The sequence below is a fragment of the Acetomicrobium sp. genome (assembly GCF_059026225.1).
This window is the reverse complement of the sequence record NZ_JBWQOQ010000008.1, coordinates 1-57,671: the sequence shown is the minus strand read 5'-3', so window position 1 is coordinate 57,671 and position 57,671 is coordinate 1. Positions and strand designations below refer to the sequence as shown.

General features: G+C 43.1%; 55 protein-coding genes (1 of these 55 running past the window's edge). 20 read left to right on the top strand and 35 right to left on the bottom strand.

What is annotated here, in order from left to right; translation table 11 throughout:
• Positions 1-488, top strand: partial view of a tryptophan synthase subunit alpha gene (trpA, locus tag AC5SXE_RS10045; protein ID WP_493917325.1) — the 3' portion only. It extends 313 nt beyond the left edge of the window; the window shows 488 of its 801 coding nt (coding positions 314-801); its start codon lies off the left edge, out of view; the stop codon is at positions 486-488.
• Positions 489-547: 59 nt separating this feature from the next.
• Here the strand turns inward: trpA and AC5SXE_RS10040 are convergent, their stop codons facing one another.
• From AC5SXE_RS10040 to AC5SXE_RS10000, 9 genes are all read right to left on the bottom strand, one after another.
• Positions 548-1,345 carry a putative hydro-lyase gene (locus AC5SXE_RS10040; protein WP_433913011.1) on the bottom strand — a complete coding sequence of 266 codons (798 nt, stop codon included), beginning with the start codon at positions 1,343-1,345 and terminating at the stop codon, positions 548-550.
• Complete coding sequence (locus AC5SXE_RS10035; protein WP_303884463.1) at positions 1,342-2,115, bottom strand: LamB/YcsF family protein; 774 nt, start codon at positions 2,113-2,115, stop codon at positions 1,342-1,344. Before AC5SXE_RS10035 ends, AC5SXE_RS10040 begins: the two co-directional genes overlap by 4 nt.
• 24 nt (positions 2,116-2,139) lie before the next feature.
• Positions 2,140-3,207 (bottom strand): 5-oxoprolinase subunit C family protein, encoded by a 1,068-nt coding sequence (locus AC5SXE_RS10030; protein WP_303884465.1) that lies wholly within the window; start codon positions 3,205-3,207, stop codon positions 2,140-2,142.
• On the bottom strand, positions 3,204-3,953 hold the full coding sequence (gene pxpB / locus AC5SXE_RS10025) for a 5-oxoprolinase subunit PxpB (RefSeq protein ID WP_433913010.1): 750 nt from the start codon (positions 3,951-3,953) through the stop codon (positions 3,204-3,206). The genes AC5SXE_RS10030 and pxpB overlap by 4 nt, the downstream gene beginning before the upstream one ends.
• Before the next feature lie 79 nt (positions 3,954-4,032).
• On the bottom strand, positions 4,033-5,172 hold the full coding sequence (locus tag AC5SXE_RS10020) for an NRAMP family divalent metal transporter (RefSeq protein WP_433913180.1): 1,140 nt from the start codon (positions 5,170-5,172) through the stop codon (positions 4,033-4,035).
• Positions 5,173-5,280: 108 nt separating this feature from the next.
• Positions 5,281-5,829 carry a macro domain-containing protein gene (locus tag AC5SXE_RS10015; protein ID WP_433913009.1) on the bottom strand — a complete coding sequence of 183 codons (549 nt, stop codon included), beginning with the start codon at positions 5,827-5,829 and terminating at the stop codon, positions 5,281-5,283.
• Positions 5,830-6,044: 215 nt separating this feature from the next.
• Positions 6,045-7,484 carry a proline--tRNA ligase gene (gene proS, locus AC5SXE_RS10010; RefSeq protein ID WP_303884471.1) on the bottom strand — a complete coding sequence of 480 codons (1,440 nt, stop codon included), beginning with the start codon at positions 7,482-7,484 and terminating at the stop codon, positions 6,045-6,047.
• 24 nt (positions 7,485-7,508) lie between these two features.
• Entirely contained in the window at positions 7,509-7,757 is a 249-nt protein-coding gene (locus tag AC5SXE_RS10005) for a glutaredoxin family protein (RefSeq protein ID WP_303884472.1), read from the bottom strand.
• Between the two features lie 29 nt (positions 7,758-7,786).
• Complete coding sequence (locus tag AC5SXE_RS10000) at positions 7,787-8,704, bottom strand: AEC family transporter (RefSeq protein WP_332635456.1); 918 nt, start codon at positions 8,702-8,704, stop codon at positions 7,787-7,789.
• A gap of 118 nt (positions 8,705-8,822) precedes the next feature.
• Here AC5SXE_RS10000 and AC5SXE_RS09995 point away from each other — a divergent pair, with 118 nt between their 5' ends.
• Positions 8,823-11,096 (top strand): DEAD/DEAH box helicase, encoded by a 2,274-nt coding sequence (locus tag AC5SXE_RS09995; RefSeq protein ID WP_493917324.1) that lies wholly within the window; start codon positions 8,823-8,825, stop codon positions 11,094-11,096.
• Positions 11,093-12,244, top strand: coding sequence for a ribonuclease H-like domain-containing protein (locus tag AC5SXE_RS09990; protein ID WP_303884477.1), 1,152 nt, complete (start codon positions 11,093-11,095; stop codon positions 12,242-12,244). The genes AC5SXE_RS09995 and AC5SXE_RS09990 overlap by 4 nt, the downstream gene beginning before the upstream one ends.
• An 83-nt stretch (positions 12,245-12,327) precedes the next feature.
• Here the strand turns inward: AC5SXE_RS09990 and AC5SXE_RS09985 are convergent, their stop codons facing one another.
• On the bottom strand, positions 12,328-13,713 hold the full coding sequence (locus tag AC5SXE_RS09985; protein ID WP_303884478.1) for a sodium:solute symporter family protein: 1,386 nt from the start codon (positions 13,711-13,713) through the stop codon (positions 12,328-12,330).
• A 303-nt stretch (positions 13,714-14,016) separates the two neighbouring features.
• Between AC5SXE_RS09985 and AC5SXE_RS09980 the strand changes: the two genes are divergently transcribed.
• Positions 14,017-14,499: a ribonuclease H-like YkuK family protein gene (locus AC5SXE_RS09980; protein ID WP_332635453.1), complete on the top strand. Its 483-nt coding sequence runs from the start codon at positions 14,017-14,019 to the stop codon at positions 14,497-14,499.
• Here AC5SXE_RS09980 and AC5SXE_RS09975 read toward each other — a convergent pair.
• From AC5SXE_RS09975 to AC5SXE_RS09925, 11 genes are all read right to left on the bottom strand, one after another.
• Positions 14,496-14,696, bottom strand: a complete 201-nt coding sequence (locus tag AC5SXE_RS09975) for a heavy-metal-associated domain-containing protein (RefSeq protein ID WP_310847978.1) — start codon at positions 14,694-14,696, stop codon at positions 14,496-14,498. The genes AC5SXE_RS09980 and AC5SXE_RS09975 overlap by 4 nt on opposite strands.
• Positions 14,697-14,725: 29 nt before the next feature.
• The gene (gene pepF / locus AC5SXE_RS09970) at positions 14,726-16,543 is read right to left on the bottom strand and encodes an oligoendopeptidase F (RefSeq protein WP_493917323.1); all 1,818 of its coding nucleotides are present in this window, start codon (positions 16,541-16,543) and stop codon (positions 14,726-14,728) included.
• Between the two features lie 17 nt (positions 16,544-16,560).
• Entirely contained in the window at positions 16,561-18,723 is a 2,163-nt protein-coding gene (locus AC5SXE_RS09965) for a heavy metal translocating P-type ATPase (RefSeq protein ID WP_493917322.1), read from the bottom strand.
• Positions 18,724-18,855: 132 nt separating this feature from the next.
• A complete protein-coding gene (locus AC5SXE_RS09960) occupies positions 18,856-19,176 on the bottom strand; it encodes a hypothetical protein (RefSeq protein ID WP_303881151.1) in 321 nt (106 codons plus the stop codon).
• 15 nt (positions 19,177-19,191) lie between these two features.
• Complete coding sequence (locus AC5SXE_RS09955) at positions 19,192-19,347, bottom strand: hypothetical protein (protein ID WP_303881153.1); 156 nt, start codon at positions 19,345-19,347, stop codon at positions 19,192-19,194.
• A gap of 95 nt (positions 19,348-19,442) precedes the next feature.
• Complete coding sequence (locus AC5SXE_RS09950; protein WP_303881154.1) at positions 19,443-19,865, bottom strand: hypothetical protein; 423 nt, start codon at positions 19,863-19,865, stop codon at positions 19,443-19,445.
• Positions 19,866-20,016: 151 nt separating this feature from the next.
• Positions 20,017-21,051 (bottom strand): homoserine dehydrogenase, encoded by a 1,035-nt coding sequence (locus AC5SXE_RS09945; RefSeq protein ID WP_493917321.1) that lies wholly within the window; start codon positions 21,049-21,051, stop codon positions 20,017-20,019.
• Positions 21,052-21,618: 567 nt separating this feature from the next.
• Entirely contained in the window at positions 21,619-22,650 is a 1,032-nt protein-coding gene (locus AC5SXE_RS09940; protein ID WP_303884127.1) for a zinc-binding alcohol dehydrogenase family protein, read from the bottom strand.
• Positions 22,651-22,927: 277 nt separating this feature from the next.
• Positions 22,928-24,220: a TRAP transporter large permease gene (locus AC5SXE_RS09935; RefSeq protein WP_303884125.1), complete on the bottom strand. Its 1,293-nt coding sequence runs from the start codon at positions 24,218-24,220 to the stop codon at positions 22,928-22,930.
• Between the two features lie 270 nt (positions 24,221-24,490).
• On the bottom strand, positions 24,491-25,030 hold the full coding sequence (locus tag AC5SXE_RS09930) for a TRAP transporter small permease (RefSeq protein ID WP_310847283.1): 540 nt from the start codon (positions 25,028-25,030) through the stop codon (positions 24,491-24,493).
• 351 nt (positions 25,031-25,381) lie between these two features.
• Complete coding sequence (locus AC5SXE_RS09925) at positions 25,382-26,356, bottom strand: C4-dicarboxylate TRAP transporter substrate-binding protein (protein ID WP_303884128.1); 975 nt, start codon at positions 26,354-26,356, stop codon at positions 25,382-25,384.
• A 289-nt stretch (positions 26,357-26,645) separates the two neighbouring features.
• On the opposite strand from AC5SXE_RS09925, the gene uxaC reads away from it, so the two are divergent.
• The 7 genes from uxaC to AC5SXE_RS09890 all read left to right on the top strand — a co-directional run bounded on the left by uxaC (position 26,646) and on the right by AC5SXE_RS09890 (position 34,427).
• The gene (uxaC, locus tag AC5SXE_RS09920) at positions 26,646-28,076 is read left to right on the top strand and encodes a glucuronate isomerase (protein WP_433913005.1); all 1,431 of its coding nucleotides are present in this window, start codon (positions 26,646-26,648) and stop codon (positions 28,074-28,076) included.
• A 60-nt stretch (positions 28,077-28,136) separates the two neighbouring features.
• Complete coding sequence (locus tag AC5SXE_RS09915) at positions 28,137-29,129, top strand: TRAP transporter substrate-binding protein (protein WP_303884121.1); 993 nt, start codon at positions 28,137-28,139, stop codon at positions 29,127-29,129.
• Positions 29,130-29,382: 253 nt separating this feature from the next.
• Positions 29,383-29,868 carry a TRAP transporter small permease gene (locus AC5SXE_RS09910; protein WP_303884119.1) on the top strand — a complete coding sequence of 162 codons (486 nt, stop codon included), beginning with the start codon at positions 29,383-29,385 and terminating at the stop codon, positions 29,866-29,868.
• Positions 29,868-31,166: a TRAP transporter large permease gene (locus tag AC5SXE_RS09905; RefSeq protein ID WP_303884117.1), complete on the top strand. Its 1,299-nt coding sequence runs from the start codon at positions 29,868-29,870 to the stop codon at positions 31,164-31,166. Before AC5SXE_RS09910 ends, AC5SXE_RS09905 begins: the two co-directional genes overlap by 1 nt.
• A 23-nt stretch (positions 31,167-31,189) precedes the next feature.
• A complete protein-coding gene (locus tag AC5SXE_RS09900; protein WP_310847289.1) occupies positions 31,190-32,734 on the top strand; it encodes a tagaturonate reductase in 1,545 nt (514 codons plus the stop codon).
• 5 nt (positions 32,735-32,739) lie between these two features.
• On the top strand, positions 32,740-33,378 hold the full coding sequence (locus tag AC5SXE_RS09895; RefSeq protein WP_310847291.1) for a bifunctional 4-hydroxy-2-oxoglutarate aldolase/2-dehydro-3-deoxy-phosphogluconate aldolase: 639 nt from the start codon (positions 32,740-32,742) through the stop codon (positions 33,376-33,378).
• A gap of 17 nt (positions 33,379-33,395) precedes the next feature.
• The gene (locus tag AC5SXE_RS09890) at positions 33,396-34,427 is read left to right on the top strand and encodes a PfkB family carbohydrate kinase (protein WP_493917320.1); all 1,032 of its coding nucleotides are present in this window, start codon (positions 33,396-33,398) and stop codon (positions 34,425-34,427) included.
• Between the two features lie 127 nt (positions 34,428-34,554).
• On the opposite strand, the gene AC5SXE_RS09885 is transcribed toward AC5SXE_RS09890, so the two are convergent.
• The 8 genes from AC5SXE_RS09885 to AC5SXE_RS09850 all read right to left on the bottom strand — a co-directional run bounded on the left by AC5SXE_RS09885 (position 34,555) and on the right by AC5SXE_RS09850 (position 44,026).
• The gene (locus tag AC5SXE_RS09885; RefSeq protein ID WP_493917319.1) at positions 34,555-36,060 is read right to left on the bottom strand and encodes a UxaA family hydrolase; all 1,506 of its coding nucleotides are present in this window, start codon (positions 36,058-36,060) and stop codon (positions 34,555-34,557) included.
• A gap of 25 nt (positions 36,061-36,085) precedes the next feature.
• Positions 36,086-36,847 (bottom strand): IclR family transcriptional regulator, encoded by a 762-nt coding sequence (locus AC5SXE_RS09880; protein WP_493917318.1) that lies wholly within the window; start codon positions 36,845-36,847, stop codon positions 36,086-36,088.
• A gap of 218 nt (positions 36,848-37,065) precedes the next feature.
• The gene (gene brnQ, locus AC5SXE_RS09875) at positions 37,066-38,379 is read right to left on the bottom strand and encodes a branched-chain amino acid transport system II carrier protein (protein WP_493917317.1); all 1,314 of its coding nucleotides are present in this window, start codon (positions 38,377-38,379) and stop codon (positions 37,066-37,068) included.
• Positions 38,380-38,584: 205 nt separating this feature from the next.
• On the bottom strand, positions 38,585-39,499 hold the full coding sequence (cysK, locus tag AC5SXE_RS09870) for a cysteine synthase A (protein ID WP_303883808.1): 915 nt from the start codon (positions 39,497-39,499) through the stop codon (positions 38,585-38,587).
• A gap of 2 nt (positions 39,500-39,501) precedes the next feature.
• Positions 39,502-40,206, bottom strand: a complete 705-nt coding sequence (gene cysE, locus AC5SXE_RS09865) for a serine O-acetyltransferase (RefSeq protein ID WP_493917316.1) — start codon at positions 40,204-40,206, stop codon at positions 39,502-39,504.
• Between the two features lie 499 nt (positions 40,207-40,705).
• Positions 40,706-42,247 (bottom strand): FGGY-family carbohydrate kinase, encoded by a 1,542-nt coding sequence (locus tag AC5SXE_RS09860; RefSeq protein WP_303881682.1) that lies wholly within the window; start codon positions 42,245-42,247, stop codon positions 40,706-40,708.
• A gap of 95 nt (positions 42,248-42,342) precedes the next feature.
• The gene (locus AC5SXE_RS09855) at positions 42,343-43,371 is read right to left on the bottom strand and encodes a 2-hydroxyacid dehydrogenase (RefSeq protein WP_493917315.1); all 1,029 of its coding nucleotides are present in this window, start codon (positions 43,369-43,371) and stop codon (positions 42,343-42,345) included.
• 10 nt (positions 43,372-43,381) lie between these two features.
• Positions 43,382-44,026: an L-fuculose-phosphate aldolase gene (locus tag AC5SXE_RS09850; RefSeq protein WP_303881680.1), complete on the bottom strand. Its 645-nt coding sequence runs from the start codon at positions 44,024-44,026 to the stop codon at positions 43,382-43,384.
• A gap of 251 nt (positions 44,027-44,277) precedes the next feature.
• Between AC5SXE_RS09850 and tpx the strand changes: the two genes are divergently transcribed.
• Complete coding sequence (gene tpx / locus AC5SXE_RS09845; RefSeq protein ID WP_310848032.1) at positions 44,278-44,793, top strand: thiol peroxidase; 516 nt, start codon at positions 44,278-44,280, stop codon at positions 44,791-44,793.
• Positions 44,794-44,850: 57 nt separating this feature from the next.
• Here tpx and AC5SXE_RS09840 read toward each other — a convergent pair whose 3' ends face one another.
• The 5 genes from AC5SXE_RS09840 to buk (AC5SXE_RS09820) form a co-directional block, all read right to left on the bottom strand.
• Positions 44,851-45,300 carry a hypothetical protein gene (locus AC5SXE_RS09840; RefSeq protein ID WP_310849279.1) on the bottom strand — a complete coding sequence of 150 codons (450 nt, stop codon included), beginning with the start codon at positions 45,298-45,300 and terminating at the stop codon, positions 44,851-44,853.
• 27 nt (positions 45,301-45,327) lie between these two features.
• On the bottom strand, positions 45,328-46,407 hold the full coding sequence (buk, locus tag AC5SXE_RS09835; protein WP_493917314.1) for a butyrate kinase: 1,080 nt from the start codon (positions 46,405-46,407) through the stop codon (positions 45,328-45,330).
• A 93-nt stretch (positions 46,408-46,500) separates the two neighbouring features.
• Complete coding sequence (locus AC5SXE_RS09830; RefSeq protein ID WP_310848036.1) at positions 46,501-47,427, bottom strand: phosphate butyryltransferase; 927 nt, start codon at positions 47,425-47,427, stop codon at positions 46,501-46,503.
• 255 nt (positions 47,428-47,682) lie between these two features.
• Entirely contained in the window at positions 47,683-48,588 is a 906-nt protein-coding gene (locus tag AC5SXE_RS09825; protein ID WP_493917313.1) for a bifunctional enoyl-CoA hydratase/phosphate acetyltransferase, read from the bottom strand.
• Position 48,589: 1 nt separating this feature from the next.
• A complete protein-coding gene (gene buk, locus AC5SXE_RS09820) occupies positions 48,590-49,702 on the bottom strand; it encodes a butyrate kinase (protein WP_310848040.1) in 1,113 nt (370 codons plus the stop codon).
• Between the two features lie 382 nt (positions 49,703-50,084).
• Here buk (AC5SXE_RS09820) and AC5SXE_RS09815 point away from each other — a divergent pair, with 382 nt between their 5' ends.
• The 4 genes from AC5SXE_RS09815 to AC5SXE_RS09800 all read left to right on the top strand — a co-directional run bounded on the left by AC5SXE_RS09815 (position 50,085) and on the right by AC5SXE_RS09800 (position 52,987).
• Positions 50,085-50,459 carry a PadR family transcriptional regulator gene (locus AC5SXE_RS09815; protein ID WP_310848042.1) on the top strand — a complete coding sequence of 125 codons (375 nt, stop codon included), beginning with the start codon at positions 50,085-50,087 and terminating at the stop codon, positions 50,457-50,459.
• Positions 50,460-50,495: 36 nt separating this feature from the next.
• Entirely contained in the window at positions 50,496-51,452 is a 957-nt protein-coding gene (locus tag AC5SXE_RS09810; RefSeq protein WP_310848044.1) for an ABC transporter ATP-binding protein, read from the top strand.
• 2 nt (positions 51,453-51,454) lie between these two features.
• On the top strand, positions 51,455-52,180 hold the full coding sequence (locus AC5SXE_RS09805) for an ABC transporter permease (protein WP_310848046.1): 726 nt from the start codon (positions 51,455-51,457) through the stop codon (positions 52,178-52,180).
• A 195-nt stretch (positions 52,181-52,375) separates the two neighbouring features.
• On the top strand, positions 52,376-52,987 hold the full coding sequence (locus AC5SXE_RS09800; RefSeq protein ID WP_493917312.1) for a DedA family protein: 612 nt from the start codon (positions 52,376-52,378) through the stop codon (positions 52,985-52,987).
• 41 nt (positions 52,988-53,028) lie between these two features.
• On the opposite strand, the gene AC5SXE_RS09795 is transcribed toward AC5SXE_RS09800, so the two are convergent.
• Complete coding sequence (locus tag AC5SXE_RS09795) at positions 53,029-53,649, bottom strand: AAA family ATPase (protein ID WP_493917311.1); 621 nt, start codon at positions 53,647-53,649, stop codon at positions 53,029-53,031.
• A 163-nt stretch (positions 53,650-53,812) separates the two neighbouring features.
• On the opposite strand from AC5SXE_RS09795, the gene AC5SXE_RS09790 reads away from it, so the two are divergent.
• From AC5SXE_RS09790 to kamA, 4 genes are all read left to right on the top strand, one after another.
• Positions 53,813-54,874 (top strand): D-alanine--D-alanine ligase family protein, encoded by a 1,062-nt coding sequence (locus AC5SXE_RS09790; RefSeq protein WP_433912991.1) that lies wholly within the window; start codon positions 53,813-53,815, stop codon positions 54,872-54,874.
• A gap of 3 nt (positions 54,875-54,877) precedes the next feature.
• Positions 54,878-55,912: a D-alanine--D-alanine ligase family protein gene (locus AC5SXE_RS09785; RefSeq protein WP_493917310.1), complete on the top strand. Its 1,035-nt coding sequence runs from the start codon at positions 54,878-54,880 to the stop codon at positions 55,910-55,912.
• Positions 55,860-56,369 (top strand): GNAT family N-acetyltransferase, encoded by a 510-nt coding sequence (locus AC5SXE_RS09780; RefSeq protein ID WP_493917309.1) that lies wholly within the window; start codon positions 55,860-55,862, stop codon positions 56,367-56,369. The genes AC5SXE_RS09785 and AC5SXE_RS09780 overlap by 53 nt, the downstream gene beginning before the upstream one ends.
• On the top strand, positions 56,356-57,671 hold a 1,316-nt coding region (gene kamA, locus AC5SXE_RS09775), incomplete at its 3' end, for a lysine 2,3-aminomutase (protein ID WP_493917308.1). The genes AC5SXE_RS09780 and kamA, both read left to right, overlap by 14 nt.

Genomic DNA, 57,671 nt, shown 5'->3' with positions numbered 1-57,671 from the left:
AAAAATCTTTCGTGCAGGACGCCCTGGCCTGTAATGTATCCGGCATACTTATCCCCGACTTGCCCTTTGACGAAGGTAAGGAGTTTTATGACCTTTGTTTAGACCAGGGGTTATGCCCCATCTACATGGTGACGCCAAATACGAAAGAGGATAGGTTAACTGAAATTGGAAAAGTCACGAAGGGGTTTTTGTATTGCGTATCACTTCTTGGCATAACAGGAGACAAAAGAGGCCCCATAGAAGAGATAAAGACCTATATGGAAAGGGTAAGAGCACGCGTTTCCGCTCCGCTTGCACTTGGTTTTGGGATAGATAGCCCCGAAAAAGTAAAAGCTGTAAAAAATTACACAGATGGCATAGTCATAGGAAGCGCAATAGTTAACATCATAGCCGAAAATTCAAGCTTGGGAAGGGAAGCCCTCAAGGAAGAAATATCAACATTTACATCAACCCTTCTAAGGGTCCTCAAAGAACCCCCTTGTCAATAAGAAGCTCCGGGGTTGTAGGTATTAAAAAGGCGAGGAAGGGATCCTCGCCTTTTTGTTTGCTAAAAGATCGCGTAATCTGTATCCTTTGGATCACATACAAACATGTGTCCCGGTGAATGAGTTATAGCAAAGGGAGGTTTGCTTGCCATTAGAGCTGCCTGTGGCGTCACGCCGCAGGCCCAAAATACCGGCACCTCACCCCGATTTATTGTGACAGGATCGCCAAAGTCTGGTTTGTTTATGTCCTTTATCCCAATGATGGAAGGTTCGCCTATGTGCACAGGGGAACCATGGACGGCTGGGAAACGACCTGTTGTCAAAACTGCCTTGGGCACTTGATGAGCCGGAATGGGCCTCATGCTCACGACCATGGGACCCGAAAGCCTTCCTGCCGGCACGCACTGGATGTTAGTTATATACATGGGAACGTTGCAGCCGCATTCGATGTGACGAACGGGGATGCCGGCATCGAGCAATGCCGATTCAAAGGTAAAAGAACAGCCTAAAAGAAAAGCCACGAGATCATCGCGCCAGTAAGAGGTTATATCTGTTGGCTCTTCTAAAAGCTCCCCTTTTTCCCAAACCCTGTATTTGGGCAAATCAGTCCGCAAGTCTGCTCCTTTTGCCACAAGCTTCGGCTCTGGATCCCCTGGTTCAGTTATATCAAGCACCGGACACGGCTTCGGATTTCGTTGTGCAAACACGAGAAAATCATAAGCCCAATCCTTTGGCAGTATAACCAGATTTGCCTGGACGTGTCCTTTAGCCATTCCAGCAGTAGGGCCTGTCCACTCTTTCTTCCTTATGGCTAATCGAACTTCTTGCGGACTTTTTTGAGCGTAATCTATAGCCTTCATAGCTTTATCACCTCAGACATTGGCCTAATCTTTATGCCGGCTGCCTCCAAACCTTTCCTTATCTCAGTGGCCATTTGAACTGCCTTGGGCGAGTCTCCGTGCAGACATATGGAATGAGGCTTAAGATCGATGATATGGCCATCGATGGTCTCAACCTTCCCTTCCTTGACCATGCGGACCACCCTTGCTACGGCCAACTCAACGTCATGTATCATAGAACCAGGAACTTTGCGCGGTACCAATGTCCCGTCTGCTTGGTAAGCCCTGTCGGCAAACGCCTCGGCAGCATATGGCACCCCGACTTCAGCAGCTGCTTTATCGAACTCGGAATTTGCTAAGCCAAGCAAAATTAACCCTTCACCAGCATCCTTCACGGCCTGAGCTATTGCAACCGCTAAGGCATTATTTTTGACAGCTTGATTGTAAAGCGCTCCGTGAGCCTTGACGTGCTGTAATTTAATTCCCACGGCGTTACACACCGCTTGCATTGCACCTATTTGATACAAGGTGTAGGCATAAACTTCATCGGGCGTCACATCAATATTTCTTCGACCAAAGCCCATTAAGTCCGGGTAACCTGGATGAGCTCCTACGGCCACAACTTTTTCCTTGGCAGCCTTCACAGTCGTGAGCATCACGACGGGGTCACCAGCATGAAATCCACAGGCAATATTGGCTGAACTCACAAATTGCAAAACGGACTCATCATCGCCCATCTTCCAAGCTCCAAAGCTTTCGCCCAAATCGCTGTTTAAATCTATGACATACATTGAACACACCTCCTAAAGACAAATCTATTCGAGCTCTTCTACAGTTACATCATAAGTTTTTCCATCTATTTTAAGCATCCAATGGTAAATTCCCTTATCCTTCGGTTCTTTTTTTGGGAAGACTCTGCGAGATCTATAGGAAGCTCGAAGCTTTAGCAACTCTTTTATTTGTTCTCTTTCAGCTCTTGTAGCAGCGATCGATTCCTCCAAAGATATAGCCTTAAAACTTACGCTTTGTCCTGGTATACGCTGCGCCAAAGTGGCTATATCGGGAGTACACAAAACAGCTATTTTGGTGTAACCTCCCGTAGTTTGCCTATCTGCCAACATGCATATAGGTCTGCCGTGACCCGGCACTTGAACAGCACCTAATGGAATAGCATCTGAAATGATGTCAGCACCGGATTTATGCTCTATCGTCTCTCCCTCGAGCCTATAACCCATCCTATCGGCTTCATTCGTTATCTTATATTCCGACTCTAAAAAAGTCTTTATGCCCTTCTCCGTGAAGGCGTCATCCTGGGGACCTAAAACCACACGTAAGGGCAAATCCGGCCCTCTTTCGGGCCTTAAATATTCGGGACAAATGAAATCGGCAGCAAGCCATGTTAGAGGTTTTAAAGGACCTGTTGAAATCTCATCTCCTGCCTTTAGAGCTCTACCTTCTAGCCCTCCTACGTTAGCTCTTAAATATGTAGATTTGCTTCCCATTATTAAAGGTACATCGATGCCACCGGAAATGCAAAGATACGATCTACAGCCTTTCCCCTTAGGAGAAGTTACAGAAATTACGTCTCCTGCCGTAACTTTTATCGATTGCCATAAAGGCGCTTCAATTTCGTTTATGGTAAATTCTATTTCTGCTCCCGTTAAAGCTATGAGGCCTTCGCCTTCCGCCACGGTAAGCGTGGGTCCCATCACTGTGATTTCTAACGCCGCTTCCTGAGGATCGTTTCCAACCAATATGTTCCCAATCTTTAAGGCTTGAGGGTCCATAGCCCCTGCCACCGGCATTCCTTTACCCTGATACCCCCAACGGCCTAAATCCTGGACGGTCGTAAGAAGTCCCGGCGTCGATACTTCAAAGATCATTCAGCCTCACCACTTTTCGGAAAAATTTCAGGCTTGTATTCCCTGGCTGCAACTTTAGCTGCTATTTCATCGTATTCTTCTTTGGCAATGCTTTGAAACCTAACCCACATTCCTGCATCGATTAAAAAAGGCGGTTCGCCCTCGGGGTCAAAAAGCCTCAAGGGTGTCCTTCCTATTAACTGCCATCCACCCGGGCTTTCTATGGGATATATCCCCGTTTGTTTTCCAGCTATTCCAACACTTCCTGCCGGAATAACCTTTCGCGGCTCTTTTAGCCTAGGCGTGGCAAGGGTTTCGTCCATGCCACCAAGGTAGGAAAAACCAGGCGTAAAACCCAACATATAACAGTAGTAGTCTGGCGCTGTATGTCGGCGTATTATTTCTTCTTCTGTAAGGCCCGTGTGGCTTACCACATTTCCCATGTCGGGGCCAAATTCACCACCGTAACATACCGGGATTACTATGGTAAGTCCTCCTTCCGAAATTTCACCTTTGGTTTTCTGGGCCAAAATTTTTAGCCTTTCAAAGAAAGGTCCTACATATTCTACTTCCACAGGGTCAAAATAAACCGCCAAAGACCGGTAGGTTGGAACCATCTCCACAATACCGCCAAGCTGGGCACATTCGATGTATCGACGAAGCTGCTGCACTTTAGCATTCGTTTTCATATCTATGCTGTCCCCAAATTCCACAATTACAGCGCTATCGCCCGCATATAGGATCTTTGGTTCAAGATATTCAGCCACTTAAACACACCTCTTAATTCGCTAAACTTAAAAATAAAGGCAAAGAGCCATCAGATTTGGGCCCTTTGCCTTTTGAAAGCTATTTAAACATCGTAAAGATTCTGCCAAGCGATATGATACCCATCCACAGGGTTATCGCCACCATGAAATAACCGGCAACCGTAAGCCAAATGGGGTGTTTGTACTCTCCTACTACTTCCTTTTTATGTGCGGCTAACAAGACGGACAAAAGTGCCAAAGGAAGGATCAAACCATTGACTGAACCAGCGAAGATCAACAGTGTAACTGGTTGTCCAACTGTTACGAGAACTATAGTCGAAGTCACAATAAAACCAATAATCCACCAACGGTTATTCCTCTGGATGGCCTTAAACAAGGTCTGCAAGAAAGATATTGAGGTAAAGGAGGCACCCACGACCGATGTTATCCCGGCTGCCCACAAGATGACACCAAACATCCTATAACCAATTTCGCCCGCTCCGAGTCTAAACGCAGAAGCAGGGGGATTGGATGGATCCAAAGTATGACCCGCCCACACCACTCCGAGTATTGCCAAAAAGAGCAGTATCCGCATAATTCCCGTTATTATGATCCCGTTTGTCGCCCCGCGAGTGACATCTTTAACGCTCTCAATGCCACAAATCCCTGCATCTAGAAGCCTATGAGCACCGGAGAAGGTGATGTAACCTCCAACGGTACCTCCAACTAGTGTAATGATGACCATCCAGTCAATTTGAGATGGCATGAAAGCCTCTCTTACAGCAACTCCAACGGGGGGTTTGGTAACAAATGCTGTATACAAGACAAGAGCAATCATGATGAACCCCAACACCTTGGTAAATTGGTCCATGGCACGACCCATTTCCTTAGACAGAAACAACGCAATTCCAATACACGCGCTGATAATGGCTCCCCATGCAATGGGCAATCCGGTAACCACATTCAAGCCCATCGCAGCTCCCGCAACATTGCCTATGTTAAACACCAGGCCACCTAGGGCAACCAAAAAGGCGATGAGATACCCAAGACCTGGAAACACCTTGTTTGCCACATCCTGAGCACGCATCTCAGAAACAGCTAATATTCGCCAAACATTTAATTGCACGACTAAATTGATGATTATGGATACGACGATAGCAAAAGCAAAAGAAGCCTTTAATTGGCTGGTAAAAACAGCCGTCTGCGTCAAAAATCCAGGCCCTATGGAAGCCGTAGCCATTAAAAACGCAGCTCCTAACAAAATGCTCAGTGTTTCTTTCCTGCTTCTTTGGTCAGCGCTACCGACTGATTGTTGTTGTGTCACGCTCTACACCTCCTGTGGATCTTGTCAAGCTCTTTGTAAAAGTATCTGCTCAAAAACTTCGGCAAACGCCTGATAAGCCTCGTCACCGTATAAATAAATGACGATCTCTTTAAGCGAGGTCTCTTCTTCCTCTTCTATGTAGTAAATCATCTCTTCTAACATTGCCCGCGCGCAAACGTCATAAGACACAGCCCCTACACCTGTTCCAAGTGCAGGAAGGGCAACGCGCTCAATTTTAAGTTCGTCACACCGTATAAGGACATTTTGCGTAGCCTCACGAATTATCCTCTCGCTTGTTTTGAAATCTTGACCCATAACGACAGCATGAATGACATAATCAACCTTTAAATTTCCAGCACCAGTCACTACGGCCTCGCCTATCTTAACAGGCCCAATTGACACCGCTTCCTTTTCTATCTCATCACCTCCCTTTCTTTTTATAGCTCCTGCGACACCGGAACCCATCCAAAGGTGATTATTTGCAGCATTTACAATGGCGTCGCCGTCATAAGCCGTTATATCACCATTGCAAAGCCTTATCATGACTGTTTTCACGCGAGCTTCCGTAAGCATTTTTCTCCCTCCCTTCAAGAGAAATATCTTGATCTTATTATTATGCTTAAAGATTGTGCTATCAATCTCGTGCTTTATGACAATACCACATATCCAAAGCGGGGACAAACCGTTATTTTGAGCGCTTTTAACCAGCAATGTGCCAGAGGATGTTTATCGGCAATGCTAATAAAAATAAATTACGAAACCAACTAACGCCCAATTCAACCATATTTTTAATAGGCCTTGGCAAACACGGCCATTCTACCGCCTTGTTTTTTGGTATAAAAACAGGTCCTCTCAGTTGAATCGTCCAATAAGAAGCATCGAATGGTAGCAGTGGTGGCTTCTTTTATCGCTCTTTCGTCCTCTGGGGTGCCGGCAAAGCAAGCCTTGATAAATCCTCCTTTTTCGTTCAATGCCTCTTTGAACTCCTCAAAGGAATTCACTTGATAGGTGTTTTGTTCGCGAAACGTCCTTGCCCTTTCTAATAAATTGCCTTGAATGTCATCTAAAAGTTTGGGAACTTCCCGATCCACCGCATCAAGAGATATATTTATTACTTCGGTCGTATCTCGTCTAACTGCACGTAAACGTGAAGATGCCAACTCGGCTTCCCCCAACTCCAGTCGTAAAGGAATACCTCTTTGTAGATGATAAAAGAATCTATCACCAGGTCTCATGTGAAATTGAGTATCCAAAATAACCTGGTCCCTGCCCAAGGCTTTCTTTAGCCTTTCTAAGATATTTTTTGCTTCAGGTAATATCTTATCTTGCAATCGACTTTGATCGGGACTAATGGGTATAACGACGACCTTCACAGGTGCTACATTTGGCGGCAAAACAAGACCGTCATTATCGGAATGGGTCATGACAATTGCGCCTATCAAACGCGTGGACGCGCCCCAGCTGGTCGTCCAAGCGTACTCTAATTCTCCCTCTTTATTTTGAAATCTTATATCGAAGGCCCTGGAGAAATTTTGTCCCAAAAAGTGACTAGTGCCGGCCTGCAAAGCGCGCTTGTCTGTCATCATGGCCTCGCATGTATAGGTATTTTCCGCACCGGGGAATCTCTCCCCCTCTGATTTTTCTCCTACTATGACCGGAAGGGCCAAGACCTCCTCCATAAAAGAACGGTAAACCTCCAACATTCGAAGCGTCTCTTCCATGGCTTCTTCTCGAGTGGCATGAGCTGTGTGTCCCTCCTGCCATAAAAATTCTGAGGTACGCAAAAACAGTCGAGGTCTCTTCTCCCAACGTACCACATTACACCACTGATTGATTAATATTGGAAGATCCCTCCACGATTGCACCCATTTGCTGTACATGTGACCAATCACTGTCTCCGAGGTCGGCCTGACAACTAAGGGTTCTTCCAGTTCCTCGCCTCCAGCATAAGTGACGACAGCGCACTCCGGAGAAAATCCTTCTACATGCTTGGCTTCTTTTTCCAAGAAGGAATTTGGAATTAAAAGAGGAAAATAGGCATTCACATGCCCCGTTTCCTTAAAACGCTCATCTAGTTGACTTTGTATAGATTCCCAAATTGCATACCCCGTTGGACGGATCACCATACAACCCCTCACGGGGGCGTAATCGGCCATTTCTGCTGCCTTGATGACATCTAAATACCATTGCGAATAATCTTTCTCCCGGGGCGTGATATTACGTGCCATTGCCATTCCTCCTACATTGTTAATTTATGAATTGATGATCCCTTCGTCGCTTAACAGACTCATCATTCTATCTTGGTTAAACCCAACTATAAATTTATCTCCTATTTGAACGACGGGAACGGACAATTGATGAGTACGACGAACAAGCTCCATAGCTGCATTTCTGTCAAGGCTTATATCAATCACCTGGAACTGAATCCCTTTGCTTAATAAAAATTCTTTGACCCTTTCACAGGCAGCACAGGATGGACTTGTGTAGACTCTTACTAACATATTATAAACCACTCCTTGTACACTTTTTTTTAAAACAAAATAGCAACCCAAAACGGAACGATTAATATCGACGCAAAAGTACTCGCCGCAACGAGGTCTGCGGCGTATTTGTGATCCATATTCATCCCCCTGGCAACTATAAAGGCGTTCACTGCCACAGGCATGGCAGAAACTAGTATAACAGCGTTTCGAACATTATGGGCAACTGGCCAAAGGGAAAACAAAAACATGACCAAAAAGGGATAAACTATCACCTTCATCAAAGTATCTACCCATGTAGTCCTGACAGACTTGACGATTTCTTTCAACTGCATATCGGCCCCAAGTATTATTAACGCCAAACCGGTTGCCGCTTCACCCAACATACGAAGCACATCATCTACCCAGTGAGGTATTCGTATATGCAAAAAAGAAGAACATATGAAAGCGAAAATACAGGAAACAATGAGCGGATTTTTTGCCGCTTCCTTGGCCGTCTTCAAAAGGGTATTTAAGTTAATCTTCCCATAAAGGCCGATTTGTCCCCACATCACGGACAGAATTTGATAACCTACGAGCGAAACGCCAAGGTATTTAGACACGGCCATGACTCCCGCGTCCCCCATTGCAAGCGAAACTACCGGAATGCCCATATATATATTGTTTGATCTGATGCACGTCATGAGCGAAACGCCAAGCCTTTTTCGATCTTTTTTCCAAGGAGAAAAAATAAGGGATAAAAAAGGCATTATCAAAAAAGAAAGATATACCGCACATAAAAGATTCACATCATCCCTGTTTATTCCGCCAGAATTGTATATCGTTCTGAAAAGAAGCGCTGGCAGGATTCCCCAGTAAAGTATGCCTCCCAAATCATCGCTATCAGATTTTATAATTTTCATGAGACGCAAAAACCATCCTACCCCCATAATAGCTATCAAAGGCAAAACGATCGTTACATACTGCATTCAATTTTCTCCTCTCGCTCAAACATCTAGAAGTATATTAAAAATTATATATGTTTTCATAAAAGGAATTTACTAATCTCCGGCAAATGCTAAACTTTTACATGGAGGTGGATCGACTTTGGAAGCTCTCATGCACAAGAAAAATTTAACGGCATTTTTGAAGATGTTACAACTTCTTCCGGGAGAAATCACTGCCTGCAAGACCATGCCAGCACAAGAAGCCGAGTTTGGCCCGTGGCCACAGATCAATCCCCAGCTAACGAATGCACTAAAGGAGCTTGGAATAAAAGAACTTTACCTACACCAAACAAAAGCGATCGATATGGCATTGGCAAAGAAGAACGTCGTAGTTGTCACGCCTACGGCCTCAGGCAAGACTTTATGTTATAACATCCCTGTAATTCACTCAATCTTAGAAAACCATTCTTCCAGGGCCCTTTACATATTTCCAACGAAGGCGTTAAGCCAAGATCAGCTAGCCGAGATTAACGCGATAACGAATAAAATTGACATGCCCATATCCACCTGCACTTACGATGGGGATACGCCCCCTGATATACGCACTAAAGTCAGGGCTGCGGGGCATGTTGTTGTCACAAACCCTGACATGTTACATATAGGCATTCTACCGCACCATACGAAATGGATAAAGCTATTTGAGAATTTGCGATACGTGGTCATAGACGAGCTTCATACTTACAAAGGCGTATTTGGTTCCCATATGTCAAATGTAATAAGAAGACTTAAAAGAGTTTGTTCCTTTTACGGATCAAATCCCACGTTCATACTATGTTCTGCTTCAATTTCAAACCCCGCGGAACTTGCTGAAGGTTTGATCGAAAATCATGTTGAGTTAATCACCAATAACAGCGCTCCAAGAGCAGAAAAACACGTTCTCATATATAATCCTCCCCTGATAAATAAAAACCTTGGCATAAGAGCGTCATCACTTGCGGCTACAGCCGATATTGCAGCTCAAGCCATAGCAAACGGAATAAGCACAATAGTCTTTACGAGGTCAAGACTAAACGTCGAACTTTTGCTGACCTATATTAGGGAAAACTTAAAAAGGTTGCGCGTTGATGAAAATTTAGTAAGCGGGTATCGAGGCGGATATCTACCCAAAGAACGCAGAAAAATAGAAAAAGACCTAAAAAGCGGAAAAATCTTGGGCGTCGTGAGTACAAATGCCTTAGAACTTGGAATAGACATAGGAAGCCTTTCTTTAGCCGTCATACACGGATACCCTGGAAGCATATCCTCGGCATGGCAACAAATTGGAAGGGCAGGGAGACGCTCTGGGCACTCAGCTGCCATTCTTGTAGCTTCATCCGCACCTCTTGACCAATTCATAGCTACAAAACCAAATTATTTCTTCGGCGGTTCGCCGGAACTGGCTAGAATAAACCCTAACAATTTATACATATATGTAGACCACGTTAAATGTTCGGCTTTTGAGTTGCCCTTCGCGCAGGATGAATCATTTGGAATAACTAATCCAGAGGAAGTGCTTGAATACTTGTCACAATACGAAGTCCTACATTTCGCAGGATCGCGGTACTTTTGGCAGTCCGACTCCTTCCCCGCTCAAAACATGTCTCTTAGAAGTGCGACGAATGAAAATTACGTAATAATAGATGTCACTGAAGGCCATAAGCCCAGAGTCATCGGGGAAGTCGATAGACCGAGCGCTCCCATGTTAATTCATCCAGAGGCAATATATTTCCACGATGGCAAAAGCTATCAGGTCATTGAACTTGACACCAAAGGCATGCGATGTTACGTGAAGAGCGTATCCGTGGATTACTATACAGACGCAGACCTGGCCACTCACTTGAAAGTATTAGACATATTTACAGAAAAAGGCAACTGGGGCTTAGGTGAGGTCTTATTGACCTTTCGCCCAACCGTTTACAAAAAGATCAAGCTCATGACCCACGAAAATGTCGGATATGGTCACATACACATGGACGAAGATGAAATGCATACAACCGCCTGTTGGATCAAATTAGAAAAGAAATTCACCGATATACTGGGAGAAGAGCGCTTGAGTACAGGCCTTTTAGGAATATCGCATCTATTTCGAGCCATTGCACCTTTGTTTTTAATGTGTGATCGAGGAGATATCAGGGTTCACAGCATGGTACGCGATCCCATGTTTAGTGCTCCGACCATTTATATAGCGGATAATGTCCCCGGAGGCGTGGGACTTGCAGATAGAGCCTTCGCATTGAAAGAAAAACTCATCGACGCAGCTTTCGAGGCAATAGAAAGTTGCCCTTGCTCGGACGGATGTCCCGCCTGTACAGGTGCTTTTGGAGCCACGATGAATGCAAAGGGTCCAACCATGGCTTTGCTTGAAATTTTAAGATCACAGGAAGATCTCAAATGAAGGGTGATAAACATTCACGCCTGGAGCAAATACTTGGCGAGCTAAAACCTGAAAATAAAAAGAAAGAGATCTGCGAAGTAAGGGGGCTTCCTCCAGGGCAATTTTTGGATGAAGATGTATATTTGTGTGAAATCAGACACGAGATACCGAGGGAAGTTGATGTAAATGAACACAAACAATGTATAAAAACACTTTCCTCCTGGGGCGCAGGGGAACCCCTGGTCTTTTTCGATTTAGAGACCACAGGGTTAGCTGGAGGAACGGGAACATACGCTTTCTTGGCAGGAGTAGGCTTTTACGAAAAAAACGACTTCGTCATTCGCCAATTATTTTTATGCTCACCAAGAGCAGAGCGGGCCTGGCTTTCAAGGTTGTTGGATATAATTCCACCCAAACCCGCTTTTGTTACCTATAACGGTAAAAATTTCGATCTTCCTTTGATTAATACACGATTTTTATTATCCAGGATGAAACCCATTGAAGAATCTGGACACTTAGATTTGCTTCACCTCGTAAGAAGACTGTGGAAAAGGCGCATAGGTTCATGCGCATTATCTAACGTAGAAAGGCATATTTTATATATAGACCGAAAAACAGAAGATGTCCCGGGTTGCATAATACCGGAATTGTATAAGATGTTTCTTAAAACAGGAGACGCTGCCGCTTTAAGCGGGGTTTTTTATCACAACGAAATGGACATATTGTCACTCTGCATGCTGTTTTACAAGGTAGCTTTGACTCTTATGGGAAACAGCGCGGATCCCTTTGAGATAGATCGTGCCGGAGACGCTTGGTGCGACCGCGACTTAAATAGGGCAAATCGTCTATGGAGAAAAGCTGCAACTCTAGAACCCCCTGCTAAAAACGCAATTTGGAAATTAGCAATGGAAAATAAAAAAATGAATAATTACTACGAGGCATTGTCGCTATTGATGAAGCTTTACAACATGGACTACAAAAAGATAGATGTGGCCGTTGAAATCTCCAAGTTGTACGAACATAAATTAAAAGACCCGCAAACTGCTTTGATGTGGGCGGAAAGTGCAATAAAAGATTTTCTCAAGTACCGCCCATTAGTAAGAGCACAGCAGAGTAAATGGACAGAACTTCTTAAACGAGTAGAGCGTTTGAGGAGAAAAGTTGGCTAAGCTCGATATAACGTAACCAACATAAAAGCCCCTAATCAGGGGCTTTTATGTTGGCTTTATTTCTTAATATTGGCGATATTGGGCTATGAAGCATGTTTCTTCGTAAACAAGGATACCACTATAAAAACTATGAGCGAGATTAGGGCAGCAAATATTTCTACAGGAGCCCCAAAGAGAGAAACTCCCCCAATGATTCCCCACAAGGCCAGTATTGAGCCTATTATCAAAGAAGCCAGAGCTCCTTCTTTTGTGGCTCCTTTCCACAGGAACCCGCCAATAACCGGAACGAAGACTCCTGCAGTATACATGGTATAGGAGTAAATTAAAGCATCAATGATCCCAGGGACTATCAATGCAATAATTAAAGACAAAATGCCGATGACAAATGTTGAAATACGCGAGACTCTGAGCAATTCCTTTTCTTTATCTACTTCGCTTACATGAAATATCTCAATCCAAAAATCTTTAACAATATGGGACGTAGCTGCCGATAGCAGCGAATCGGCCGTAGACATTATTGCAGCCAGGAGTGCTGCCAAAATAACCCCCCCAAGCAACGGCCCCATCAGGCTTTTCAATATCCAAGGCACGGCCATGGAAGCATCCTCTAAATCAGCAAGTGCATTGGCACCCATGCCCATAATGGCAGGGAAAAAACTAACTATGACTAAGACTACTCCCCCAACTAAAGAAGCATTTCTAGCTGTCGTCCCGCTTTTCGCTGCAAAGAGTCTTTGATAGAAATCTTGGCCTATTAGAGTATACATCACTGTGGGAAGAAGTAGCCACATAATGCTTGACGTGCTCATGCCCCAAAAGCTAAAGTATTCCGGACCTACCCCCTTGGACTGAAGGAGCAATTCCATGCCACCAAATCCTCCTGTGTGGCCCAATACGACGTTTGCCGCAAGAATAACACCAATTGCCGCTAGAAGCATCTGTATTAAATCGGTAATAGTAACAGCCCAAAGCCCACCCGCGGTAGTATAAATGATGAATACGAGGGTTGCGATGATGGCTCCCGTATTCCCGGTTATCCCCAAAATGCCCAAAGCTCCCCTTGCGGAAAGCACCTGCGCAGCCAATATTCCTATAAGTGCAACAATCGAAAGCAGCGAACCTAGAGCTCGAATCGTCTTCCCACCATAACGTCTTTCCAAATAGTCAGGAACAGTATAAAAGGCAAGATCGCGGAATTTTTTAGCCGTAACGAGACCAAGTAATATCAACCCTATGCCACAGGAAACACCGTACCATGCGCCAGATAAACCATATTTAAATCCGTATTCTCCGCCACCCATCACGGCGCCGCCGCCAAAATGAGTTGCGGCAAGAGTGGCCGCACACAGTACAATGCCAAGCCTCCTACCAGCTAATAGGAAATCTGTCATTCCCTTGATGTATACCCTGCCCACCCACCAACCAACCAGCAACATTGCTAACATATAAAAAATAACTATGTATAACACAACATCACGCCTCCTTTATTTTAAAGTGCAAAACCTTTCTGCCAAAGCTTGTCTACATCTACTATTAGATTGACTAGATTGACACAAAAAAGAGATTTACAGTGCTTTTTAATTAAGAAAACATTGGAAGCAGCAGATCATCTGATAAATCATTTCGTTAGCGAGTTTATAGTATATCACAAAAATCAAAGAAGATAAATCACTTTTTTCGGGAGATTTGAGTTAAGATAAGTATAACTACAACTTAATTTTAAGTAGTATTTAAAATATAATAGACCAAACGGTAATGGGAGATGAATGAGATTGTTCATAAGTCCAACTTATGGTCCTCTTGAACTTGAACAGGTAGTGCAGCGGATGTGTGCCTTTATGAAGAAGGAAGGGGAATACCGAATAATTGTCGGAACTGATTCTCAGCCCCTAATGCGCAGTACCCTTTTCGTTTCAGCTATAGTAGTTCACAGAATCGGTCGCGGTGGAATATATTTTTATAGGAAAACATATGATTTAAAACCCTACTCCACCAAAGAACGCATTTTAGCCGAAGCTTCTATGAGCCTCGTTCTTGCCAGCGAGATCTTGCAGTTACTTGCCCGTGATATTGTGCTCAGTGAGCATTACAGGCAGCTGCTTGAAATACATCTTGACGTGGGAGAAAAAGGACTTACAAGAGAGATCTTAAACGTGGTCGTTGGAATGGTAAAAGGAAGCGGCTATGTAGCGCAGATAAAACCCGATGCGTTCGCCGCTTCCTGCGTGGCAGATAAACATACTAAAAGCGCTTAGCCTTTTAGCGTAACTTCATATCCCACTTCATCCAAAGCATTTATAACGCTTTCCAGGTTATCGGTATTCACTGTAATCTCTTTGTTTTCCATATCTATCTTAAACTCAGAAACGCCGAGACTATTTAACGCCTCAGATATGCGCTTTGCACAGTGATGACAGGACATCTCCGGAACACTTAAAACGTATTGCACCATATTTTCATCCCTTCTTTCATGTATATTATTTACTCACTTTCTAAAAGACTTTTTAAAGAATCAAGATCCTTCTTAAATTTTTTGCACGTCAATTCCAAGGGACGAGGCGACGTCATATCAACCCCGGCAACTTTCAAGGCATCCACGGGATCTACGGAGCTACCCAAAGAAAGAAAGCGCAAATAGCGATCTACGGCTGCCTCCCCTTCTTCCAATATGCTCGTAGCTATTGCCGTAGCGGCCGAATAGCCAGTGGCATACTGATAAACATAGTAAGCGTCATAGAAATGTGGTATCCGAGCCCATTCCAAGGACAATTCGTCATCTATAAACAACGTATCGCCGTAATGTTTTTCGTACAAATTCTTCCAAACCATGCTAAAATCTTTGCTTGTCAACGGCTTGCCCTTTTCTGCGTTCTTATGCACCTCAAGTTCAAATTCTGCAAAAAGCAACTGTCTATATACTGTAGTGCGCACTTGTTCCAAATCATAATTAATTAGATAAGCTTTTTCGGCTTTATTATCGGCATTTCTAATTAGATATTCCGACAGCAATATTTCGTTAGTCGTTGAGGCTACCTCGGCCGTGAATATGCTCGCGCTCGAATACACATAAGGTTGGTTTTTAAAAGTAAAATGCGAGTGCATTGCGTGTCCCATCTCATGGGCTAGGGTAAAGACATCTCTCAACATGCCGTTGAAGTTCAAAAGCACGTAAGGGTGTACACCATAAACTCCCCAGGAATAGGCGCCGCTTCTTTTACCCTTATTCTCATATACGTCCACCCACCTGCTTTGAAGGGCCTGAAGGAGCGCCTGGCGATATTCTTCCCCCAAGGGGGCTAGCCCTTCTATGACTATATTTTTAGCGTCCTCGAAACTAAAACCCGCCTTAGGCTCTGGTAAAAGAGGAACGTATAAATCGTAAAAATGCACCTCGTCCAACTTTAGAACCTCTTTTTTAAAGTCTACATATCTGCGAAGGGGATCAAGCCATTCGTTGATCGTTTCTATGGCCTTCTCGTAAACAACTAGGGGAATATTCTGTGGTTGTAAAGAAGCCTGGAGGGTGCTCTCATAGTTTCTTGCCTTGGCATAGAATACGTCCTTCTTTAAACTTCCGAGGTAAGTGGCAGACAAGGTGTTTCTAACTTTCCTGTAACTTGAAAAAAGGCCTTTGAAGGCATCGCGGCGCAGGCGCCTGTCTCTGCTATGTAAAAAAAGGGAATACCTCTCTTCGGTTAATTCCACCTCTGTGCCTGTTTCGTACTTGATCTTTGGAAATTCTATGTCCGCGTTCGTGAGCAAGGAAAATACATTTCCAGGAACTCTGGCCATGTCTGTGGACATGGCAAGCAACCTTTCTTCCTCATGGGATAACACGTGTCCTTCGAGCCGCATTATCCTGGCAAGTTCTGTCTTATACAGATCAAGTCCAGGCTCTTTGCTTAAAAATTCGTCAATTTTATCTTTACCCAGCTCCAATATACTTGGAACAAAAGAAGAAACTGCCTCGGAAAAACGAAGATACATCAAAGAAGCGCGTTGGACCATGGCCTGAGCTTTAAAGTCACGCACATCTTCATGGCTTCTAAAAGATGCATATGCATAAAGTCTGCCCAGACATTCTGCCACCTCATCCCTAAGTTTTAGGCCGCAAAGAAGAGATTTGGCTGAAGAGGTCAGTGATTCAGTCGCCTCTTTTAATTTCTTCATTACCTTTTCTAAGCGATGTAACTCATTTTCCCAGGCGTAAAAATCTGGATATAGATCTTCTAAACGCCATTTGTACTCTTCCGCTATTTCGTCCCTTTCCGGAACGCTCACACTTTTCATTTCGCTCATTACGATGCCCCTTTCTTTTAATCGCTTTTTATTCTCAATGAGTTTAGCATCACCGATATGGAGCTGAAGGCCATTGCCCCTTCGGCAATTATGGGGTGAAGCAAGGCCAGCATTGCTAGAGGTAGAGCTATAATGTTGTAGCCAAAGGCCCACATCAAGTTTTGTCTGATGACGTTAAAGGTTTCTTTGGATATCTCGACTAGATCCACGACCTTGGCCGCACCTCCCTGAAGGATCACCACATCAGCGCTATCAATAGCTAGGTCCGTGCCACTTCCCATGGCAACGCCAACATCGGCAGCCTTCAAAGCAGCCGCATCATTCATGCCGTCTCCTGTCATCATTACTTTTTTGCCAGTTGCCTGGTAGTGTCTGACTATATCCATCTTTTCCCCTGGACGAACGCCCCAATAAAGAGCTTCGATGCCAAGAATTTTTGCCACAACCTTCGCGGTATATTCATTATCTCCCGTTGCCAGGACGACTTCAATATTCATGTCATTAAGACGCTTGACCACCTCGAAGGAATCTTCTCTTATGGGATCAAATACCGCTATGTATCCCATTATAGAATCGTCTTTCTTTACTTCGACCACCGTATAGCCCTTTTCAAGTAAACTTCTGTATACCTTGGGATCCTTTGGCCTTCCAACAAAGTAAGTTTGCCCATTTATCGTGCCCTTGATGCCCTCTCCAACTATTTCCTCAAAATCTCTTATCTCGACATCGTATTTTTTAAGCTCAGAGATGGCCTTACCTAAAGGGTGGTTGGATAGTGACTCCAAGGCTCCAGCGATATTAGCTACTTCATCGGTCAGGTTGTGTTCTACCACCTTTGGGGATCCCAAAGTAAGCGTACCTGTTTTATCGAAGATCACTACACCGACGTCCTTTGTTGTTTGTATTGCTTCAGCGTTTCTTATGATTAAACCACGGCGCATGGCTTTACTGGTGCCCGTTATCAAAGCCATGGGTGTGGCCAACCCAAGAGCACAAGGACAGGCGATTACAATGGTTGTAACGAAGGCAAACACCCCCACGGAGAAAGGATCACGTGTCTTTATGACCCAGGGCAAAAATTTGCTGGCAGTGTTTAAAAAATCACCCCATTTATCAACATTAAAGGCCCACAGCAATCCCGAAGTTAGGGCAAGCAAAAAGACAATTGGCACAAAAACATTGGTGATCCTATCAGCCAGCGCTTGAATCGGAATTTTTGATCCTTGGGCTTCCTGAATGAGGGATATCATCTGAGAAAGGAAGGTATCTTCTCCAACGTGAGTAACCCGCAATTTGATCAAACTCAACAAATTTAGCGAACCAGAGGTCAGCCTGTCGCCCACTTTTTTAAGTACAGGGATTGATTCTCCTGTGATCATCGATTCGTCAACGGAAGACATGCCTTCTATAACCTCGCCATCTACCGGAATGCGTTCCCCAGGCTTTACTAAAATTAAAAAGCCCTCTTTTACCGCCTCGATAGGGACTAAAATTTCCTTTCCCTCATCTGTTATAACCCTGGCTTCTTGGGCTTTAAGCTTGAGCAAGTTCTTTATTTCCTTAGTCGCTTTATCTCTTAAACGCGATTCTATAAAGCGTCCGGTAAGATGTATTGACATCACCATGGCACCAATGCTTCCGAAAGACGTTTCAAATAAACCAACTGCGGCCAGAAGGGCAGTTATAAAGGACATCACGGAGCCCAAAAAAACGAGCACATCCATATTGGCATGAAAATGAGTCAAGGCAATCCATGCTCCTTTGATCGTTTGCCCGCCCGCCACGAAAATGACCAGAGCAGAGGCTGCCACTTCGATGTGAAAAAACCACGGAATGTGATAACCGGCCATGTGCAAAAACATTAACGCCATTAGAGGCGCTGTTACCGACCAAGCCAGAATGACGTTGCGTTTCGAAGCTAAGTAGCGACGAGCCTCAAGGTCTTCTTGAGGCTCATAAGTTACGCCGTAACCAACCTTTTTTACAGCCTCTTCTAAAACTTTTTGAGGAACGTCTTTTTCCAAAACCACGAAGGCAGTCTCCGTGGCCAAGTTAACGGCAGCAAATTTCACGCCATCTACTTTCTTCAAAGCCTTTTCAACTATCATCGCGCATGTCGCACAGGTCATGCCCGTTACGCGAAAGCTTCTTTTTTCCTCAGTCGGCGTCATGCAGCTCATCTCCAATTTCACGTTTCATACTAAAGGTCTTTTATTATAGGCGATATAAACATTGTTAGATATACCTAATTTACAATACTATTTTAAGGCAAGCTTTTCAATAATTCAAGCTTGCCCTTCGCCAAGTCTTTCTTAAGAAAGAGGCGTCACGCTTTTTACCAATATGTACATCTTCCCGCTTCCCAAGGAAGAACGAGCCTCGCCCTCAACATAAATAGGTGCACCATTCTCAAGCGAGCATAAAGTTTCTCCTATTTCAGGGTCATATGTGCGAAGAAGCAGGTAGTCGTGTCTGGGCTCGCCATTAATGTCAATGAAATCCCTTCTTAGGGAGCACTGAAAATACCTGCCGCACCTGTTTTCCTTAATTGATTCACCGCTTAAGAAATGCAAATACCCCGCTATCTTGACCTCGTTTACCCCCATTTTCTCTTTGAGCGTTAAATTCTCCACTTCCAGGCCCCTCCTTTACTGTAAAAAATTGGAGAGGGCAGGACATCGCCAACCCTCTCCACACACAAACGTGTTTGCTTTCAAATTTTCTAAGGCGCCGCTAACACTTTTGAACGCCAACCCATCGGGCACGTCGAACTTATTTTTAAAAGCTAGCAACGCCTTCTTCATTCAAACGCCCCCTTGTAATTTTTACAATTATATAGTAACCCAGATTGAAAGATTATCCAAGTGGCGCAGGAGCATTAAAATATCTTTTATTTTTATTATTGTTTATTGGGGGACTTTTCCTGCTGCCATCTTTGGGCATTTGTTAACCATTGTTCAAATTGCCACCTGGAGATCTCAGTCCTTAGCGAGAGTATTTTTTCATGAATTTGCTTTGCCTTTTCTTTGTCTATCTCATCTTCCAAGAACAGGTACCTTAAGTCCAGCTTCGCGCGCTCGAGCTCACGCATCTTTTGAGCAATCTCTGTTGGGACCTCGTATTTATAAGGCAATCTCTTAAACCCACGCTGCGGACCTGAATCTTCGTCTTCATACCAGCCGTAACCTCCCCACATATGTGCAGGACCGGGGCTCCATCCGTCCCACATATGTCTAGGCGCCAAACCATAGAAGGCAAAGGCTGAACTTCCGATCAATACCACTAACAACGCAATCAACACAGAAACCCAAGGTCTTTTCATGACCTACCACCTCCGCTAACGGTTGATGTAAGTTATTCATCTGTATAATAGCAAGATTTTGGTTTAAGACCTCGGTATTCTTCAGTATACCCCCACCGGTAAAAATGCTTAGTTTTAGGATGTAAGTAGAACTCCTGTTCGACGATGAATACTACTTGCAGACATAACACCTGTGTATTGCCAAAATATCAGACAAGAGCGCTTGGCCAGTCTCTATCCTTCCGGCCCCGGGACCAATTATGGTGACCTCCCCCAAATGATCCGTCGCAAAAGTTACGGCGTTTATTGGTCCCATTACAGACCCCAAAACATGCGATTTGGGAACGGCAACAGGAGATACGCTTGCATAAACGCCGTTGCCTTCTTTTCTAACTTCAGCGATTAATTTAATTCTTTTTCCCTCTTTATTGGCTTCAACGATGTCTTCTTTCGTTATTTTGGTTATGCCTTGTCTTACAACGCCAGTCACCTTAATTTTTGCTCCGAAAAAAACATTAGCCATTATTGCTGCTTTTATCGCAGAATCCCATCCCTCCACATCGGAAGAAGGGTCAGTCTCGGCATACCCAAGTTTTTGGGCTTCTACTAAGGCTTCAGGATAATCATATCCCTCTTCCATTTTGCTCAAGATAAAATTAGTCGTGCCATTTACAATTCCTGCAACGGATTTTATATCGCACCCACTCATGCACTCTAAGACCATGTTTATGCAAGGTGTACCCGAAAGTACTACCCCTTCATATCTCAAACAAACGCGATTTTCTTTGGCAATACTTTCAAGTTCTTCCAATGCCAGCGCAATGGGACCTTTGTTCGATGTCACGACGTGAGAGCCAATGGACAAGGCCTTCCGCATGTGCGATAAACCCGGTTCTCCCGTTTCAAAATTGGTAATCGTAGCTTCTGCCACGATATCTGCTTTGGCCATTTCTATGAGCTCTAAAGTACCTTTATCAGTAAACTCAGGCCTATTTTTTAAAGATCCCTTTAGAGCCATTTCCTTCAATACGCTATCTAAATCCAGCCCATTCTCGTTGTAAAGGGAACCTCTAACGGGATCGGCAATAAAGGTCATAATATATTCAAAATCATACCGCCGTTTCAAAATCTCCTTCTTTCGATTTAATATGTGCGCCAAGCCCTGACCGACGTTTCCGAATCCAACAATACCGATTTTCCAAAGCAAAACTTACACCTCCCCAACTACAAAACAATGTATGATCATCCTGCGATACGATATATATACCTCAAGAAGCATAACGAAGCAAACAAAAAGGATCAAATATTTAAAACCTACTAAAAAAGTCGCATAACTCTCCCTTCTCCGTCCTAATCGATAAGGCATAATAACCTTCGCGCATTTAATTAAAGCGGGATACTGTACCCGCTCACTCGCAAAACAGTTCCTACGACAAAACTCTTGAGCAAAGTTGTGGAAGGAAGAAGCACGTCAAATACAATTACACTGTCAAAGGTAGGCGTAAAAAGCAGACACTGGGGAATCTTAGTTCGCCAAAGCATCGAGGACACTCTGAACGCACTCCCGGACGTGGAAGCAGATAATTGGCTAACATCTGCCGCCACTAGCACTAGAAGGAAAGGAGGCCAGAATATATATTAGTCTGCACCACCTGGAGGGCTTTTAAAGGAGACACAGCTTTTCATTGACAATGAATGTCCCGAACACAAAAGTAACCACGGTTATTTTAAAACAATGCTATGAGGTTGTTCGTCATTGTTAGATAAGTTTCAACTAATTATCAAAATTCAAAAGTACTTTTAAATGGTTTTCTGGACTGTTCGTTAAATCAAAGAACGCTTGTGCACTCTTCTCAAGGGGGTACACATCAGTCACAATTCGATCTATATTTAATCTCTTTTCGTTAACCAAGTTGATAAGATGCTTAAACTCGGCAGATAAACTATTTCTTGATCCATAAATATTTAATTCCTTTTTCACCAATATAGATTGATTAAAACTTACTTCCTTCGTGCCGTTTCCTATAAGCACTACCTTCCCACTAAAAGAAACTACATTAACTGCATTTAAAAAACTTTGCGGTAAGCCTACGGCTTCTACTACCGTATCCATTCCATTACCCTTTGTAATTTCGTTTATTTTCTCGTCAAGGTTAATTTCTGTTAAATTTAATATATCACTTGCTCCAAGTTCACGAGCAATTTCTAGTCTAGACTGAAGTAAATCAGCAATGTACACTTGAGCACCCTTTAAAAGTGCCGAAAGCATGGCGAAAATACCAATAGCTCCTGCTCCCAACACTAATACTTTTTCGCCTTCTTTTATATCGGCTCGATTCACAGCATGAAAACCTATACCAAAAGGCTCAACTAGAGCCAAAGTCTTTGCATTCAATCCCTTGCTTGGGAAAATACGGTGAATGGGCATTATTATATACTGCGCAAAAGACCCATCACGTTGAACTCCCATTGTCTCGTTATCTATACAACAATTAACCCTCCCTCTTTTGCAAGGATAACAAGCGCCGCAATTAAAGTATGGATTTGCTGTTACCAACATGCCTTCCTTTAACCCCAATTCGTTATCTTGAATGGAAATAATTTCCGCTGAAAATTCATGTCCTGGAACCCTCGGATATGTTGCGAAAGGTTGATTCCCCCTATACACAGCTACATCTGATCCACAAATTCCACAATATTTGACTTTTAATAAGGCTTCACCTTTATTTGGTCGAGGAATCGGCCTTTCCAATATCTGAATTTCACCTGGACGATCAACTAGGACCACTTTCATCATATGTTCCATAGTTTAAGCCTCCCAGAAACTCTCAAATATTCAAGTTTAGTTACAAATTGGTAAATCCGGGATTATTTGAATCATATCTTTATACCAACGAGTTAACTTGAAATAAGACATTAATTTATACATATTACAACTTTTTTGATATTTATATAAATTAACAATTCTCTTTTACAAAATTTAAAAACAATTTAACTGGGGGAACAAATCACAATAAGCTTTCCCCAACAAGATCATCATTTGTTTGTATCGCAGCATAGCAAATCATCTACTTAACTCTCACCTAATATACTAAACGCACGATCCCGGTAGAAAAAATTGGAATATATGTTAACAAACACAAACAAATCAACAATAAAATATAAAACGGTATTGCTTCCTTTATAAAATCACCTATCGGGCATTTCGTAATGCTACACGTCACAAACATCAACGTACCCATTGGAGGGCTCAAAGCGCCTATAGCCATATTAAAAATAAATACCATAGCGAAATGAATTTCATCGATACCATAAACATAAGCCATGGGGGCAAGCAAAGGAACTAACACTACCATAGCTGCGTTACCTTCAATGAACATTCCAACAATGAGCAAAAAAACATTTACGATAGCAAGAAATAGGTATTTATTACTAATATGAGTAACAACGATCTCGGTTATCATTTGTGGGATTCGCTCTCTCGTTAAAATCCATGCAAAAGCTGATGCAGCACCCACTATGACCATTATTGAGGCGGTATTAATAAGAGTTTCCTTCAAGCCTGTTGTAAATTTCTCCCAACTCATTTCTTTATATATAATGCCCAGCAACAAAGAGTACACTATAGCAACAGATCCTGCCTCGGTGGGGGTAAAAACCCCTAAACGAATGCCACCAATTATAACTATTGGCAACATGAGGGGTAAAGCTGCAGTTTTAACTGACAAAAAAATTTCACGACTCGGAAGTCTTTTATCGCGAAGGGGCATGTAATGACGTCGCTTCGACATAATCGAAACCAGAACCATTAACGCAATAGTAAGTAGAATTCCAGGTCCAAATCCAGCAATAAATAATTTTCCTATCGAAACGTTTGCAATAGAACCATAAATTATCATTGCTATTCCTGGAGGGATCAAAGGAGTTATCATGGCAGATGTAGCAGTTACAACTGACGAAAATTCATTAGAATAGCCTCTTTTCACCATTTCTGGGACTAACATTTTTGCTTCCATTGCCGCATCTGCAAGATTTGATCCAGATAAACCTCCCATAAGAGCAGACAACAAAACATTTACCTGAGCAAGTCCCCCAGTCCAGTGACCAGTAAGGGCTTCTGCAAACTGCAATACACGTTTTGTAACTCCTGAATAATTCATAAACACTCCTGCAGCCACGAAAAAAGGTATGGCTAACAAAGGAATACTTTCAATTCCGGAAATAACTCGTTGTACAATGATTTGCTGAGGAATGCCTGGCATATTAACGAAATATAACAACGACCCGGCGAGCAACGATATAAAAACTGGAACTTTTAAAAATAATAAAAGCAACATTACACCAGCAGACCACATAACCACATCATTAATTTCCATTCTTATAACCTACCCCTTAAGAATAATTTATCTCGTTAATATTAATGCTCCGTCTCAACAACATTTATTACAACCTTGTCAATTCATAGCCTATTTATATTGAAATTTGCCAAACAAAAGAAAAGCACTATTAAAGGATCATGCAACCACGCCAAAAAGAGCAACGAACATATACATACAAACTTGTCTGTTGTATCCGATATTAAAATCGCTGTCCCTTACATCGACATGTTGCTCTAACGCGTAAGACAAAAATACGCTAGCAATACCTTATTGTTTATACACGTATTCACATTTATGTCCTTCGCTTTCTTTTTCAACATCATTTTTGACACTGCGATGCAGTGTTATAACATCTAAGGCAAGGACAGCACAATAATTAACCAACATTAATACACAACCCATTGGGAAAACACCATAAATAATCGAATAAGGAATGTTTAAGATATTTGTTACCCGGTTAGTACGCGCCATCTGAACAGCTAGACGTAGTCCTTCTTTTGTAAAATAACATAAAACCCCTATCACAATAATAGAGATTAATATTTCTGCCAATATTCTAATCGAACGAGAGAATCTATCTACAATAAACTCAATAGCAACATGACTGCCTGCCCGAAAGGCTGCCCCACTGCTGAGAAAAACGATTAACACAAAGGAGGCCAACTGCACTTCTTCTAACCAAATAAAAGGTTTGTTCACTATATATCTCATTATAACGCCCATAAAGGTTGTTGATACTAATACAATAAATGTGCAGCCCGCCAATATAAGATCAAGGTTTAACATGACGTTAAAAATACTACTCATTATTAGCTCCCTCTAATAAACGCTAAACATTTAAATTTCCCCAAAATCAACCGCTACTGCTTATTTAATCGAGAACCTTCACTTATTCCATTGAGTTTAATTTACAGTATAAGCTTGCCGAAAAGTAGCCTAGGAGCCAACTATGATATCGCACCGCTAAGACAATAACCCGTTTTGAGAAGATGTAAGTAACTATTTACTATTCTTATAATATAACCGAATGAAACATTACCCTCTATTTATGCCCCAGGGGCTTTTCAGCAAGCTTATTACTCGGCATCAGTACACTGCACAACTACAACGATATGTTGCTATGTGTAATATATCTAATTCAACAAGCCTAGCATTTCGCTATTTCTTCATTGCTTCCTTAACTGTTTCGTATAACCCCTTGGACCACTTATTGGTAAATTCTGGCAATGAATAGAAAGCTCGCGCAGCTTCCGCAAACTCTGAACGATCCACGTGAATTATTTCAACACCCTCTGCAGCGAATTTCTTTAAAGTTTCCTCTACTGCCTCTTCCTGCAGTTTGTTATTATAAACTCCCGCCTCTTCGCAAGTTTCAACTAACAACTTTTTTTGTTCGGCAGTTAATGAGTCGAACAATATAGTTCCAGTTACTAATGTCGTAAAATTTCTCACATGAGCCGTTAACGAAAGGTTTTTCGCTACTTCATGAAATTTTCCACCATAGAGGACCGGTAAGGGATTCTCAACTCCATCGATTACCCCTTGTTGCAGGGCAGTATACACTTCTCCCAACGGCATTGGTGTCGGCGTCGCGCCTAACACCTCAAAACCTTTCACCTGAATAATATTATTAGGTACACGAATCTTCATTCCCTTTAGATCAGAAACAGAACGAACAGCTTTTTTGGTTAACAAATGACGATCACCATATATCCAGTTAGAGGCAATTATTTTTAGCCCTTGTTCCTCTAACATAGCACATTGACTACGATACCAATCACTTTTAGTTAACTTCCACACGTCGTCCCAAGAATCAAATAGAAAAGGTCCAAAAACAATTCCAAAATCAGGAACTCCCCTGTCTGCATAAAAAGCTCCATCAGCAAGCGTAACAACCGGTAATCCTGCTAACATCTGATCCATGAGATCATTTTTTGACCCCAATTGACTTGAAGGGAAGACTTCCAATTTCATGGTACCGCCACTTCTTTCTTCTAGAAGTCTAGCCCATTCTCTAACGCCCAGATCGAAGGGCTCACCTGGATGGTTTTCATAACCAACATGAATAACTACTGGTTTTTCTGATGCTAATGCACTACCACTAATAACCATGATTCCAATTATTACTGCCACTACGGCCAATAAGACTTTACTCCAACGACTCCTCATCTTACTTTCACTCCTTACTTATTTTTATCTACAGAAACAAAAACAACTCGGCTTGTAAAGTAAACCAAAATCTCTTGTTTACACCTTCACATTACACCTTCGCACATATGCTCGTTTATATAACATCATTTAAGAATTGTCAATCAAATAATTCAATTTGACAAAACTAATGACCATGATGTAGAATTTATTTTCGAGGGGTGGAATGCATTTATTCACAAATTACAAGTTAAGAAGGTAGGAGCTTGATAATATGGCGAATAAAACTTTCATCAACAATGATTTCTTGTTGGAGAGTAAAGCGGCGCAAAAACTTTACTTCGAGTATGCCGAGCCCATGCCTATTATTGACTATCATTGTCATTTGCCAGCGTGTGATATAGCTATCGATCGAATATTTGAAAATATCACTGATATTTGGCTAGGCGGAGATCATTACAAATGGCGCGCAATGAGAACGTGTGGCATTCATGAAAAGTACATAACCGGAGATGCTTCTGATGAAGAAAAATTTCAAGCCTGGGCAACTGTCGTGCCCAGGCTTATTCGTAACCCCCTTTACCATTGGACTCATCTAGAATTGAAGCGTATATTTGGAATTGATCAGCTGTTAAACCCTGACACAGCAAGTAACATTTACAATAGGTGCAATGAGCTATTGCGTCAAAGAGATTTTTCAGTACGGTCCATCCTAGAGAAATTTAAGGTTGAAGCCTTATGTACTACTAATTACCCTGCAGAAAACCTGGAACATCACAAAACCATCCGCGATACTCAATGCAAGACGATAGTGCTTCCATGTTTTAGACCTGACAAATTCTTGGATGCACATCTTCCAAAAGAATTCAATAATTTGGTGAATTCTTTAGAAAGTTTAACAGGGCTCTCAATCAATTCCTTTGAAGATTTCATAGAATCTTTGTGGAAAAGGCATCAATTTTTCCATAGAAATGGCTGTCGTATGTCTGATTATGGCATAGAAACTGCTTACTCCGCGGATTGGACTATCGAAGATGTTAACAGGGCTTTCGTTAAAGCAAGATCCGGACATCCCTTAGAAGGAGAGGATCTTTTGAAACTCCGCTCAGCTGTGCTTTATGAACTTCTTTTAATGGACCACAAACAGGGATGGGTGCAACAACTTCACCTCGGAGCTATGCGAAATAACAATTCAAGAATGATGGCCCTTCTTGGCCCAGACAGTGGATACGACTCCATCGGGGACTTTGAACAGGGGAGACCTTTAATTCAGTTATTGGACAAATTAGACAGGTCTGGCCATCTTGGCAAAACGATAATTTATTGTCTTAATCCTAGAGATAACGATCTTATTGCTTCTATCATTGGCTGTTTCCAGGATGGCATTACGCCTGGCAAAATACAGATGGGATCGGCATGGTGGTTTAACGACCATAAAGACGGAATGACTAAACAAATAGAAGCCCTATCATCCATTGGTGTTTTATCAACTTTTGTTGGCATGCTTACCGATTCTCGAAGTTTTCTATCTTATCCTAGACACGAGTATTTTAGGCGAATACTATGCAATATTTTAGGAAGAGATATGAGCAATGGAGAATTGCCAAATGATTATCAGCTTATTGGTGGGATAATCCAAGATATATGTTATTTTAACGCAAAAAATTACTTTCAGCTTCATGAAGCGTATAATGCGATAGTATGATATTTTATTAAGAATGTAATTTAAGAAATATAGTTAAAAATAGTAATGGGAGGGATTACAATGAAGAAGTGTGTTGTTTTTTGTGCTGTACTGGCTCTAGTAAGTTTTATATTCTCTTTTAGCACTCCTGCGCTAGCCCAAAAACAAATTGTATTGCGTCTTGCAGAAACTCACGCCCCTGATTATCCTACAACAAAAGGCGACTACGAATTTGCGCGTCTAGTTGAGGAAAGGACTGGTGGAAGAATAAAGATCGAAGTTTATCCGAGCGCGCAACTCGGAGAAGAAAAAGCCGCCTTAGAAGCAGTTCAGTTTGGAGCTATCGACTTTAACCGTACAAGTATATCCCCTCTTTCCGCGTTTGTCCCAAATTTAATAGCACTTCAGATGCCTTATCTATACAGAGATGACGAACATATGTGGAAAGTAATTAATGGACCCATCGGGGAGAGCTTCTTAAATTCTTTGGAGGAATTTAACTTTGTCGGTTTGGGATGGTTTGACGGAGGTGCCAGGCACTTTTACAATTCAAGAAGGGAAATTAAGACAGTGTCGGATTTAAAGGGCCTGAAGATTCGCGTCCAAGAAAGCAAATTAATGACAAACCTAGTATCATGTCTTGGCGCTGTTCCAACACCAATGCCTTTTGGTGAAGTCTACAGTGCATTACAGACAGGTGTAATAGATGGTGCTGAAAACAACTTACCAAGCTATTATTCTACTAGCCATTACGAAGTAGCAAAATACATCACCCTTGATGGCCACAGCCGAATCCCAGAAATAATAATCGCAAGCAAGTTGTCTTGGGATAAATTGTCAAAAGAAGACCAAGAAATTATACGACAAGCTGCCAAAGATGCTATGCCTTACCAAATTAAGCTTTGGAAAGAATTTGAAAAATCATCAGAAGAGAAGACAAGACAGGCTGGTAGCATTTATACTGAATTAACCTCTGAGACACTTGAAGAATTTCAAAAGGCAGTTCAGCCAATGTATGATGAACTTAGCCCGGAATTAAAAGAAATAGTAAATCAAATTAGAAATGTCAAGTAAGCATTAACGACGCTATTTAGTCAAATAAATGCAAACTCTGAGGAAACCTCTTATTCGCTATTCTAAATAGGGAGGTTTCCTCAGAAATCAATCATCGCACAAAAACTTGAACGCTTTAATATATTCTACTTATTTGCCAATAAAAACATTATATCAATTATTTCTAGTTAATTAATACATCGCAAAGACATGATATTTTTAAAGACTTTGTTTATTTACAAGAGATCGTAAGTTTGGAGGCTAATATTAACAAATGGATAAAATTGGTAAAATGTTTGCTTTTGTTGATAATGTCTTAATAATACTTGCAAAAGCCTTACTACTTATAATGGTTATAATAATATCCTTAAATGTTTTTATGCGATACGTCCTTAACTCCGGAATCCGTTGGGCAGAAGAAATATCGTTAGTTTTGGTTGTCTGGTTTACTTTTATCGCTCTAGCACATGGTGTTAAAGCTAAACTACATATAAATATGAACCTATTACCTTCAAAAATTGCTCAAAAGCTCGATCCCTTACTTAAGAAAATATCGGACATTATAATTTTATTTGTTGGATATATTATGGTTTATTACGGAATAAAACTGGTAAATGTAACTTCTCGATCTATCCTTCCTGCTTCTAATTTACCAGCATCTGTCATTTATTTTCCCCTTATTCTATCGGGGATATTGATCATTCTTAATTGTTTAATCGAGATTTTGAGCTTTAGCAAGTCATTGGGAGGTCATGACTAATGCTTGGTACAACAATAGCGACATGGATTTTGCTCGGCTCTTTTGCGATTATGCTGATACTAAGAATTCCAATAACATTTGCACTGGCAGCATCATCAATCTTTACTGCCATGTACCTGAAAATACCCCTCATGGTAATCATTCAACAAATGGTGCAGGGTGTTAATTCTTTTTCGCTTATGGCAATACCCTTTTTTATTATTGCAGGCGAGATTATGGGAGAGGGAGGGATTTCTCAGCGCTTAATCGAGTTTGCTAACGTTATTGTTGGACGATTTCGAGGAGGATTGGCTCTCGTTAATGTACTAGCCAGCACGTTCTTTGGTGGAATCTCAGGGTCCGCTGTAGCCGATGTTTCTTCCATAGGTGCCATTCTCATACCTATGATGAAAAAGCAGGGATACGACACCGACTATTCTGTTGCAGTCACAGTTACAAGCGCATGTCAAGGCATTATTATTCCACCAAGTCACAATATGATCATATATTCTCTCGCCGCAGGTGGGGTTTCTGTGGGTCGTTTATTTCTGGGAGGCTTCATCCCTGGGATAACACTAGGGATAGCATTGATGATTGTGAGCTATATAATGGCTGTTAAACGCAATTATCCTACGGAAAGGTCATACTCCTTCAAAGAAGCGCTTTTCATAACCAAGGACGCCTTATTTGGAATATTCACTGCAGTGATCATACTTGGCGGTGTCATCTCAGGCATCTTCACAGCTACTGAATCGGCTGCTATAGCCTGTGTATATGCCTTTATAATTACCTTTTTCGTCTATAGGGAAATACCCTTATCTCGAATGAACAAGATACTCTACTCATCCTTAAGGACTCTTGCAATGGTCATGAGTTTAATTGCTGCTGCAAAAGCTTTTGGATGGCTATTGGCATACCTCAGAATTCCTGCTCTCGTTACCACCTCTCTTTTAAATATTACAACAAATCCAATCCTGTTGTTATTGCTTATCAATGGGCTATTGATTTTATTGGGATGCATTATGGATATGGCTCCGCTTATCTTGATAACAACACCTATTTTATATCCCATAGTTGTTAATAATTTAGGCATGGATCCCGTGCAATTCGGGATTATGATGATGCTCAATTTAGGAATAGGGCTTTGTACTCCACCAGTAGGCTCAGCCTTATTTGTTGGTTGTGCTATCGGAAAAATCTCCATAGAGAAAGCTACTGTGGCAATGCTTCCTTTTTATTTGGCAATGATTGTCGTTCTATTATTGGTCACTTTTATTCCCATTATAACTTTGTTTATTCCTAACTTACTAATGGGATAATAGTCATTTTAGGAGGATTAAAAATGCAAAGACTTACGCGTAATTCATTAAAAAACATATTATCTAAAGAAATAACTTTTCCTAAAGAAAAAACACTCGATTTACCAGTAAAGGTTTTACAATTCGGTGAAGGAAATTTCTTGAGGGCCTTTGTTGATTCACTCATCCAAATAGCGAATAACGAAAATGTATTTGGAGGTCGCGTTACAATAATTCAACCGATTCCGGAGGGCAGAGCAGATGCAATTAATGCCTCTGATGGCCTTTTTACTCACATAGCACGCGGAATGTATAAAGGTCAGCCAAAAGAGGAGATCAGGATCGTAGGAAGCATTGATAAAGCCCTTAAGGCTTATGGCGAATGGGATAAGGTTCTTGATGCAGCAAAAGACCCCGCCATCAAAATCGTCGTCTCGAATACAACCGAAGCAGGAATTGCCATATCACCTGACGATCGCTTCGATAGTAATCCGCCTCGCTCTTTCCCTGCCAAAGTCACCAGACTTCTTTACGAACGTTTTAAGGCCCTTGGCAAAGATAAGGCTAAGTTGGTGTTTATCCCATGCGAGCTTATAGATCACAATGGGGACATACTGAAGGAATGTGTATTAAAGCTATGCAACAATTTTGGTTTGGAGAAAGATTTTATCGACTGGGTAGACAAAGATTGTACGTTTTGTTGCTCCTTAGTTGACAGGATTGTCACAGGACATCCAAGGGATGAGATCGGAGACCTAACGAAGAGATTGGGATACGAAGACAACAACCTCGTCGTATCTGAGCTATTTCATTTATGGGTCATAGAGGGACCAAGCTTTGTAAAAGACATTTTCCCGTTAAACGAGGCAGGCCTCAACGTAATCTTCACCGATGACATTACGCCATACAGAACACGAAAGGTTCGTATCTTAAATGGAGGACACACATCTACTGTAACTTTGGCATATGTGGCAGGATTAAACTACGTCAAAGAAATGGTCGAACACCCCATTATAGGCAAATACTTAACAGACCTTCTTTTCGACGAAGTGGTGCCCACAATACCCGGTGATGACTCTGAGATATTAGCCTTTGCACAAGAAGTGCTTGAAAGGTTTAAAAATCCTTACATCAAACATGCATTGTTGGACATTACGTTGAATTCTACAAGCAAGCTCGCCGTTCGTGTGATACCAAGTCTTGTTGATTTCTATTCCATGAGCGAGAAGCTGCCCAATCGCTTGCTTTTATCCATTGCCGGATATCTTAGATTTTACAAAATCACAAGAACTGACGGAAAAGCTTTCTTTGGCATGCGCGATAATGGAGAAGAATATCCCATCAGGGATGATCGCGAGATACTTGAGTATATGAAAAACATTTGGGATATCCCTGATGCCGCTCCAAGCCTAGATCAATGCCGAACCATTGTAGAAAAAGCCCTCTCCCATCCAAAACTCGAAGCCGAAGCTTTATTAAAAGTGCCAGCAATGATAGAAAAAATTGCCCTTTATTTACACAACCTTCTAACGAAAGGCTCTATTAATACCGTAAACGAAATAAATATCGCCAAACGAGGGGAGGAATAAGAAAGTTGCTCGAAGTTGTTAAATATATTTTTTCAGCAAAACTAATAGCCGTTGTAAGAGCTAAAAGTGCAGATGAAGGGTTAAAATTGTGTAACTCTATACGCGACGGGGGAATAAAGATCATTGAAGTCACCATGACTGTGCCCAAAGCAATACATACCATAGAAATCCTCCAAGAGAACATGGCGGATCAAGATGTTTTAATAGGAGCTGGGACTGTCTGCGATTCGGAAACTGCTGTAGCTTGTATTAAGGCTGGTGCTAAATTTGTTGTCTCGCCATGCTTGGCACCAAACGTCATTGAAGCCTGTCACAGATATAACGTTCTTGCTATGCCGGGCATAGGCACAGCAACAGAGGCCTTTATGGCTACGCAACTTGGTGCGCAATTGCTGAAGGTCTTTCCTGGTGAAGTTCTAGGCCCACACTTTATAAAAGCCCTAAAAGGACCTTTCCCACATTTCAAAATGATACCAACTGGTGGAGTTACCTTAGAGAATATGGACGAATGGTTCAGGGCAGGAGCAGTGGCGGTGGGCATAGGTAGCTTTCTTACCAAACCTGCTACAGAAAAAGGCGACTTTGAAGCCGTTACAAAGAGAGCAAAAGAATTGGTCGCAAAAGCTGCGAGTTTAGAGCGCTAATGTAAGGAGAGATAAAGATGACAAAGAACATAATTACCTTCGGTGAGATAATGCTTCGTCTATCGCCTCCCGATCACGAAGTGTTATTGCAAAGTCCAGTTTTAGAAGCCACTTTTGGGGGAGCAGAAGCAAATGTGGCCGTTTCCTTGGCTAATTACGGGGAAAGCGTTAGCTTTGTCACGGCACTGCCAAACAATCCAATTGGGCAAGCTGCGGTCATGACTTTGCGTTCCTTTGGAGTAGATACATCGCATATCATATTTAAAGGAGATAGGATAGGAATATATTACTCACAAAGGGGCTCATGTTTTAGGCCCTCTCAAGTGATTTACGACCGTGCTCATTCTACCTTTTCCGAAATCAAACGCGAAGATCTCAACTGGGATGTCATTTTCAAAGATGCCGATTGGTTTCATGTAACAGGCATCACTCCGGCCATTTCGGAAGGAGCTGCCCTAGCAGCCATGGATGCCGTCAAAAAAGCAAAAGAAATGGGCATAACCGTGTCATGTGATCTGAACTACAGGAAAAAACTGTGGAAGTGGGGCAAGAAAGCTCCTGAGGTAATGAGGGAATTGGCCAAATATCTTGACGTAATGATAGCTAACGAAGAAGATTGCCAACTAGCCTTAGGCATAGATGCTCATATTGACGTAACTAAAGGCGCACTTGATCCTGAAAGCTACAAAGGCATCATAAACACAGTATTTGAACTATATCCACAACTTAGCTACATCGCCACGACGTTGCGCGAAAGTATAAGCGCAGATCACAACAATTGGTCTGCAATTTTAGCCACTAAAGACACTTTCCTGGTAAGCCGTAAGTACCAGATAACAGACATAGTCGACAGGGTAGGCGGAGGAGATTCCTTTGGCGCGGGCTTAATTTACGGTTTAAGACACTTCCAGGAGCCCAAAGATGCCTTGGAGTTTGCAGTAGCAGCATCTGCCTTGAAACATACAATCCCCGGGGACTTTAATAGGGTCTCCAAAGAGGAAGTTTTTAGTGTGATGGGCGGAGATGTAAGCGGAAGGGTCCAGAGATAACATAAAGCGGGAGATGACATTTCTCCCGCTTTATGTTATCATCTTACATTTGTATTTTTTATATTGTTGATCGAGTTATCTTTTAAAAAAACACATTTATGAAAAAATATCATGGATGTCAATTTACCTATAATGTAACTCCGCCCTTCCAAATGGCTATTTGCTTAAAACCGTTTTCTTCGCTTTTTGTCTTTTCTTTGTTGGCTATGCTTATTATCTTTTGAAAGAATTCATCTAGTAGATCCTTGATCGTGACGCCTTCAAGAAGAGCACCAGCATTAAAATCTATCCATCGCTCTTTTTTGTGATATAGATCGCTATTGGTTGAAACTTTTACTGTAGGCACAAAGGTACCATAAGGGGTGCCCCGACCGGTAGAGAAAAGGACCATATGACATCCCGCGGCACCAAGTGCTGTTGAGGAAACAAGATCATTTCCCGGACCTTCAAGCAGGCTCAACCCTTTCTTTTTGACCCGATCTCCGTATAATAGCACATCCACAACCGGCGCCCTGCCGCCTTTTTGCACACAACCTAGAGACTTTTCCTCTAGGGTAGTTATGCCTCCTGCTTTATTGCCAGGCGATGGATTTTCGTAAACCGGCTGTTCATGGGAAAGAAAATATTCTTTAAAGTCGTTGATCAAATTAACAATCTTTTGAAATATCTCCTCGTTTTCCGCCCTTTCCATCAAAAGCCTCTCAGCCCCAAACATCTCGGGCACTTCCGTCAGGACAGAACTTCCACCGGCGCACACTAAAAAATCTGAGAACGCCCCAAGTAGCGGGTTAGCTGTTATGCCAGAAAAAGCATCAGAACCGCCACATTTCAATCCAACGACCAAAGAAGAAAGCGGGACATCTTCTCTCTTATCCGTAGATGCATTTTCAACGAGCTCGCATATCATCTTGGCACCCACTTCCACCTCATCATCCACTTCTTGTGCCACAAGAAAACGAACTCGCTCTCTATCAACATCTCCGAGGTGTTTGACGAAAGACTCAAGAGTATTATTTTCACACCCCAATCCCAAGACTAAAACACCAGCAGCATTAGGGTGTTTTACTATACCAGCAAGTATTTTTTGAGTTCGTTCCAAATCACCGCCAAGCTGAGAACAACCAAAAGGATGGGCCATTACATTGCCTTCCTCAAGTAAATCAACTAATCGACTTCCCTCGAGAAGCCTTTTAGCTTTCTCTAATATAAGTTTGCCAATCTCATTAATACAGCCTACAGTCGGTACTATCCATATTTCATTTCTTATACCTATAGAACCGTTTGTGCGCTTAAATCCCTTAAAGGAAGGAATCGTGAAAGAATCGCTACAAGACAAGTAGTTTTTGGGTTCATATGAATATTCCTCGACATCACCTAAGTTGGTACTAAGATTATGGGTATGAACATGTTCTCCACCTTGGATATTTTTAATGGCACTACCGATCGGGAAGCCATACTTTATTACTTTTTCTCCCGATTTTATATCGCTAAGAGCTACTTTGTGACCAAGGGGAATTTCATCCCTTATTAATATAGCAGCTTGGCCCTCGGTAGTAACTCTACTACCTCTATGCAGCTCTTTTAGCGCAACGCCAACATTATCCTTAGAAGTGATTCGCAATAAATAAGACATGGTTATTTGACCTCCAGAACTTTTACTATACAGGTGTCCTGCTCAACGCTTCTGAAACTTTTGCCACAATTTCTTGAACCTTTCTTCCGGCCTCAAGCATCTTTTCCTCAGTAAACCTATAAGCCGGAGCAGAAACGCTTATCGCCCCAATTGGTTTCCCATTTTGCAATATGGGGGCACCCACGCAACATATCCCCTCTTCATTCTCCTGTATATCCTTTGCAAAACCCTCTTGTCTAATTTTTGATAACTCAGCCATTAGCTTTTCTTTATCCACAATGGTGTTGGGCGTTTTGCGCGTTAACGCTACCTTATTTAAATAAGCATCAATCTCTTCCTGGCTCAAAGCAGACGAAATTGCCTTGCCTGCCGCAGTGCTGTAGAGTGTCAAGTGTGCCCCAATGCGAGAACGCATCCTGACCGGGTGCGGTGTATCCAGCTTCTCTATGTAATAGGCATTTTCACCATCGAAGAAAATAAGGTGCACTGTTTCCCTAGTAAAATCCCAAAGTTCAACCATGTGAGGTTTTGCTACCTCTAATAATACGTTTTGTACTTTGTAGGCGCTTGCCCAAAAAAGCACAGCAGGGCCAATAGCATATTGTCCATTGCAGCGCATGACCAACGAATGCTCCTCTAGCGTATTCAGTATTCGAAAAACTGTCGTCTTCGGCAAAGAAGTTCTTTCGACTATTTCCGACAAACCAGAGGGTTGCTCCATCTCTGCAAGACTATTCATTACATCTACTGCTCGTTCCAAAACTCGTATCTTGGCTACACCAGACATCTTAATTCCTCCACATGGGATACTGTTTCGTACAATAATACCTCAAAATAAAATTATTTTCAACACTAATCAAAAATAAAGAGTGCTAGTAACTATGTCTCGCTAGACTCTGAGAAAAAATCAGCAACTTAAATACTATTATCGCGCCAGCCTTAGAGTAGTAACTGGCGCGACCAATGAACAAACCTATATGCTTTGATTGCAAGGGCAACACAACGTTACACGCAGCTTGCAGAGCCTTTTATAGCTAAAGCTATTCTATCTACAACCAAACCTATTCCAAACCCTATAATAGCAGCCATCAACCATCCAAACCCGTTTGCAACTAATGGTATTAGGGAGATAATGTCTTCCCACAATGTGAACGTTACACCTATTGCAGAAAAGCCGTCATAGAGGCTCACCAGTAAAGTTCCCGCGAGGGCAGCCATATAGGCGTAACGACAAGAATCGTTAAATACTGGAGAAAGCAAGTTCATGAACATTAAAACTATAACGATAGGATATACAACGACTAAGACAGGCACAGCGAACCTTATTATGCCATCGACACCAATCCCGGCAAAAAGGGCGCTAAATAGTGTAGATATTGTCACCACTTGAAGGTAGGTAACCCTGTTCTTGGACAATTTGCTGAAAAATTCTCCAGTCGCTGCTGTTAAACCAACAGCTGTCGTCAAACAAGCTAATGCAACCACTATACCTAGAGCAATTAAACCAACATCACCAGCAATGTCTGCCACTATGTTGACGAGCAGCATCGTCCTGGGAATGTCTTGTGACATAAAAGATACTGTGGCTCCTAAATACATCAAGCCGCCGTAAACAACTAACAGGCCTGCTGCAGCTATAAATCCCGACATCATAGTTATCTTGATAGTGGACGACTTGCCATATCCCTTTGCCTTAATGCTTTGCACTATGACACCAGCGAATATCACAGCAGCAAGGGCATCCATCGTTTGATAACCTTCAACGAAGCATGAGGCGAAAGCGCTATTAGTGGCTTTAGGAGGCATCGGCGCGCCTATAGGGTTTACAATACCAGCAATAATGATGGCAATTAAAAGGACGAGCAAGCCAGGGGTTAGCAGTTTCCCTATAACATCTATCACGGAGGACTGTTTCATGGAAAAATAAAAAGTTAGGACAAAAAAGCCAATAATCGGTATATAGGGATTCATGTTTGGGAAAAAAGGTTTTACAGCAACTTCAAAAGTTGTTGCGCCAGTGCGCGGTATAGCAAGAAGAGGTCCAATGCACAAAACAACTAAACTCCCCAACAATATGCTGAAAAGTTTACCTCCCTTGCCAGCAAAATTATCGAAGGAACCCTCGTACCGAGACATCACTATGACCCCTAAAAGGGGCAGGCCAATACCAGTTATTCCAAATCCCAACATAGCAGCGATCCACTTTGAGCCGTATAAAGACCCTAAGTAAGGAGGAAAGATAAGATTGCCTGCTCCGAAAAACATCGCAAATAAGGCAAATCCAGTTACGATCATATCTTTGATTTTAATTCCTTCCATTGAACTGGTAACCCCCTTCACAAGAATGTTGGCCACAAACTCATAATTTAATGCACGAATTGCACACACTTGCATGCGGTGTTCAATATATCAAATCCTTGTTTTAAGTGCAAGTAAATTTCGAATTTAAATTTTTTACAGATATCGGACAAAGGTTAGTTGAATAATGAGACGCAAAATACTTTTGCTCGTGCTTTTATTACTTCTATAACTTGTAGGCAGAAGTGCTTAAATATTTATCTCCTCTGTCAGGCGCCACAGTAACTACGATCGAATTTTCTTGCAAACTTTTTAATAACTCTCCGGCTGCCCATAAATTAGCACCACTTGAAATCCCCAAAAACAAACCTTTCTCCCGCGCCATATATCTCGTCATTTCAATGGCGTCTTCGTCAGATACTTTCACAACCTGATCTACCAAAGAAAGATCTAAGTTTTTGGGAATAAAACCCGCCCCAATGCCCTGGATCGCATGAGGCCCGATAGGCCCCCTACTCAAAACTGAAGATTTGGCAGGTTCAACGGCAACGATCTGTATATTAGGAAAAACTTTCTTTAGGACTTTTCCTACTCCCGTTAAAGTACCTCCCGTACCTACGCCAGCAACGAAAGCCGCTATCTCTAGACCTTTAATATCGAGAAGTATTTCCGGAGCAGTGGTCGCCATGTGAGCCCACGGATTACCTGGGTTAGAAAACTGATCTAACATAACAGCACCTGGCATTTCTTTTACAATTTGTTCAGCCCTTTTTATAGCTCCGATCATGCCATCTGCCGCAGGGGTAAGCTCAAGTTTAGCTCCATAGGCTGCTAAAATTGCCCTTCTCTCAAGGGACATTGACTCTGGCATAACAAGGATAACCTGCATATTAAGCGCTGCACCAAACATTGCTAAAGCAATACCTGTGTTACCTGAGGTTGGCTCAACTATAGTAGTGTTTTCTTTCAATCTTCCGGTTTGCTCAAAATATTTGAGCATTCCCCAAACTGCCCTATCCTTTATAGATCCCCCTACATTGTTGCCCTCGAGTTTTGCAAATATAATTCCATTTTCATGGGGCAACCTTAATCCAGGCGTACGACCAATAAATTTATTTAATATAACTTCGTCAACGGACATCTTTAAGCAACCTCCCGTTTACTTTGTATATTAACTTGTTCTCCCAAGCTACGAATTTCCTCCTTCAAGACTTGCAAATTTTTTTCTAGCTCATTTAAGCTCACTGAAAGGATATTTGCCGTGTGAGAATCGGGGCTATAATGCCTCACAATATCCCTTACTTTTATGCCGTTATGCTTAACTACAACGGCCGGAATGCCAACAACGGTACTGTTTGAAGGGACATCTTTTAATACAACACTTCCGGCACCAACCTTTGCATTTTCGCCTATCACTATATTACCTAATATTTTAGACCCGGCGCCAATGAACGCCCCTTTTTCAACCGTAGGATGACGTTTTCCCTTCTCTTTTCCCGTACCTCCCAGAGTAACGCCATGATACATGGTGACATTATCTTTCACTATTGCAGTTTCCCCTATTACTACACCCATCCCATGGTCTATAAATACCCCTCTCCCGATCTGCGCGCCCGGATGAATCTCTATTCCGGTCCACCATCGAACAATTTGCCCCAAAAACCTAGGCAAAAAGGGTATCCGGAGTCTTGTGTGTAAAAAATGTATAAATCTATGCGCCAGGATGGCTTGAAATCCCGGAGTGCAAAAAATTATTTCAAGTAATCCTATCAATCCCTCAGGTATAGCCGGGTCCTTTTCTCTTACAGCTTTAATATCTGATTTTGTGGTCTGCCATATTTTACTCATTTCAATACCTCCCTTTTCCACTTGCCATGCTCATCTCTGCCTAAATAAATTTAAGAGGGCTTTCGCCGTGGCGCGAAAGCCCTCTTAAACAAACTTTCTTTTTATCTATTAATCTAATTCCATTTATTTTCTATTTTCTCAATCGAAATTTATTTCTGGCTTCGGCCACAGGCAATATATTGCCGCGGCCAAAAAGCCGCGGTAGATCACAAATCGATCCACCGACAACAACAAGCGTCAAAAAATAAATTTTTGCTTTTCATTGTACTTTCCTCTCCCACAAATTCTGGCTCTTAATTTACCCTAGAACCCAACCTTGCGTCAAGTGCAAATAGGCTCTATTTCAAACAGTGTGGGGAAAAATCCGGTGGTAAGAACCAACCAAACCCATTAAGAAAGTAGGTTCTTACCACCATCATATTTTTATGTCAAAATTCCTATACTAAAGATTTCAGAGCCGCATTTTTACTCACAATCAATTTAGGGTGCTAAATTAATCTTAGAATCGTTGCATTAATATATCTTGTAATAAATCCCAATCATCCCAAACATGTTCGTACAAACGCCTATACAGCGTATAAAAAGCTCTGGCTCTTTTAGTCTTTTCCATATCGGGTTGATATTGCCTTTCCAACCTCACAGTTTTTTTGACAGCTTCCTCGATATTCTCATATAGGCCTACAACTACCCCTGCAACAAGAGCTGTACCTTTTGCACCAAACTCCGAACCTTCAGGCACCTCTAAAGGAAGGCCTGTCATGTCCGATAAAAGCTGACACCAGAAAGCGCTTTGAGCTCCACCACCGGATATTCGCACACGATTGATCTTTATGGGGATATATTGATAACAATCCATCATTGCAAATCCTACGCCTTCATAAACAGCCCTGACTAAATTGTCCCTATTATGAGTAGCGGTAATGCCAAAAAACTGAGCTCTTGCAGTAGGCTTAACAAAAGGAGCCCTTTCTCCACTCGCGCTTAAATAGGGGTGGTAAATAATTCCTCCAGCCCCTATATCCAATCCTTTCACGTGTTCTTCTACCACATCGTAAAATGACATATTTCTCTTTGCCGCCTCTTCCTCATAAGTCCTGCCCACTTGTGCCAAAATCCAGTCGAGGTTAGGCGTTCCCATCATTACTCCCATGGCCCTAACCCATAGCCCGGCGAATCCGTGACACATTGTAAATCCAACATTCAATGGCTCTATATAAGGACCGTCCATGACGACCTCATTAAAACAAGTAGTACCAATTATGGAGCAGGCATCACCAGGGTGTATAGCGCCAACGCCCGTTGCAGTGGCTATGACGTCAAAGGGCCCACCTACTACCGGAATGCCGGATGGCAATCCCAGTAAGGATGCAGCTTCATCGGTTAAAGGAGCGTAATTTTCAAGGGGAGTTTTGACGGGAGGCAATAAATATCTATACTTCACAGTTCCATACATCTTTAACAGCTCTTCGGAATACTGACGTTTTGCGATATCAAAATGTGGCACGCAGCCATCTGTCTCATCGGTAGTGATTTCTCCTGTTAATTTATACTTTAACCAATCCTTACAGTACAAAGCCCAGCGGGATTTTGCTAGAGTTTCAGGCTCATTTTCGTCGAGCCATTTTATGATGGCAGCCTGTACGCCCGGGAAAAGGGCGGATCCCAAAATTTTATACGCATTTTCACTAATGCCCTCGGCTTGCCATCTGGCTATGAGATCACCTGCCCTTCCATCGGACCACAAAATTGCAGGACGGACCGGCTCACCTTCTTCATCTATGAGCCAACATCCGTCACCTTGTCCGGTTACCCCTATGGCACATATATCTTTGGCAGGCACACCACTTTTTGCGACAGCCTCATTGACTGTTATAACAACGGCTTCCCATACCTCCAGCATATCTTGTTCATCCCAATTTGGCCTTGGGTTCAGTACGGTTGTCTTTTGTCTACCCACGGCCAACTCATTTCCCTCGTCATCAAAAACTACGCTTTTGACCATAGATGTACCCGCATCTATCCCTATCAAATACTTTTCCACTACAATCCCTCCTCTCTGACAACAAGCTGCCCCTTCTTTATAGGGCAAGACCTCTAAATGACATTAAAGATTTTAGTTAGGTAGCATGCCCATACTTAGGCAAATGCCTCTTTATTAACACAATTGTTAAGTTCTCCAGTGTTGAAGTAGGCAAAAAGAGCTTCTGCAACTGTCTCCACACCTCTGATCGCGCTTCTTTTAGATGCACCGGCTATATGTGGTGTCAGAAGGACGTTATCCAGTTTCGTCAAAGGATGATCGGCAGGCAACGGCTCCGGATCAAAGACATCAAGCGCCGCCCCTTTTATTCTTCCTTTTAATAGAACTTCGTAAAGGGCATCATAATCCACCACTCCACCCCTTGCCGTGTTGATGAAATAAGAAGATGGCTTCATCAAGTTAAATCTACTTTCATCCATCATCTTCTCCGTCTCCGGAGAAAGCCTGACATGCAAGCTTACCACATCTGCCGTCTTCAAAAGGTCATCAAGGCTTGCACTTTTATAACCAGCGTCTTCAATGATCGAGGAGTCCACGTAAGGATCGTGGACTAAAACTTCACAACCAAATAAAGAAAACAATCTTGCAACATTCCGTCCCATCTTGCCATAACCTACAATGCCCACGGTAAGGTCCGAAAGTTCGGGACCAACTTTGTCATAAAGATAAAGGTCTCCTCTCCAAACGCCTCGTTTCAACTCATAGTGCCCTAAAGCCATATTTTTCATCAGGGCAAGCGCTGCACCAACTGTGAATTCGACCACGGCCGATTCGTTCCTTCCGGGGCTATTGAAAACTGGAATTTTCATGGATGAGCAAGCTTTTATATTCACGTTAACGGGGCCGCCTCGCGTACAGGCGACCACTTTTAATTTCGGAGCAGCCTTTAATAAAGCTTCTGTAACAGGTGCTGTATCAACTATGAGGACATCCACATCCTTTATGAGTGGCATGAGATCCTCGGAATTGCCGGAACACTCTTTAACTTCATCGCTATCGTAAAACGGTTCGTTCGGCCAGGGCACTTCGTGTTCAATAAAATCAGCATCAGGAAAATATCTTTTTAAAACATCAACGAAAATAAAACTTCTGACGAAACCATCGCCAACAACTAAAAATCTCATCTCTCGTCACTCATTTCTGTCCATAGGTCTTAAATTTTTCAAGCATGAGTTCCATTTCTTCATCGGGAAGTAGCACCGGATCTCCTACGCACTTTGTGCGATAGTAAATTTCAGAGACCATTTCTATTATCTCCGCAGTCCCAAAGGCAGAAGGCAAATCCGGTCCAACCGCAATAAGCCCATGGTTGGCTAAAAGAACGGCGTTATATACTTTGCCCATCGTATTATATGCTGCGTCAGCTATTTCCTGCGTACCAAAGGTGGCATAAGGCGCACAGGGAACTTTCTTTCCTGCATAGGCGATCAAATAATGAGCAGGAGGTATTTCCCAGCGCAAGGTGGCAATTGTAGTAGCGAACATTGAATGCGTATGAACTACGGCGCCAACGTCCTCTCTCTTTTGATAAAAGATTAAATGCATTCTCCATTCGCTGGATGGCTTTCTAAAACCATCTACGATCTCTCCTTCTAAATCCATTATCACTACATCTTCGGGTTCGGTTTCAAAATAATCCATACCGCTAGGAGAAATGGCCATTAAACTTTCTTTCTTGTTTATAACGCTGATGTTCCCGCCAGTACCTCTGGTAAGTCCTGCCGTTATGAGCTTCTTGCCATACTCTACAACCAACTCTCGTTCCTTTTCTAGAAGCAATTAACATCACTCCTTTTTGATCTACTTTTTCGATTCATTATAACTCAATAACATTATGTTAATTGTATCATCTTAAGAAGCGATCAAAACGAAGGGCGGTGAAGCCAATAATGTTAAAAATTGTCGTCCGTCCAAACTGAGGATCATGGAGCTGTACGTATACAAATAAATTTACTGGACCTTCTAGTTAAAAATCGTTATAATTTTACATGGCCTGAAGTGATATCCAACTTAAAACGGGGGTGATTTGGTTGGAGAGAAAAGGCGTAGTTACCATGCAAGGCAATCCTGTAACTTTGGTAGGTCCTGATTTAAAGGTAGGGGATAAAGCCCCGGACTTCACGGTTATAGACCAAAATATGAAAGAAGTAAGGAAGTCTGATTTTGCCAATAAAATCAAAGTAATATCCGTAACGCCCTCTTTAGATACTTCAGTTTGCGACATCCAGGCCCATAAATTTGAAGAAGAAGCTGTGTCTTTACCCGATGACGTAGTGGTACTCAACATCTCTATGGATCTTCCCTTTGCAATAAAAAGATTTTGCACCACTGGTAACATAAAAAAGGTTATTGCATTGTCTGACTACAGATATGCTTCTTTTGGAACAAATTGGGGCGTATTAATGAAGGAATTGAGGTTGCTTGCGAGGGCGGTATTCATAGTAGATAAAGACGATACTATTCGCTACGTCCAAATAGTTCCTGAAGCCACAAACCACCCCGACTACGAAGCTGCTTTAAACACCCTGAAGAGCTTAATAAAGTAAACGCTCTCCGCTAAGCGAGATACCAGAGCCCCCGGCATTGTAGCCGGGGGCTTATTGTCAACGAAAGCTGATTCTTACCAGCCAGCCAAAAAGGGAATCCAAAAATCTCGGGTTTATCACGAATTGTACTAGTAAGCCCATAGGAATGATAGAACGAAGTGCCACCCAGAGGTTCACGTCTTCCTCTTTCCTAGCTATGTATCCAAGGGCCGCTTCTCCACATAAAGCCCCCAATAAAAAGTAAAGCCATTTTTGCGCCTCTGCTTGCATCGAAAACTCGAGAATTCTGTAAGCTACCCATGCAGACCACGAAGATTGTATAAACACTTCGATGAAGAAAAGCAAACCCAGCAAAAATTTCTGATATCCCTTAGCCCACTTCACACTCTCTGGGATTTCGTCGTAAAAATTATGTTTTATCCAATTTATTCCTCGCGGGATGACGACGACGTATGCCTTCGGGAAGATAAGGGAATACATCATTAGCCCCGCTAAAAACTTAAGCATGGCTGGCACTTTCGAGTCCTCCTAACTTTAGTAGGCGTATACTTTCGCTTCTTCCTCGCCAACTAATACCCTTAAAGCTCCTTGTGCAAGGGCGAGCATCTCGTCCTCGCCGGGATATACAAATATAGGAGCAATAAAACTAATGCGTTTGGTGATTAAATCGACAAACTTATTGCTATAAGCAATGCTCCCGGTAATAACAATGGCGTCCACCTGACCTGAAAGTACAGCGGAATATTCTGCAATGGCCTTCGCAACTTGATATGCCATAGCACTATAGACTAACTCCGCCTTAGAGTCGCCAGCAGCGAATCTCCGCTCTACTTCCGGTACATCGTTTGTGCCAAGGTGGGCAACCAGGCCACCTTGTCCCGTCAACTTTCTTAGCATCTCTTCAAGGGTACACTGACCACTATAGCAATAATTAACTAGCTGGCCCGCCGGCAGAGTCCCAGCTCGCTCTGGCGAAAAGGGTCCTTCGCCATCCAAAGCGTTATTGACGTCTATTACCTTGCCATACAGGTGAGCCCCTACGGATATGCCTCCTCCAAGATGAGCCACCACTAATCTTGACTCTTCGTATTTTTTCCCCAGTTCCTTAGCTGCCCTTCTCGCGGTTGCCTTTTGATTCAGGGCATGAAATATGGATTTTCTATTGATTTCCGGAAAGCCGGAAAGCCTGGCCTCGTTACACAGCTCATCGACCACAACGGGGTCCACTATAAAGCAGGGCTTATCGCCAGCTCCTTTGGCCAACCTGTAGGCAAGCAATGCTCCTAAATTGCTCGCATGGACACCATATTTGCAGCTGCGCATTTCCTCTAACATTAACTCATTAACACAATATGTCCCCGCGGGAATGGGGTGCAAAAGACCCCCACGTCCCACAAAGGCATCTATCTCCTCAAGTTTAGTGCCGTGAGCTTGGAGCGCCCTTTTTATTTCTTCAAACCTAAAGCCTTCCTGATCAATAATGCTGCCAAAACGCTTCAACACATCTACATCATATCTTTGGGTCTCGCGCCAGCACTCCTTTTCTCCTTCAAAATAAGCAATTTTTGTGCTAGTTGAGCCCGGATTAATGGCCAATATCTTTGGTAATCCCATTATATTATGATCCTCCTGTTCGTCACTCCTATATCCGCCAGATACCAAATTGAAAAGACGGCTTTTTGGGCTTTTTGGCCTTGATATTTAACGTCAATTAGAAACCGATTTGTAGGCGGCTAAGGCGACGGCAGAAGCTATTGACAAAAGCTTGGTTTCTGCGCTATCGGCACGGCTCGTCAAAACAACAGGAACCTTGGCACCCAAGACCAAGCCAGCCGTTTTATTCTTCGTCAGATATACTATGGCCTTAGCAAAGATATTCCCGGCCTCTATATCAGGAACAAGCAGTACCTCGGCATGTCCTGCCACCTCTGAAACTACGCCCTTATGGCGAGCTGCCTCCTCGCTTAAGGCATTATCCAAGGCCAAGGGGCCATCTATGATGCATCCTTTTATTTGATTTCGCCTGTTCATCTGGACTAACGCGGCGGCCTCCAAGGTGCAGGGCATGTCAGGATTTACGACTTCTACGGCGGCTAAAACAGCGACTTTTGGAGTTTCGACGCCGAAGGACTTTGCTAACTCCACGGTGTTTTCGACTATCTTAACCTTGGCATTAAGGTCAGGGGCAATATTAAAGGCCGGATCGCAAATGAAAAGAATGCGATCTACGCCTTCTACCTCGTGAATGTAAACGTGCGATAAGAGAGACCCCGTCCTCAAGCCCTTTTCCTTGTTCAATACACCCCTCAGGAAGTTCGCGGTAGATATCATTCCCTTCATGAGTATATCGGCTTCTCCTGAAGATACTACTTCTACGGCAGCTAAGGCTACCTCTGCCTCGCTTCCTCGCACGTCCTTTAATTGAAAATTAGATAGGTCAACTCCGATTTCCTTGGCTATCTCCTTCATCTTATCCACGTTGCCTACCAAAATGCAGTCCGCGATGCCCTCCCTGCGGGCGTGCTCTACTGCCTCTAAAACATCGGCATCCTCGGCCAAAGCGACACTCACCCTTTTCGGACCTACCTCTTTTGCATACGACAAAAGCTCAGTAAGAGAACGTAACTGTTCCAACTTGACAAACCTCCCATTTTTATAGTTTTTGAGTCATTTCCGAAAGCATTTTTGTGCAACTTATTATCCCTTTCAAAAACACATATGTAGAAAAATGTGCAACGCAATCGCCCTTCTAACTACGTAATTTGCAAGTTACCTAGAAGCCACAGTTTATCTTGTGAATTAAATCGGGCAAACGCAACCTGAAGTACATTTTAAGATCCCTTCATCAATCTCGCGTCTTAAACCTCAAGAAAGACAAATTTCGCGTTGTTAAGTTTTCGCCAACACAGCACCTAACGCTATCGATAAAGCTTTGGTCCTGGCAGTATCCCCACGGCTCGTTAACACCACCGGAACTTTGGCCCCCAATACAACTCCCGCACCTGCTCCATTCGCCATGAAAAGTATAACCTTGCCCAGCAAATTCCCAGCCTCTATATCGGGAACAAGCAGTACCTCGGCATGTCCTGCCACCTCTGAAAATACGCCCTTATGGCGAGCTGCCTCCTCGCTTAAGGCATTATCCAAGGCCAAGGGGCCATCTATGATGCATCCTTTTATTTGATTTCGCCTGTTCATCTGGACTAACGCGGCGGCCTCCAAGGTGCAGGGCATGTCAGGATTTACGACTTCTACGGCGGCTAAAACAGCGACTCTCGGTCTTTCTACGCCCAAGGCATGGCAACAAGAGACGGCGTTGTTCACTATAGAAACCTTCTCCTGAAGCCCAGGATATGTATTGAGTCCCCCATCCGTCAAGCCAATAACCCTGCCCAACCTCGGTACTTCAAAGAGAAACAGGTGAGATAACAATCTGCCACTCCTTAGGCCCCATTCCTTGTTTAAAACTGCTTTAAGGAGCGTAGAGGTCTTTATAAACCCCTTCATTAACAAATCTCCCTCACCCGATGATACTGCTTGCACGGCTTTCATCGCCGCTTCTTCCTCGTTTGTTGCCGGAATGACCTCGAAGGAAGAAATGTCTACGCCTTTATCTCTAGCGACCTTTGAAATCTTGTCCGGATCGCCAACCAATGTTGCCTCAACGATGCCTTCTACGTTAGCTGTATGTACAGCTTCAAGTACATCTCCATCTTCAGCAGCAGCGACAACAACTCTCATGATGTTGCCTTTTTTGGCTCTTTCAAATAAAAATTCCAAATTTTTAAATGACAAGCTAAACTACCTCCCTTTTCTTATAATTTTTTACAACATCGGCATAGGAGGCAGCTTTTTCCTCGCCCTTTAAGACCCTCAAGGCGTTTTCTGCCAAGGACTTCATTTCGTTTTCTCCCGGGTACATAAGCACGGGCGCTATCCATTGTACTCTTTCTGTTACCGTAGCCGCAAAGTCCTCATCATAAACAACTCCACCGGTCAAGATGATTGCATCCACTTTTCCTTCAAGTGTCGCCGAATAAGATGCGATTTCTTTAGCCACTTGCAGGGCCATGGCACGATACACCAGTGCCGCTTTTTCATCACCCTTCTTAATGCGCTCTTTTACATCGCGCATGTCATTGGTTCCCAAATAACCAACGAACCCGGATTCCCCCGTCAATTTTCGACGAAGTTCTTTGATGTTGTATTTTCCACTGTAACACAACCTGACCAAATCGCCTGAAGGCACGGTTCCGGCACGCTCCGGGGAAAAAGGACCATTTTCGTTGGCATTGTTCAAATCGACCATTCTCCCGTCCTTGTGGGCGCAAATACTGAAACCTCCTCCAAGGTGAGCGACTATAAAACGGAGTTTGCGCCAATCACCGCCTAATTCCTTCGCTGCCTTGCGCACAACCGACTTGATATTTAGCGTATGGGCTAATGAATATTTGGGCAGTTCAGGTAAACCCGTGATCCTGGCGATATCATCGAGCTCATCGGTTGCTACGGAATCTGCTATAAAGGCGGGAATATTTCTCGGACCAGCTATGGCATTTGCCATGAGACCGCCAAGATTTGAAGCGTGCTCCCAAGGCTTGCACATTTTCAAATACTCTATCAAAACTTCCTCTACTTGATAAACTCCTCCCGGCATAGGAGGATCAACTATTCCTCCGCGCCCAATAATAGCATCGAGCATATCGTAAGAATATCCCATTTCCTTTACGACACCTTCGACAGCACCCAACCTGAAGTCCAATTGTTTTATCACATTATCAAACTTAGACAATTCCTCCAGAGAATGACGAATGGTCTTTGTCCACACTTCTGCGTCGTTTTTATACCATGCTATTTTAGTACTAGTAGAACCCGGATTTATGACTAGAATATTGAAGGTCAAACTCATTCCCCCTCTCGCTAAAAAGGACAAGGCAATCTCATAAATTAGATACCTTGCCCGAAATATTTGCAACACAACTTATTTATATATCAAGCATCCCTCCGAGACAACTGATTTTCAAATACTCCATCTCGATACAAAAGTTGTGATGATATAGGGATACTTTTGCTTCTTCCTTAGGCAAAATTTTCCGTTCACATAGACTACAGCCATTACTACGAATTCTCTTTCTGCTTAGGCGGGTTTTGATTGTTTCATTTATTATAATAAAGTTTGATAAAAAAGTCACCAGACACGCTCAAATACATTAAATACTATTGACATTATTCCATATAGTTGCGTATAATCACTACTGATAGCTTAACTATAATAAGTGGAGGAATGTCTTATGTGTCAGGGAAAACATCACTGCTCTTGCCATGACGTCCCAGACCTACGATTAGAAGGTTTTTTAGCTCCTTGCCTTTTGTTCTTGCTAAAAAAAGAACCGGCTCATGGTTATGAGTTGGTGGAAAGGATCAAAGAAGTCGAGTTGATTAAAGCCGTTCCTGATCCTGGAGTCATATACAGGCACCTGCGTCGATTGGAAGATATGGGAATGCTGGAATCTCGCTTAGAACCAGGATGTGGCGGACCGGCTCGCAAGGTTTATTCGATAACGCCGGAAGGAGAAGATTACTTAAAGGCCTGGGTGACAAGTTTGCGCGACATGCACGATGCTTTAGGCAAGTTTATCGAAGCATCGGAAGAATGTCTCAAGTAAAGATCTTACAGCCTTTGCTCAAAAGAAAGAACGACCATGACCTTAGCTATTAAAGTTTCAGGGTTAGTCAAACACTACGAAAGCCTGGTTGCCGTAAATAACATAAGCTTTGACGTCAAAGAAGGAGAGATTTTCGGTTTTTTGGGCCCAAACGGCGCAGGAAAGACCACCACCATACGCATGCTCACCGGCCTTTCCAGGCCCACTGCCGGAACGATCGAACTTTTGGGCCTTAACATTAACTCGGACGTCAAGGCCAAAAAGCTCATAGGCGTTGTGCCCGAAGCTTCAAACCTTTACGACGATCTCACCGCTTTAGAAAACCTTTTCTTCATGGGCAAACTTTATGGCGTACCCAAAAAAGAAAGATGTAAGCGAGCCGAGGCCCTTCTGGAGCTATTTCGGTTACAGGAAAAAAGAAATCAACTCTTTGGCACCCTTTCTCGCGGAATGAAGCGTGCGCTCACCATCGCCGCTGCCTTGATTCATAATCCCAAGATATTGTTTTTGGACGAACCTACCGTAGGATTGGACGTAATGGCCGCCCGAAGCTTGAGAAAGGTCATTCAAGAGCTAAGCTATCAAGGGATGACGATATTTTTAACGACGCATTACCTGGAAGAGGCGGATATGTTGTGTGATCGCATCGCAATCATCGTTAAAGGAGAAATTATCACCACCGGAAATCCAGAGGATCTAAAAGAAATGGCAACTAAGGAACAAGCCATGGAATTTACCGTATCAAATGACGCTTCAAAGCTCATCGAACCCCTAGCAGCGCTTACAGGATCAAGACCCATCCTTATAAATTCAAACACACTGCGGTGCATCGGCGCCACAAATGACCTCTTAGCTCACATTTGCAAAGTAGTGCAAGAGGCAGGAGTGAAAGTCATCCATATCAACACAGTCAGGCCCACCCTTGAGGACGCATTCGTGAGGATAACAGGACTTTCCCCGACAGTCATGTCTGCGGAAAAGGGAGGAAAGTAGAGATGCTGGATAATTTGAGAGGAATATGGTGCATCATTGCAAAAGACATGAAGACTTACTACCTTAAACCTCCCGCTGTGAGCTGGGGGATGGTATTTCCCGTCACCTGGACTTTGGCCTTTTACCTGAGAAATCCCGTAGATTTTAAGGGATTGATTCCCGGTCTCATAGCCATGACTGCTCTCTTCAGCACCACTGCGGCCGAAGCCGTGGTGATAAATTTTGAGCTTCGCCTTGGAACTTTAGAGAGACTTCTCCTCGCACCGATCAATATGGCGGCGATCTTGTTAGGGAAAATCTTGGGAGGAGCTATCTTTGGTTTCATCATGAGCACTATAGTTACCGTAACGTGCGCTTTATTTCTAAATTTTCACGTAAATTGGCCGTCGTTCTTTCTGATTCTCTTGCCCTCTTTACTTGCCTTTTCGACCATGGGTTCGCTGCTTTGTTTGCTCGTAAGAGAGGTCTTTGAGGCTCAAACACTGCTAAATCTTCCACGCTTCGTAATGGTTTTCGCCAGCGGCGTCGTATATCCCATTGAATTCATGCCCAGGTCTTTGCAGATTTTTGCGCACTTTCTGCCTCTCACATATGCTGTGAAAGGTTTTAAAAGCGTTTCAACCATCGGCACAACTTCTTTGCCGGCATTGCATGCTGCAATCTTATTGGGATTTTTTACGCTCTTTTTGTTTCCTGCTATCAAATTGTTGGGGAAAAAGTTCCAATAATTCCTAAAATCCCTGCCAATAAAAAGGAAGCTCTCGTTCTTGCTTCGCAAATTTGTGATGTTCGAAAAGCCCTTTTTTCGTTACAATAACACGTGATGATGGGAGATTATATATATCGCACGTAAAAGAGGGAAATTAAATTGAAGTTATGTCATCGCGATAAAAAACATTACATCCACCAAGAGGGACAGAGCGGTGCTTGAAGCCATCGTAAACTTTCTTGTAAACACCATCGGACACCTCGGCTATCCGGGAATAACGGCTTTGATGTTCCTGGAATCCTCTTTTTTCCCCTTTCCCAGCGAAGTGGTAATACCGCCAGCAGGGTATTTAGCCGCAGAGGGCAAGATGTCACTTCCTGCTGTAATTGGTTGTGGAATTATTGGAAGCCTGTTGGGGGCGATTTTTAACTATTACGTCGCCCTCAAGATAGGCAGACACTTTTTGCTAAAATATGGAAAATATTTCTTGGTGAGCGAAAAAAACCTTAGGAAGGCCGAAATATTTTTCGAAAAACACGGCGCGGTGAGCACCTTCGTTGGAAGGTTGCTGCCGGGCATCAGGCAGTACATTTCATTGCCCGCCGGCATAGCAAAAATGAGAATGGACCTTTTTTGCCTTTACACCTCCCTCGGAGCCGGCATATGGGTGATAATCCTTGCCTTGCTCGGGTTTTATATCGGAAACAACGCGGAACGACTCGACGATATGCTTCATTCAATTTCCATCGCACTGTTGCTGTTTTGTGGAGGAATAATAATAATATACGTTTTTAGATACAAGGCTAAAAACAAAAGGGGCGAGTGAGAAGCGCTAATTCACGTCTCAGATTACGACCACAGCAAACTTTATTTTACGGAATCTTTATCCTCGCTTTTGGCGATGCCTTCTCTCCTCCTTTGCCTTATTTGCTCTATTATCACAATAGCATCGAACTCTTCCTGCTTTGGGAACTCGACCCTTCTAAAGCAACTTATGACTATATAATCTGGGATGGCCAAGGCCTTGAGGGGCCTGTTTTTATGCCTGTTTAAGATTTCTTCCAAGGGCAAGCGAAAAAAGATGGCTACGTTAAATCTATCCGGCAAAATAAAGTCCGCTCTGGAAGTGGCAGTGAGATTCATCCTATCGATGTAAACCACGGGCTTAACGCTGTTTTTAAGCATTTCGATTGCCTTGCTTCGAATCTCCGGCTCCTTTGGCCTTAAAACCTCGTACATCTTCTCCTGTCCAGCTTCTCGTAGTTCGGGGTAGAGCTCAGAAAACATTTTCTTTCTGATTTCATCTTGAGAAATTATTTCGAAGTCATAAAACCTACGGGCCAAATAGGCCGCCAAAGTGCTCTTCCCACACCCCTGGGGACCTATCGGCAACAACGCTATGGGCTTTGGCGAGGCGATGAGAAAGGCTTTTGTCACAAGGGCAATCTCGAAAAATCGCCTGACCTTAATAATATTAGATTTTTCCATAAAATCACTCCATAACCCATTGCATATTCAAAAAATAAGCACTATAATCCTCGCAGAAAAAAGGATATATTGCTAGTAATTTGGCCCTTCCCTCGAACTCGAAAGAGAGGGAATTTTTTAATTGGCATGTATCTTATACCTCAAGGAGAGGTGACTGTGAAGGATGGATGACAAAGATTCAAGTCAAGAAGTACCCCTACCAATCAAGGTCATTGGCATCGTCTTTAATTTAAAAAAACCCACCAAAAGTGACGAGCCCGATGATCTCTATGAGGAATATGACTCCCAAAGTACCATTGATGCCTTAGCACGAGAAATTGAAAGTTTTGGATTCGAAACGGTCCTATTAGAACAAGATGAGGATTTATTCTCCAAATTAACTACAAATCCTCCTGATTTTGTATTCAATATCGCCGAAGGAAAGGATATTTACAGAGGCAGAGAAGCACAAATCCCAAGCCTGTTGGAATCACTCGGCATTCCCTACACAGGCTCGGACCCCGTTTCTCTTGCCATATCATTGGACAAATACCTTACAAATGTCGTCCTAAATTACGAAGGCGTTCCTGTCCCCAAGATGGCCCATTTTCGTAGCCGAGACGATCTCGTTAAGGCAAAGGAGTTATTCGTCTCGGAAAATTCAACTTACATAGTAAAACCACGTTGGGAAGGTTCTTCAAAAGGCGTGTTTCACGACTCCATCTCCAAAAGTGCAGAGGAGCTGGAAAGAAACGTCTTGAGAATATTTGAGCGGTACAAGCAACCGGCCATTGCGGAGGTCTTTTTGCCGGGAGCTGAAATAACCGCTGGAGTGCTTGGGAACGACGAGGAAACTCGCGTGATCGGTATGATGAGGATATCGGAACGTACACCTTCCCATAGTGGTACGTTTTTATACACCCTTGACCATAAACGGGAATGGGAGGAAAGAATTCTATACGAGGGACCTCAAGTTTTAGACGCAAAGGTACGAGAACAGGCGGCATCCACTGCACTTAAAGCATTTCGCGCCCTCGAACTACGAGATGTCGCAAGGATAGATATGCGCATGGATGAATCAGGGTGCCTTCGCGTCATAGACATCAATCCTTTACCCGGACTGTCACCATATTATAGCGACCTCCCGATTCTTTATTCTTTAAGCGGAGGAAATTACCACGATCTTATATTCGGCATTCTGCGATCTGCTTTTAAACGCTATGGAATACATTGGGTGGAGGGGTAAATCATGGCAAAGGTATTGGTAGTCACGGCTAAGGAAGAAACGGAAAGAAGTGACGTTCTGGATGTACTGCGATGCAGGAACTCAGTCGTTGACGCTCTGTCGTCCAATGGCTACAATATTGGCATTTTGGAAATCACCAAAGAAGACATCAACCATTTAAACAGGCTTGAAGCTAAGATATTGCGCCACAACCCTGACTGTATATTCAACCTTTTTGAGGGGTTCTCGGATGACAGCACTAAAGAAGTCTCCTTTGCGATCTTCTTGGAAAGCCTTAAGATCCCCTTCACTGGCAACGGCTCAATGGCCTTATATACTTCTTTAGACAAATTTTTAGCTAAAAAATTATTAGCAATGGAGGGCGTACCCGTACCGCAAGGCGTGTATCTCAAGCACACCGTGGGCAATGTCATTGATTTGCCTTGTCCAGCCTTCATTAAGCCTCGCTTCGAAGATGGTAGCGTTGGCATAGATGAAGCTTCACTGGTAACAAGTAAAGAAGAATTAAATAAAGTGTTGCCACACAAACTTTCGGCCTTTCCAGCAGGAATAATCGTCGAGGAGTTTTTGGAAGGACGAGAATTCAACGTAGGGTTGGTTGGAGTTCCACCCTATGAAGTCGTGGGAATCTCAATGATAGATTACAAAGATTACCCCGACGTAATGCCTTTTTTAGATTACAGGGCAAAATGGGATACGAACAGCCCAGGATACAAAATATCCCCCGAAAATCCCAAAATCATCTCCGACGTGGCAAAAGAGCGCCTCATTTGGATTGCCAAGCGTGCCGGCATTACTCTTTCTTGCAGGGGATATTTTCGAGTTGACCTGAGGGAAAAGGATGGAAGGCTCTACGTCATCGACGTAAACCCAAATCCTGATTTGAACGTTGACAGCGGTCTGGCAAACCAAAGCAGGAGGAGTGGCTTGTCCTATGAAGCCCTCGTGTCCTATTTGGTCGAGATCGCATTAAAGGAGAATCTATATGAACCAGCTAAACAGGCCATATACGAAGTACCTGAATATAGCGCGATCTAGCAAAGCCTTTAACGAGGCCGAACTTCAAGTACTGGAAGGATTACTGCGCCAGTGCTTGGAGGGTCCCAACGAAGAAGGATACATAATGCTCACGGAGAAAGAAGATGGGGAAGATGTCGCTTTTTTAATATACGGAAAAACGCCAATGACAGAATTCACCTATGATCTTTATTGGGTAGTCGTTTCTCCTTCGCATCAAGGCAAAGGCTTTGGCAGGCGCATCATAAGCCGCATGGAACAATGTCTTTTAAAGGAAAAGGATAAGATCAACATCAGGGTGGAGACTTCGGGCAGTGAACACTACGTGGGACAAAGGGCCTTTTATGAAGCTATGAACTTTAATTTATGTGGACGCATTCCATCGTTCTACAAGGAAGGCGATGATTTAGTAATTTTTTATAAATGCGTAACAAAAAATAATCTTTCGGGAGGCAGTAAAAGCAATGAAAGATTATAGGGAAATATCCCTATGGAAAAATGTAACGCCGGAAGAGTGGAACGATTGGCATTGGCAGCTTGCCAACCGCATTACCGACATTGAGACTTTGGGTGAAATCATTACCTTGACGTCTGAGGAGAAAAAGGCCTTAAACGACGACCTTTTGGAGCTGAGAATGGCGATCACTCCCTACTACGCTACTTTAATGGATCCAAAGGACGTCAATTGCCCTATTCGCATGCAGGCCGTTCCAACTTCCAAAGAAAGAAACACTGCGGAAGAGGATTTCTATGACCCTTTAGCTGAAGACAGATATGCGCCGGTCCCCGGGTTCGTGCACAGATACCCCGATAGGGGCATTCTGCTCGTGACAGACCAGTGTTCCATGTACTGCAGGTTTTGCACCAGAAGGCGATTTGCGGGCGAAGTGGACAGGCCAAAAAGTCGCGAGGAAATTCAGGCAGCCATAGATTACATCGAAAGGACACCTGTGCTTCGAGATATACTCGTCACAGGCGGAGACCCTCTTACCATGGAAGACGATAACCTCGAATGGCTTTTGGCCAGCCTGAGGCGGATACCTCACGTGGAGATCATAAGGATAGGAACGCGAGTCCCTGCTGTGATGCCTCAAAGGATCACGAGCTCTTTGACCTCGATGTTAAAACAATTTCATCCCCTGTGGATCAACGTCCACTTCAACCATCCTAAGGAAATTACGCCCTACTCGAATAGAGCTTTAAATATGTTGGCCGATGCAGGCATACCGCTTGGCAACCAATCCGTGCTGCTTCGTGGCATCAACGACTGCCCTTACATCTTCAAGGAGCTGTTTCAAAAGCTTTTGATGAACAGGGTGCGTCCTTACTACATATATCAATGCGACCTATCACGAGGCATATCTCATTTTCGCACCTCGGTAGGCAAGGGCATCGAGATCATAGAATTCCTGCGCGGGCATACAACCGGCATGGCTGTCCCTACCTTCGTGATAGACGCCCCCGGAGGCGGCGGCAAGATCCCGCTCATGCCAAACTACCTTCTGGCTCAGGGCGAGCGCAGGGTTGTGCTCAGGAACTTTGAAGGGACCATTACGGTATATACCGAGCCGGAGGACGCCAGCTCACATTGCCACGGCTGCGCTGATATATGCCTGAGACAATCTGCCTCTTCGGGCGGCGGCGTCTCCGAATTGCTTGAAGGAAGCAGGCTGCAGCTTGAGCCGCAAGTACTCAAGAGGGAGGAGCGAAGGCACCAGTGGATGAAGGAAAAGGAAGAACAATCCGTTCACGCCTCGGATCACAAATGCCCGCTTCTGTA

What these genes read in the sequence shown, in the direction of transcription:
- AC5SXE_RS09805 (WP_310848046.1), top strand. Translation starts at nt 51,455, where the DNA reads ATGCTGGATAATTTGAGAGGAATATGGTGCATCATTGCAAAAGACATG.
- AC5SXE_RS09880 (WP_493917318.1), bottom strand. Translation starts at nt 36,847, where the DNA reads ATGTCTGGTGTAGCCAAGATACGAGTTTTGGAACGAGCAGTAGATGTA.
- AC5SXE_RS09790 (WP_433912991.1), top strand. Translation starts at nt 53,813, where the DNA reads ATGGATGACAAAGATTCAAGTCAAGAAGTACCCCTACCAATCAAGGTC.
- cysK (WP_303883808.1), bottom strand. Translation starts at nt 39,499, where the DNA reads ATGTCCGTTGACGAAGTTATATTAAATAAATTTATTGGTCGTACGCCT.
- AC5SXE_RS10015 (WP_433913009.1), bottom strand. Translation starts at nt 5,829, where the DNA reads ATGCTTACGGAAGCTCGCGTGAAAACAGTCATGATAAGGCTTTGCAAT.
- AC5SXE_RS10005 (WP_303884472.1), bottom strand. Translation starts at nt 7,757, where the DNA reads ATGTTAGTAAGAGTCTACACAAGTCCATCCTGTGCTGCCTGTGAAAGG.
- AC5SXE_RS09890 (WP_493917320.1), top strand. Translation starts at nt 33,396, where the DNA reads ATGACAAAGAACATAATTACCTTCGGTGAGATAATGCTTCGTCTATCG.
- AC5SXE_RS10020 (WP_433913180.1), bottom strand. Translation starts at nt 5,172, where the DNA reads ATGGCTACGGCTTCCATAGGGCCTGGATTTTTGACGCAGACGGCTGTT.
- AC5SXE_RS09905 (WP_303884117.1), top strand. Translation starts at nt 29,868, where the DNA reads ATGCTTGGTACAACAATAGCGACATGGATTTTGCTCGGCTCTTTTGCG.
- AC5SXE_RS09780 (WP_493917309.1), top strand. Translation starts at nt 55,860, where the DNA reads ATGAACCAGCTAAACAGGCCATATACGAAGTACCTGAATATAGCGCGA.
- AC5SXE_RS09795 (WP_493917311.1), bottom strand. Translation starts at nt 53,649, where the DNA reads ATGGAAAAATCTAATATTATTAAGGTCAGGCGATTTTTCGAGATTGCC.
- AC5SXE_RS09785 (WP_493917310.1), top strand. Translation starts at nt 54,878, where the DNA reads ATGGCAAAGGTATTGGTAGTCACGGCTAAGGAAGAAACGGAAAGAAGT.
- pepF (WP_493917323.1), bottom strand. Translation starts at nt 16,543, where the DNA reads ATGAGCGAAATGAAAAGTGTGAGCGTTCCGGAAAGGGACGAAATAGCG.
- AC5SXE_RS09840 (WP_310849279.1), bottom strand. Translation starts at nt 45,300, where the DNA reads ATGCTTAAGTTTTTAGCGGGGCTAATGATGTATTCCCTTATCTTCCCG.
- buk (WP_310848040.1), bottom strand. Translation starts at nt 49,702, where the DNA reads ATGAGTTTGACCTTCAATATTCTAGTCATAAATCCGGGTTCTACTAGT.
- AC5SXE_RS10035 (WP_303884463.1), bottom strand. Translation starts at nt 2,115, where the DNA reads ATGTATGTCATAGATTTAAACAGCGATTTGGGCGAAAGCTTTGGAGCT.
- AC5SXE_RS09810 (WP_310848044.1), top strand. Translation starts at nt 50,496, where the DNA reads ATGACCTTAGCTATTAAAGTTTCAGGGTTAGTCAAACACTACGAAAGC.
- AC5SXE_RS09965 (WP_493917322.1), bottom strand. Translation starts at nt 18,723, where the DNA reads ATGAGCTGCATGACGCCGACTGAGGAAAAAAGAAGCTTTCGCGTAACG.
- AC5SXE_RS09910 (WP_303884119.1), top strand. Translation starts at nt 29,383, where the DNA reads ATGGATAAAATTGGTAAAATGTTTGCTTTTGTTGATAATGTCTTAATA.
- proS (WP_303884471.1), bottom strand. Translation starts at nt 7,484, where the DNA reads ATGGCACGTAATATCACGCCCCGGGAGAAAGATTATTCGCAATGGTAT.
- AC5SXE_RS09940 (WP_303884127.1), bottom strand. Translation starts at nt 22,650, where the DNA reads ATGGAACATATGATGAAAGTGGTCCTAGTTGATCGTCCAGGTGAAATT.
- AC5SXE_RS10000 (WP_332635456.1), bottom strand. Translation starts at nt 8,704, where the DNA reads ATGCAGTATGTAACGATCGTTTTGCCTTTGATAGCTATTATGGGGGTA.
- AC5SXE_RS09915 (WP_303884121.1), top strand. Translation starts at nt 28,137, where the DNA reads ATGAAGAAGTGTGTTGTTTTTTGTGCTGTACTGGCTCTAGTAAGTTTT.
- cysE (WP_493917316.1), bottom strand. Translation starts at nt 40,206, where the DNA reads ATGAGTAAAATATGGCAGACCACAAAATCAGATATTAAAGCTGTAAGA.
- AC5SXE_RS09815 (WP_310848042.1), top strand. Translation starts at nt 50,085, where the DNA reads ATGTGTCAGGGAAAACATCACTGCTCTTGCCATGACGTCCCAGACCTA.
- AC5SXE_RS09885 (WP_493917319.1), bottom strand. Translation starts at nt 36,060, where the DNA reads ATGTCTTATTTATTGCGAATCACTTCTAAGGATAATGTTGGCGTTGCG.
- AC5SXE_RS09975 (WP_310847978.1), bottom strand. Translation starts at nt 14,696, where the DNA reads ATGGTGCAATACGTTTTAAGTGTTCCGGAGATGTCCTGTCATCACTGT.
- AC5SXE_RS10040 (WP_433913011.1), bottom strand. Translation starts at nt 1,345, where the DNA reads ATGAAGGCTATAGATTACGCTCAAAAAAGTCCGCAAGAAGTTCGATTA.
- AC5SXE_RS09935 (WP_303884125.1), bottom strand. Translation starts at nt 24,220, where the DNA reads ATGGAAATTAATGATGTGGTTATGTGGTCTGCTGGTGTAATGTTGCTT.
- AC5SXE_RS09930 (WP_310847283.1), bottom strand. Translation starts at nt 25,030, where the DNA reads ATGAGTAGTATTTTTAACGTCATGTTAAACCTTGATCTTATATTGGCG.
- brnQ (WP_493917317.1), bottom strand. Translation starts at nt 38,379, where the DNA reads ATGGAAGGAATTAAAATCAAAGATATGATCGTAACTGGATTTGCCTTA.
- AC5SXE_RS09900 (WP_310847289.1), top strand. Translation starts at nt 31,190, where the DNA reads ATGCAAAGACTTACGCGTAATTCATTAAAAAACATATTATCTAAAGAA.
- AC5SXE_RS09855 (WP_493917315.1), bottom strand. Translation starts at nt 43,371, where the DNA reads ATGAGATTTTTAGTTGTTGGCGATGGTTTCGTCAGAAGTTTTATTTTC.
- AC5SXE_RS09955 (WP_303881153.1), bottom strand. Translation starts at nt 19,347, where the DNA reads ATGAAGAAGGCGTTGCTAGCTTTTAAAAATAAGTTCGACGTGCCCGAT.
- AC5SXE_RS10030 (WP_303884465.1), bottom strand. Translation starts at nt 3,207, where the DNA reads ATGATCTTTGAAGTATCGACGCCGGGACTTCTTACGACCGTCCAGGAT.
- AC5SXE_RS09990 (WP_303884477.1), top strand. Translation starts at nt 11,093, where the DNA reads ATGAAGGGTGATAAACATTCACGCCTGGAGCAAATACTTGGCGAGCTA.
- uxaC (WP_433913005.1), top strand. Translation starts at nt 26,646, where the DNA reads ATGGCGAATAAAACTTTCATCAACAATGATTTCTTGTTGGAGAGTAAA.
- AC5SXE_RS09950 (WP_303881154.1), bottom strand. Translation starts at nt 19,865, where the DNA reads ATGAAAAGACCTTGGGTTTCTGTGTTGATTGCGTTGTTAGTGGTATTG.
- buk (WP_493917314.1), bottom strand. Translation starts at nt 46,407, where the DNA reads ATGGGATTACCAAAGATATTGGCCATTAATCCGGGCTCAACTAGCACA.